47 protein-coding genes and 4 riboswitches (1 of these 51 running past the window's edge) are annotated in these 57325 nt (G+C 72.6%); of the genes, 25 read left to right on the forward strand and 22 right to left on the reverse strand.

Annotated elements, in window-relative coordinates; translation table 11 throughout:
• Positions 1-148 precede the first annotated feature (148 nt).
• The 6 genes from mmsB to ACZ592_RS24625 all read right to left on the reverse strand — a co-directional run bounded on the left by mmsB (position 149) and on the right by ACZ592_RS24625 (position 6684).
• On the reverse strand, positions 149-1138 hold the full coding sequence (gene mmsB / locus ACZ592_RS24600) for a 3-hydroxyisobutyrate dehydrogenase (RefSeq protein WP_471583983.1): 990 nt from the start codon (positions 1136-1138) through the stop codon (positions 149-151).
• A gap of 50 nt (positions 1139-1188) precedes the next feature.
• On the reverse strand, positions 1189-2265 hold the full coding sequence (locus ACZ592_RS24605) for an enoyl-CoA hydratase/isomerase family protein (protein WP_471583771.1): 1077 nt from the start codon (positions 2263-2265) through the stop codon (positions 1189-1191).
• Entirely contained in the window at positions 2262-3407 is a 1146-nt protein-coding gene (locus tag ACZ592_RS24610; protein WP_471583984.1) for an acyl-CoA dehydrogenase family protein, read from the reverse strand. Before ACZ592_RS24610 ends, ACZ592_RS24605 begins: the two co-directional genes overlap by 4 nt.
• A gap of 14 nt (positions 3408-3421) precedes the next feature.
• Positions 3422-4921: a CoA-acylating methylmalonate-semialdehyde dehydrogenase gene (locus tag ACZ592_RS24615; RefSeq protein WP_471583772.1), complete on the reverse strand. Its 1500-nt coding sequence runs from the start codon at positions 4919-4921 to the stop codon at positions 3422-3424.
• 212 nt (positions 4922-5133) lie between these two features.
• Positions 5134-5313, reverse strand: a riboswitch (cobalamin riboswitch).
• A gap of 203 nt (positions 5314-5516) precedes the next feature.
• On the reverse strand, positions 5517-5852 hold the full coding sequence (locus ACZ592_RS24620) for an SCO0607 family lipoprotein (protein ID WP_471583773.1): 336 nt from the start codon (positions 5850-5852) through the stop codon (positions 5517-5519).
• A gap of 160 nt (positions 5853-6012) precedes the next feature.
• Positions 6013-6684 (reverse strand): GntR family transcriptional regulator, encoded by a 672-nt coding sequence (locus ACZ592_RS24625; protein WP_471583774.1) that lies wholly within the window; start codon positions 6682-6684, stop codon positions 6013-6015.
• A 136-nt stretch (positions 6685-6820) separates the two neighbouring features.
• Between ACZ592_RS24625 and ACZ592_RS24630 the strand changes: the two genes are divergently transcribed.
• The gene (locus ACZ592_RS24630) at positions 6821-7252 is read left to right on the forward strand and encodes a VOC family protein (RefSeq protein WP_471583775.1); all 432 of its coding nucleotides are present in this window, start codon (positions 6821-6823) and stop codon (positions 7250-7252) included.
• Between the two features lie 333 nt (positions 7253-7585).
• Here ACZ592_RS24630 and pstS read toward each other — a convergent pair whose 3' ends face one another.
• Positions 7586-8740, reverse strand: coding sequence for a phosphate ABC transporter substrate-binding protein PstS (gene pstS, locus ACZ592_RS24635; RefSeq protein ID WP_471583776.1), 1155 nt, complete (start codon positions 8738-8740; stop codon positions 7586-7588).
• Between the two features lie 210 nt (positions 8741-8950).
• Between pstS and ACZ592_RS24640 the strand changes: the two genes are divergently transcribed.
• Together ACZ592_RS24640 and ACZ592_RS24645 are read left to right on the forward strand one after the other, a co-directional pair.
• Positions 8951-9673 carry a transporter substrate-binding domain-containing protein gene (locus tag ACZ592_RS24640; RefSeq protein ID WP_471583777.1) on the forward strand — a complete coding sequence of 241 codons (723 nt, stop codon included), beginning with the start codon at positions 8951-8953 and terminating at the stop codon, positions 9671-9673.
• 173 nt (positions 9674-9846) lie between these two features.
• Positions 9847-11100, forward strand: coding sequence for an MFS transporter (locus ACZ592_RS24645; protein ID WP_471583778.1), 1254 nt, complete (start codon positions 9847-9849; stop codon positions 11098-11100).
• A gap of 101 nt (positions 11101-11201) precedes the next feature.
• Here ACZ592_RS24645 and ACZ592_RS24650 read toward each other — a convergent pair whose 3' ends face one another.
• From ACZ592_RS24650 to ACZ592_RS24660, 3 genes are all read right to left on the reverse strand, one after another.
• Positions 11202-11954: an SDR family oxidoreductase gene (locus ACZ592_RS24650; RefSeq protein ID WP_471583779.1), complete on the reverse strand. Its 753-nt coding sequence runs from the start codon at positions 11952-11954 to the stop codon at positions 11202-11204.
• Entirely contained in the window at positions 11951-13171 is a 1221-nt protein-coding gene (locus ACZ592_RS24655; protein WP_471583780.1) for an acyl-CoA dehydrogenase family protein, read from the reverse strand. The genes ACZ592_RS24650 and ACZ592_RS24655 overlap by 4 nt, the downstream gene beginning before the upstream one ends.
• A 106-nt stretch (positions 13172-13277) precedes the next feature.
• On the reverse strand, positions 13278-13916 hold the full coding sequence (locus ACZ592_RS24660) for an HAD family hydrolase (protein WP_471583781.1): 639 nt from the start codon (positions 13914-13916) through the stop codon (positions 13278-13280).
• Positions 13917-14213: 297 nt separating this feature from the next.
• Between ACZ592_RS24660 and ACZ592_RS24665 the strand changes: the two genes are divergently transcribed.
• Positions 14214-15164, forward strand: a complete 951-nt coding sequence (locus ACZ592_RS24665; protein ID WP_471583782.1) for an alpha/beta fold hydrolase — start codon at positions 14214-14216, stop codon at positions 15162-15164.
• A 54-nt stretch (positions 15165-15218) separates the two neighbouring features.
• Complete coding sequence (locus ACZ592_RS24670) at positions 15219-15875, forward strand: TetR/AcrR family transcriptional regulator (RefSeq protein WP_471583783.1); 657 nt, start codon at positions 15219-15221, stop codon at positions 15873-15875.
• Positions 15876-15900: 25 nt separating this feature from the next.
• On the opposite strand, the gene ACZ592_RS24675 is transcribed toward ACZ592_RS24670, so the two are convergent.
• Both ACZ592_RS24675 and ACZ592_RS24680 read right to left on the reverse strand, forming a co-directional pair.
• Complete coding sequence (locus ACZ592_RS24675; RefSeq protein ID WP_471583784.1) at positions 15901-16875, reverse strand: LysR family transcriptional regulator; 975 nt, start codon at positions 16873-16875, stop codon at positions 15901-15903.
• Between the two features lie 39 nt (positions 16876-16914).
• On the reverse strand, positions 16915-17784 hold the full coding sequence (locus tag ACZ592_RS24680) for an LLM class flavin-dependent oxidoreductase (RefSeq protein ID WP_471583785.1): 870 nt from the start codon (positions 17782-17784) through the stop codon (positions 16915-16917).
• Between the two features lie 120 nt (positions 17785-17904).
• On the opposite strand from ACZ592_RS24680, the gene ACZ592_RS24685 reads away from it, so the two are divergent.
• From ACZ592_RS24685 to ACZ592_RS24710, 6 genes are all read left to right on the forward strand, one after another.
• Positions 17905-18429 carry a GNAT family N-acetyltransferase gene (locus ACZ592_RS24685; RefSeq protein ID WP_471583786.1) on the forward strand — a complete coding sequence of 175 codons (525 nt, stop codon included), beginning with the start codon at positions 17905-17907 and terminating at the stop codon, positions 18427-18429.
• Between the two features lie 154 nt (positions 18430-18583).
• Complete coding sequence (locus tag ACZ592_RS24690; RefSeq protein WP_471583787.1) at positions 18584-19660, forward strand: hypothetical protein; 1077 nt, start codon at positions 18584-18586, stop codon at positions 19658-19660.
• Positions 19657-20625, forward strand: a complete 969-nt coding sequence (locus ACZ592_RS24695; protein ID WP_471583788.1) for a hypothetical protein — start codon at positions 19657-19659, stop codon at positions 20623-20625. The genes ACZ592_RS24690 and ACZ592_RS24695 overlap by 4 nt, the downstream gene beginning before the upstream one ends.
• Positions 20626-20639: 14 nt before the next feature.
• Positions 20640-22853: a PI-PLC domain-containing protein gene (locus ACZ592_RS24700; protein ID WP_471583789.1), complete on the forward strand. Its 2214-nt coding sequence runs from the start codon at positions 20640-20642 to the stop codon at positions 22851-22853.
• Between the two features lie 283 nt (positions 22854-23136).
• Complete coding sequence (locus ACZ592_RS24705) at positions 23137-24288, forward strand: MFS transporter (RefSeq protein WP_471583985.1); 1152 nt, start codon at positions 23137-23139, stop codon at positions 24286-24288.
• The gene (locus ACZ592_RS24710) at positions 24285-25427 is read left to right on the forward strand and encodes a sugar ABC transporter permease (RefSeq protein ID WP_471583790.1); all 1143 of its coding nucleotides are present in this window, start codon (positions 24285-24287) and stop codon (positions 25425-25427) included. Before ACZ592_RS24705 ends, ACZ592_RS24710 begins: the two co-directional genes overlap by 4 nt.
• Before the next feature lie 109 nt (positions 25428-25536).
• Here the strand turns inward: ACZ592_RS24710 and ACZ592_RS24715 are convergent, their stop codons facing one another.
• Positions 25537-26538 (reverse strand): D-alanyl-D-alanine carboxypeptidase family protein, encoded by a 1002-nt coding sequence (locus ACZ592_RS24715; RefSeq protein WP_471583791.1) that lies wholly within the window; start codon positions 26536-26538, stop codon positions 25537-25539.
• A gap of 249 nt (positions 26539-26787) precedes the next feature.
• A complete protein-coding gene (locus ACZ592_RS24720) occupies positions 26788-27627 on the reverse strand; it encodes an SDR family oxidoreductase (RefSeq protein WP_471583792.1) in 840 nt (279 codons plus the stop codon).
• A gap of 92 nt (positions 27628-27719) precedes the next feature.
• Between ACZ592_RS24720 and ACZ592_RS24725 the strand changes: the two genes are divergently transcribed.
• Entirely contained in the window at positions 27720-28091 is a 372-nt protein-coding gene (locus ACZ592_RS24725) for a winged helix-turn-helix transcriptional regulator (RefSeq protein ID WP_471583793.1), read from the forward strand.
• 47 nt (positions 28092-28138) lie between these two features.
• On the opposite strand, the gene ACZ592_RS24730 is transcribed toward ACZ592_RS24725, so the two are convergent.
• Positions 28139-29317, reverse strand: a complete 1179-nt coding sequence (locus ACZ592_RS24730) for an acyl-CoA dehydrogenase family protein (protein ID WP_471583794.1) — start codon at positions 29315-29317, stop codon at positions 28139-28141.
• A gap of 125 nt (positions 29318-29442) precedes the next feature.
• Here ACZ592_RS24730 and ACZ592_RS24735 point away from each other — a divergent pair, with 125 nt between their 5' ends.
• Complete coding sequence (locus ACZ592_RS24735; RefSeq protein ID WP_471583795.1) at positions 29443-31206, forward strand: CoA transferase; 1764 nt, start codon at positions 29443-29445, stop codon at positions 31204-31206.
• The gene (locus tag ACZ592_RS24740) at positions 31203-32870 is read left to right on the forward strand and encodes a class I adenylate-forming enzyme family protein (RefSeq protein ID WP_471583796.1); all 1668 of its coding nucleotides are present in this window, start codon (positions 31203-31205) and stop codon (positions 32868-32870) included. Before ACZ592_RS24735 ends, ACZ592_RS24740 begins: the two co-directional genes overlap by 4 nt.
• A 76-nt stretch (positions 32871-32946) precedes the next feature.
• Here ACZ592_RS24740 and ACZ592_RS24745 read toward each other — a convergent pair whose 3' ends face one another.
• The 4 genes from ACZ592_RS24745 to ACZ592_RS24760 all read right to left on the reverse strand — a co-directional run bounded on the left by ACZ592_RS24745 (position 32947) and on the right by ACZ592_RS24760 (position 36709).
• Positions 32947-33759: a metal ABC transporter solute-binding protein, Zn/Mn family gene (locus ACZ592_RS24745; protein WP_471583797.1), complete on the reverse strand. Its 813-nt coding sequence runs from the start codon at positions 33757-33759 to the stop codon at positions 32947-32949.
• A complete protein-coding gene (locus ACZ592_RS24750) occupies positions 33717-34586 on the reverse strand; it encodes a metal ABC transporter permease (protein ID WP_471583798.1) in 870 nt (289 codons plus the stop codon). The genes ACZ592_RS24745 and ACZ592_RS24750 overlap by 43 nt, the downstream gene beginning before the upstream one ends.
• Positions 34583-35218, reverse strand: a complete 636-nt coding sequence (locus ACZ592_RS24755) for an ATP-binding cassette domain-containing protein (RefSeq protein ID WP_471583799.1) — start codon at positions 35216-35218, stop codon at positions 34583-34585. The genes ACZ592_RS24750 and ACZ592_RS24755 overlap by 4 nt, the downstream gene beginning before the upstream one ends.
• Before the next feature lie 90 nt (positions 35219-35308).
• Positions 35309-36709 (reverse strand): short-chain fatty acyl-CoA regulator family protein, encoded by a 1401-nt coding sequence (locus tag ACZ592_RS24760; RefSeq protein ID WP_471583800.1) that lies wholly within the window; start codon positions 36707-36709, stop codon positions 35309-35311.
• A 443-nt stretch (positions 36710-37152) separates the two neighbouring features.
• Between ACZ592_RS24760 and aceA the strand changes: the two genes are divergently transcribed.
• The 4 genes from aceA (at position 37153) to ACZ592_RS24780 (ending at position 41611) form a co-directional block, all read left to right on the forward strand.
• The gene (gene aceA, locus ACZ592_RS24765; protein ID WP_471583801.1) at positions 37153-38433 is read left to right on the forward strand and encodes an isocitrate lyase; all 1281 of its coding nucleotides are present in this window, start codon (positions 37153-37155) and stop codon (positions 38431-38433) included.
• Between the two features lie 370 nt (positions 38434-38803).
• Complete coding sequence (aceB, locus tag ACZ592_RS24770) at positions 38804-40396, forward strand: malate synthase A (protein ID WP_471583802.1); 1593 nt, start codon at positions 38804-38806, stop codon at positions 40394-40396.
• On the forward strand, positions 40393-41262 hold the full coding sequence (locus tag ACZ592_RS24775) for a 3-hydroxybutyryl-CoA dehydrogenase (RefSeq protein ID WP_471583803.1): 870 nt from the start codon (positions 40393-40395) through the stop codon (positions 41260-41262). The genes aceB and ACZ592_RS24775 overlap by 4 nt, the downstream gene beginning before the upstream one ends.
• A 148-nt stretch (positions 41263-41410) precedes the next feature.
• The gene (locus tag ACZ592_RS24780; protein ID WP_471583804.1) at positions 41411-41611 is read left to right on the forward strand and encodes a hypothetical protein; all 201 of its coding nucleotides are present in this window, start codon (positions 41411-41413) and stop codon (positions 41609-41611) included.
• Between the two features lie 295 nt (positions 41612-41906).
• Here ACZ592_RS24780 and folP read toward each other — a convergent pair whose 3' ends face one another.
• On the reverse strand, positions 41907-42788 hold the full coding sequence (gene folP / locus ACZ592_RS24785) for a dihydropteroate synthase (RefSeq protein WP_471583805.1): 882 nt from the start codon (positions 42786-42788) through the stop codon (positions 41907-41909).
• Positions 42789-42962: 174 nt separating this feature from the next.
• Between folP and metF the strand changes: the two genes are divergently transcribed.
• Positions 42963-43886 (forward strand): methylenetetrahydrofolate reductase [NAD(P)H], encoded by a 924-nt coding sequence (gene metF, locus ACZ592_RS24790; RefSeq protein ID WP_471583806.1) that lies wholly within the window; start codon positions 42963-42965, stop codon positions 43884-43886.
• 51 nt (positions 43887-43937) lie between these two features.
• On the opposite strand, the gene ACZ592_RS24795 is transcribed toward metF, so the two are convergent.
• Positions 43938-45350, reverse strand: coding sequence for a prenyltransferase/squalene oxidase repeat-containing protein (locus ACZ592_RS24795; protein WP_471583807.1), 1413 nt, complete (start codon positions 45348-45350; stop codon positions 43938-43940).
• Between the two features lie 128 nt (positions 45351-45478).
• Positions 45479-45627, reverse strand: a riboswitch (cobalamin riboswitch).
• 12 nt (positions 45628-45639) lie between these two features.
• Positions 45640-45783, forward strand: a riboswitch (cobalamin riboswitch).
• Between the two features lie 94 nt (positions 45784-45877).
• Here ACZ592_RS24795 and ACZ592_RS24800 point away from each other — a divergent pair.
• The 6 genes from ACZ592_RS24800 to metE all read left to right on the forward strand — a co-directional run bounded on the left by ACZ592_RS24800 (position 45878) and on the right by metE (position 56212).
• Positions 45878-48697 (forward strand): prenyltransferase/squalene oxidase repeat-containing protein, encoded by a 2820-nt coding sequence (locus ACZ592_RS24800; protein WP_471583808.1) that lies wholly within the window; start codon positions 45878-45880, stop codon positions 48695-48697.
• The gene (locus ACZ592_RS24805) at positions 48694-49629 is read left to right on the forward strand and encodes a hypothetical protein (RefSeq protein WP_471583809.1); all 936 of its coding nucleotides are present in this window, start codon (positions 48694-48696) and stop codon (positions 49627-49629) included. Before ACZ592_RS24800 ends, ACZ592_RS24805 begins: the two co-directional genes overlap by 4 nt.
• A gap of 144 nt (positions 49630-49773) precedes the next feature.
• Complete coding sequence (locus tag ACZ592_RS24810; RefSeq protein WP_471583986.1) at positions 49774-50916, forward strand: energy-coupling factor transporter transmembrane component T; 1143 nt, start codon at positions 49774-49776, stop codon at positions 50914-50916.
• A complete protein-coding gene (locus ACZ592_RS24815) occupies positions 50913-52601 on the forward strand; it encodes an ABC transporter ATP-binding protein (protein WP_471583810.1) in 1689 nt (562 codons plus the stop codon). Before ACZ592_RS24810 ends, ACZ592_RS24815 begins: the two co-directional genes overlap by 4 nt.
• Positions 52598-53515: an ECF transporter S component gene (locus ACZ592_RS24820; RefSeq protein WP_471583811.1), complete on the forward strand. Its 918-nt coding sequence runs from the start codon at positions 52598-52600 to the stop codon at positions 53513-53515. The genes ACZ592_RS24815 and ACZ592_RS24820 overlap by 4 nt, the downstream gene beginning before the upstream one ends.
• A riboswitch (cobalamin riboswitch) is annotated at positions 53514-53731 on the forward strand. Its footprint overlaps the gene before it by 2 nt.
• Before the next feature lie 162 nt (positions 53732-53893).
• Positions 53894-56212 carry a 5-methyltetrahydropteroyltriglutamate--homocysteine S-methyltransferase gene (metE, locus tag ACZ592_RS24825; RefSeq protein ID WP_471583812.1) on the forward strand — a complete coding sequence of 773 codons (2319 nt, stop codon included), beginning with the start codon at positions 53894-53896 and terminating at the stop codon, positions 56210-56212.
• Positions 56213-56248: 36 nt separating this feature from the next.
• On the opposite strand, the gene ACZ592_RS24830 is transcribed toward metE, so the two are convergent.
• Positions 56249-57325: the 3' portion of a bifunctional 2-methylcitrate synthase/citrate synthase gene (locus tag ACZ592_RS24830; protein ID WP_471583813.1), read on the reverse strand. It continues 63 nt past the right edge of the window; only the last 1077 of its 1140 coding nucleotides appear in the window; its start codon lies beyond the right edge, outside the window; its stop codon occupies positions 56249-56251.

Below are 57325 nucleotides of genomic sequence, written 5' to 3' on the forward strand. Positions count from 1 at the left end.
TTCCTCGCCTGCTGGGGCGATCGGAGTGCTTATCTCCCCCCCCTCCCCCCCCCCCCCCCCCCCCCCCCCCCCCCCCCCCCCCCCCCCCCCCCCCCCCCCCCCCCCCCCCCCCCCCCCCCCCCCGCGGCCCCGTCGAGTTCCGCTCACCTCATGTGACCTGCGGCACCGCGCTCTGGTCCGACGTGTCGGACCGGTCGGCACCATGCGGGCCGGACCGCTCTCGGATGGTCTGGACGATCGCCGAGAAGTCCCGCGCCGCACCCCCGTCCGCAGCGAACCGCTCGTACAACTCGGCTGCGCGCAGGCCGAGTTCGGCGCGCACCCCGGCAGCCCGGGCCGCGTCGGCGGCCAGGCCGAGGTCCTTGGCCATCAGGGCGGCGGCGAAACCCGGTCGGTAGTCGCGGTTGGCCGGGCTCGCGGGGACGGGTCCTGGCACCGGACAGTTGGAGGTGAGGGCCCAGCACTGCCCGGACGCGGTGGACGCCACGTCGAACAGGGCCTGCGAGGACAGCCCCAGGCTCTCGCCGAGCACGAAGGCCTCGCTGACGGCGACCATCGAGACGCCGAGGATCATGTTGTTGCAGATCTTCGCCGCCTGCCCGGCGCCGGCGCCCCCGCAGTGCACGGCGCGCTTCCCCATCGCGTTCAGCAGGGTCTCGGCCTCGGTGAACTCCGCCGCGCCGCCGCCCGCCATGAAGGTGAGCGTGCCTGCGTCGGCCCCCACGACACCGCCGGACACGGGGGCGTCGAGACCGTGGTGGCCCGCGGCGGTGACGGCCTCGTGGGCGGCGCGGGCGTCGGCGACGTCGATGGTGGAGCAGTCGACGAACAGCGTGCCGGGCGCGGCCGCCGCCAGGAGTCCCTCCTCACGGTAGAGGGCGAGGACGTGACGTCCGGCGGGGAGCATGGTGATCACGACGTCGGCGCCCTGCGCGGCCTCGACGGCCGAGGTGGCGGGGAGCACTCCCCCGGCCGTGGCCGCGGTCATGGCGTCGGCGGACAGGTCGTGGCCGACGACGCGATGTCCCGCCGCGACCAGGTTCGCGGCCATGGGGCCGCCCATGTTGCCGAGTCCGATGAAGGCGATGCTCCTGCCTTGCGCCGCCCCCTTCGCCTCCGCCGGCTCCGTCGGCTCGATCGGCTCGATCGGCTCGATCGGCTCGATCGGCTCCGCGCTTTCGGTGTTGCTCACCACGCCACCTCCTGTGTCACGACGCCGTCGGCCAGGGCGAGTTCCCGGTCGCCGAGGGGCGCGAAGAATCGTCGGACGTCGTCCCCTGTCACCTCGGCGAGCGTGCCGGGGTTCCAGCGGGGCGCGCGGTCCTTGTCGATGACCTGGGCGCGGATGCCCTCGGCCAGGTCGTGCGAGGTCAGCGCGGCACACGAGACCCGGTACTCCTGGTCCAACACCGCCTCCAGCGAACCGAGTTCGCGTGCCCGGAGCAGCGCGTGCAGCGTCACCTTGAGGGCGGTGGGCGACCGGGAGAGCAGCGTCTCGGCCGCTTCCTTCGCCGCGCGCGAGCCGTCCGCGTGGAGGCGGTCGATGACTTCCTCGACGGTGGGGGCCGCGTAGCAGTGGTCGATCCACGCCCTCTCGTCGGCGAGTTGGCCGGGCGGCGCGTCCTCGACGTACCGCGGTAGCACCTCACGTACCGGCGCCTCGGCGAGGTCGGCGACGAAGCCGGGCAGCGCGGACGAGGGTACGAAGTGGTCGGCGAGGCCGCACCTCAGGGCGTCGCCCGCCGTCACGTGTGCTCCGGTGAGGGCGAGATGGGTGCCGAGCCCGCCGGGCGCGAGGCTCAGCAGATAGGTGCCGCCGACGTCGGGCACGAAGCCGATGCCGGTCTCGGGCATGGCGACCCGGGAGCGTTCGGTGACCACGCGCACACTGCCGTGCACCGAGACGCCCACGCCGCCGCCCATCACGAATCCGTCCATGACGGCGACGTAGGGCTTGGGGTAGCGGGCGATGCGGGCGTCGAGACGGTACTCGTCGCGCCAGAAGTGCCGCGTCGCCCCGCCGTCGCCCGTCGTGACGTCCTCGTGAATGGAACGGATGTCGCCGCCCGCGCACAGCCCGCGGTCCCCGGCGCCGGTGAGGACGACGGTCTCGACGGCGGGGTCGTGTTCCCAGGCGGTCAGCGCCCCGTCGATGCGGCGCACCATGGCATGGGTGAGGGCGTTGAGGGCCTTGGGGCGGTTGAGGACCAGATGGGCCGCGCGCCCCTCGACCCGCAGCGTCACGGCGTCGTCGGCCGCCGTCACCGGACGGCCTCGGTCAGCCCGCGGGCCACGATCAGGCGCATGATCTCGTTGGTTCCTTCCAGGATCTGGTGGACCCGCAGGTCACGGACGATCTTCTCGATGCCGTACTCGCTCAAATAGCCGTATCCGCCGTGCAGTTGGAGCGCCCGGTCGGCCACGGAGTAGCCGGTGTCGGTGGCGAACCGCTTGGCCATGGCGCACAGCTCCGGGGCGCGTGGATCGCCCCGGTCCAGGGCGTCGGCGGCCTGGCGCACCAGTGCGCGGGCGGCGGAGAGCTCGGTGGCCATGTCGGCGAGCCGGAACCGCAGTGCCTGCGCGTCCAGGAGGGACGAGCCGAACGCCTCCCGGTCGGCGAGATGGGCCACGCTGCGGTGCAGGGCGCTCTGTGCGCCGCCGAGCGAGCAGGCCGCGATGCCGAGGCGACCGCCGTTGAGGCCGTTCATGGCGATGCGGAAGCCGTCGCCCTCGGCACCGAGCCTGCGGTCGGCGGGGACGCGCACGCCGTCGAGCAGGACCTGGCGGGTGGGCTGGGCGTTCCAGCCCATCTTGCGTTCGTCGGCGCCGAAGGAGAGACCGGGGTCGTCCCGTTCGACGACGAACGCGGAGATACCGCCGGGGCCTTCCTCGCCGGTGCGCGCCATCACGATGTACACGCGTGCGGCCCCAGCCCCCGAGATGAACTGCTTGACGCCGGTCAGGACGTACGCGTCACCGTCCCGTTCGGCGCGCGTCCGCAGGGCTGCGGCGTCCGATCCGGCGCCGGGTTCGGTGAGGCAGTAGCTGCCCAGCGACGCGGCGGTGCACAGGTCCGGCAGCCAGCGGGCGCGCTGCCCCTCGTCGCCGTACCGGTCGATCATCCAGGCGACCATGTTGTGGATGGAGAGGTATCCGGCGATGGAGGGGCAGCCGGTGGCCAGCGCCTCGAAGACGAGTGTGCCGTCGCTCCGGCAGAGCCCCGAACCGCCATGTTCCTCGCGTACGTAGACGCCACCGAGGCCCAGTTCGGCGGCCTTGCGCAGCACGTCCACGGGGAAGTGCTTGTCGCGGTCCCAGGCGACGGCGTGCGGTGCGAGGTGCTCGTCGGCGAAGTCGAGCGTGACCTCTGCCAGGGCGAGCTGGTCCTTGGTGAGGGTGGTGCCCATCGATGTCATCGCCGTCATCCCATCGTCGGGATGGTGAAGCTCGCGCCTTCCCTGATCCCCGAGGGCCAGCGCGAGGTGACGGTCTTGGTGCGGGTGTAGAAGCGGACGGCGTCGGGGCCGTGCTGGTTCAGGTCGCCGAATCCGGAGCGCTTCCAGCCGCCGAACGTGTGGTAGGCGACCGGGACGGGGATCGGCACGTTGACGCCGACCATGCCGGCGCCGACGCGCCGTGTGAAGTCACGTGCGGTGTCGCCGTCCCTGGTGAAGATCGCGACGCCGTTGCCGTAGGGGTGCTCGGTGGGCAGGCGCAGGGCCGCCTCGTAGTCCGCCGCGCGGGCCACGCACAGCACCGGGCCGAAGATCTCCTCGCGGTAGATCCGCATGCGCGGCGAGACGCGGTCGAAGAGGGTGGCTCCGGCGAAGAATCCGTTCTCGTGCCCGGGCAGGGTGAAGTCACGCCCGTCGACGACAAGTTCGGCCCCTTCGTTGACGCCGATGTCCACGTACCGGCGCACCCGGTCGAGCGCATCCCGGGTCACCAGGGGGCCGAAGTCCGCCTCGGGGTCGTCGGAACGGCCGATGCGCAGTCCGGCGACGCGCTTCTTGAGGCGGGCGACGAGCGCGTCCGCGGTCTCCTCGCCCACGGGAACGGCGACGGAGATGGCCATGCAGCGCTCCCCCGCCGAGCCGTACCCGGCGCCGATCAGGGCGTCCACGGCCTGGTCGAGGTCGGCGTCCGGCATGACGATCATGTGGTTCTTGGCGCCGCCGAAGCACTGGGCGCGCTTGCCGTGCGCGGCGGCGGTGGCGTAGATGTGCGCGGCGATCGGTGTGGAGCCGACGAAGCCGAGCGCCTGGACGCGCGAGTCCTCCAGGAGGGTGTCGACGCTCTCCTTGCCGCCGTTGACGACGTTCAGGACGCCGGGCGGCAGGCCCGCCTCCAGGAACAGTTCGGCGAGCCTCAGCGGCACCGAGGGGGCACGTTCGGAGGGCTTGAGGACGAAGGAGTTGCCGCAGGCCAGTGCGGGTGCCGCCTTCCACAGCGGGATCATCGCGGGGAAGTTGAAGGGAGTGATCCCGGCGGTGACGCCGAGCGGTACCCGCAGGGAGTGCACGTCGATGCCGGTGCCGGCGTTGTCGCTGAACTCGCCCTTCAGCAGGTGCGGGATTCCCGCGGCGAACTCCACGACCTCCAGACCTCGTTGCAGATCGCCGTGCGCGTCGGCGACGGTCTTGCCGTGCTCGCTGGACAGCTGCCGCGCCAGCGACTCCCGCTCGCCCTCGACGAGTTGGAGGAAGCGCAGCAGGACGCGGGCGCGCCGCTGCGGGTTCCACTCGCCCCAGGCCCGCTGGGCGGACGCGGCATCGGCGATCGCCACCTCCGTCTCCGCCCGCCCCGCGAGCGGCACATGTGCCTGTACGGAGCCGGAGTTGGGGTCGTACACGTCGGCGAAGAGCCCGGAGGCGCCGCGCACGTGCTTGCCGCCGATGAAATGTGTCAGTTCACGGACCATGAGAGCCTGCTCTCGTCAGGTGCGATCCGGGGATGGCACGGCAGGCCGACGACGCCACCGGGTGAGGGGCGCGGAAGGGTCCGCCGTGGGACGCGAAGGCCTAAGAGCCGCCGTGGAGTCGAGCGCAGGCAGGGGCCGTCGCTCGCTTCGCCGGATCACCTGGGTCGTGGGTACGGACCGGTGCCATGCGTGTCTGCTCCATCCTCGTGGACAACACGGAACACCCCGCGGCCGGTATCCTGACTCCCGGATCAGCGCGCGTTCTCCCGCCTTCCCGACGGGACTTGTCCGTCAGTGGCGTATCGCTCCGCGAGAACGCACTCCCCGGTCACAGTGGCGGGACCGCGCCGGATTCACACCGGCTTCCCTGCACCGCGGGCTCTGGTCACGAACATATAGTTGGACGTCCTAGTAAGTCCACCCCGACTTTCCGGCGCCCCCTCGGCAACGCCGCGGTGACTCGCACCGGCGAGTAGTCGTATCGCACAGGTCACGGGCACAGCGCTGCCGGCAGGCGCTCCTCGCGCACCGGGCACAGGCGTGGCGTCGGCCGATCGCAGGCAACCCGACGGCCGCACGCCTGCCGGTCACGCGGTCACTGGCCGTCCTTCAACTTGATGATCTTGCCGTTCTTGTCGAGCGTGTGGTCGTTCCAGTAGGTGTCCCACTTGTCGCCGACGTGCTCGGGCACCTTGCCCTCGGGGTAGCGGGCGTACCCCTTCGGCGGCTCCTGCCCGTCGGGCTGGCACGCGGACCCGCTGCCGCCGACGCGCAGGACCGGGTACTCACCGCCGCCGCAGGTCGCGTCCTGCACGGAACAGCTCGTCAGCACCGCGGCCGTCACGCCGGCCAGGGCCAGGCCCACGGCGGCCCGCGCCGGGCGGCTGCCGATCGCTCGCGAGGTCGGACGAACTCGGATGGTCCTACGCACAGCTGGCTCCCTCTCATCGACTGGTGAGACCAGCTTGCGCGGGCCGCCAGGATTGATCATGAGTACGGGTACTCAGGCGGCGGAGTCGCCCTACCTGTTTCCGCGGGCAGCCGAAAGGCGCGACCGCTCCGCAGGCGCCGCCCCGCACCCGGGGATCACCTCACTCGTGGCGCGCCCCGCCGTCCAGGACCACGTCGACGGCGTGGCGGCGGTGCGCGGCGAAGCGTTCGAGGGCGGTGCCGGTGTCCCGGGAGCGCAGCGCGTCGACGAGTTCCCGGTGTTCGTGCGGGACGCGGTCGAGGTAGCCCTGGGCGCTGCGGCCGATCCGGGTCAGCAGGAACAGATGGACCTGGCAGCGGATGCCCTCCCACGCCTCGACGAGGCGGCGGTGACCCCCGGCCGCGAAGACGGCGTCGTGGAACTCGATGTCGCGGCGCACCATGTCGTGCGCGTCGACGGCCCGGTCCATCGCCTCCGCCGTCTTGCCCAGGGAGGAGAGCTCCTCCTCCGAAGCGCGCGCGATCACCTCGCGCACGGCGAGGTCCTCCAACACGGCGCGCAGGCTGTCGAGTTCGGCCACGTCCTCGGGGGACAGCGTCGTCACCGTCGTGCCCCGGTGCCACGCACAGTGGACCAACCCCTCGCGTTCCAGCAACCGCAGGGCTTCGCGCACCGGACCGCGGCTCACGTCCATCGCGAAGGACAGCTCCACCTCGCGCAGCTGCGCGCCGGGAGCGTAGGCCCCGTTGAAGATGGCCTCGCGGATCCGGTCCGCGACCTCGTCGGCCAGGCCGCGGCGCCGCGCGGGCGCCACCCGCCCCTGCTCATCCATGTCTTGGCTCACTCGTCTCTTGCTCTCACCAGGGCCACCAATGTTAACGTGCGACCCAACTCCTAATGTCAACATTCAGACACCGGGTCAGGGCGACAGCACCCAGACCGCCCCCGACGGAAGGGCAGCGCCGGACATGAGCGTTCTCGACTCCCCCATCCCGCGGTTCCACCTGGCCGTACCGGTCGACGACCTGGCCGCCGCGCGTCTCTTCTACGGCGAGGTCCTCGGCCTCGAACAGGGCCGCAGCGCGGAGACCTGGGTGGACTGGAACCTGCACGGGCACCAGTTCGTCACCCACCTCGCGCCGGAACGCGGCCGGCAGATCCACAACCCGGTCGACGGGCACGCCGTCCCGGTGCCGCACTTCGGGCTGATCCTGACGGTTCCCGCGTTCCGGGAGCTCGCCGGGCGACTGCGCTCGGCGGGCGTCGAGTTCGTCATCGAGCCCTACACCCGCTTCGAGGGGCAGAAGGGTGAGCAGTGGACGATGTTCCTCCTCGACCCGGCGGGCAACGCCCTGGAGTTCAAGGCCTTCGCCGACGACTCCCAGGTCTTCGCCGCCTGAGGCCGACGGACCGACGTACGGGCGGCAGGACGGGCGGGGTGATGTCGGTGGTCGTGACGCAGCCGTGTCCGGTTCCGGTGACGCAGTCGCCGCCGGAGGTCGTGGTGGTGACCGCGTTGCGCAGCGTCTTGTCGCCGCCCTTCCTGACCGTCACGGAGTCGGTGATCTTCCCGCCGGGTAGAGCCGAGCTGGACCGCGGCGCGGGGCGGGGTCTTGTGCGGGCTCAGGGACTGGGAGGTGGTCGTGGTGGTGCAGCGGGGGCTGCCACTACTGCCACTGGCCGTGGGCGATTCGGTGCGCGATCACCCGCCTGCCGCCACCCCTTCCTGTACGTCAGGAGAGCGTGCGGACCACCTCGCGCACCCGGCCGGCGAGGGACTCCGGCAGCGGTGCGTAGTGCAGCGCGGACAGCTCTTTCTGTCCCGTCCCGCTCGCCGTGTAGGCCAGGAACGACTTGAGCGCGGGCAGGGTCTCGGGGCGGTTGCCCTGGTCGCAGACGATCTCGTAGGTGACCTGGACGATGGGGTACGCGCCCGGGGCCGAGGCACCGTGGCGGAACTTCAGCGTCATGTCGCCGCCCTCGCCCGCGACACGGGCCTGGGCGATGCCGGCCGACGCCGTCGTGGGCGTCGGTTCGACCGGGGCGGGCGCGCCCGTGTCGATGCTCACGGTCTTGACCTCGCGGGCCCGCGCGAACGACAGCTCGAAGTAGCCGATGGCGCCGAAGCCCGACGTCACCTCCGAGGCGACACCGCTCGATCCGCTCGCCGACGCGCCGCCCGTGCCCTGCCAGGCCTTGCTGACCGGGTGGGTCCAGGCCTCGGGAGCGGCACCCGCGAGATAGGACTGGAAGTTGTGCGTGGTGCCGGAGTCGTCCGAGCGGTGCACGGGGCGTATGGGCATCGACGGCAGCTCGGCGCCGGGGTTGAGGCGCCGGATCTCCTCGTCGTCCCAGCTGGTGATCTTCTGGTCGAAGATCCTGGCGAGGGTCGCGGCGTCGAGGACCAGGTCCTCCACGCCGGGCACGTCGTAACCGATCGCGATGGGGCCGCCGACCATCGGCAGGTCGATCGCACGGCCGCCGCGGCAGACGTCCTTGGAGCGCTCGACCTCGTCGGGCTTCAGCGCGCTGTCGGAGCCGCCGAACGCGGTCGCGCCCCGCAGGAACTGCGCGCCGCCCGCCCCCGATCCGATGGGGTTGTAGGCGATCCGCACGCCCGGGCAGGCGCGTTGGTAGTTCTTGATCCAGTACTTCATCGCGTTCTGCTGCGCACTCGATCCGGTCCCCGGGACCTTGCCCGCGGCAGCGCAGTCGATCCCCGAGACGGCGGCGGCATCGGCGGGGCCCCGCCCGGCGCCGGCATCGTCATCGTCGTCGAGGCCCGCGAATCCGCATCCCGCCAGGGACAGTGACAGCAGGGCCGTCAGGGAGACCGCGGCGCACCCTCTTGCGCCTTGGTACGTACGTCCTGGACGTGGGCGTTGCAACGTTGTCCCCTCGGAATACCGCGACATCGGTCTCGGCCGGTACTCCGACTCCCGGCCGACCTCAGATGCTCGCCGATCGAGGGCCGCGGCGGGTGACGGGCAGGCGAACATCGGGCGACGCGCCGCGGTACGGGGGCCGATCGGCAGGCGGGCCCGGACGGGGAGCGAGCGGCGCGAGGGCCGCGAACGGGGTGTCCTACACTCCGCCCCATGAAGATCGCGCCCGCTGCCGTCACCGAGGACCTGGCGCCGACCGGCGTGCTGCGTGCCTCCGTCAACCTGGGCAACCCGGTGCTCGCCCAGGGCACTTCGGCGGCCCCCTCCGGCATCACCGTCGACATCGCGCGTGAGGTCGCCGCGCGGCTCGGCGTCCCCGTGGAGTTCCTGTGCTTCGACGCGGCACGCTCGTCGTACGAGGCGATGGCGGAGGGCCGGGCCGACCTGTGCTTCCTGGCCGTCGAACCGGCCCGCGAGGGCGAGGTCGCCTTCACCGCGCCGTACGTCGTGATCGAGGGCGTGTACGCCGTGCCCCGGGACTCGCCCCTCCGCACGGCCGCCGACGTCGACCGCGCCGGTGTGCGGATCGGCGTGAAGCGCGGCTCCGCCTACGACCTGTTCCTCACCCGCACCCTGCGGCACGCGAGTGTCGTGCGCGGCGACGAGGGAGTCGAGGCCTTTCGCACGGGGGGCCTTGAGGTCGCGGCGGGCATCCGGCAGCCGCTTGCCGCGTACGTGGCCGCCCATCCCGGACTGCGCCTGATCGAGGACCGTTTCATGCAGATCCGGCAGGCCGTGGGCACGACACGGACCCGTACGCCCGAGACCGTCGGTTTCCTCCGTGACCTCGTCGAGGAGCTCAAGGCGACCGGGTTCGTCGCCGCCTCCCTGCGCGGTTCGGGGCAGAGCGACACGCTCGTCGCCCCACCCGGGTAGTCTGCCGACGGTACGCACCCCCACCAGGAGCTGAGATGCCCGGTCACCCGAGCACGCGCTGACGCATCAGGTCGTCCGACCCGTCATCGCGTGCTGCCCGTAGCCGCGGCACAGCGAGCCCTTTTCCGCTCTCTCGGCTCCCGCAGTTCCTGCGGCTCCCTCACGGGGTTGTTGTGCCCTCTCTTGCGCGTGCCTCGGGCACCGTCCTTCGCGATCCCGGCTTCCGTCTGCTCTGGGTGGGCCAGACCGCCTCCCAGTTCGGGGCGCAGGCCGCCCAGATCGTCCTGCCGCTCATCGCCGTCCTCTCCCTCGACGCCTCCACCGGCGGGCTCGGCGCGCTGCGCGCGGTCGAGCAGACCCCGATCCTGCTGTTCTCCCTGTTCGCCGGCGCGTGGGTGGACCGCAGACGCGCCCGTGACGTGATGGTCCAGTCCGATCTGGGCCGCGTGCTGGCCCTGGGGTCCGTCGCCCTCGCGCATCTCCTCGGCGTCCTCGGCCTGCCGGTGCTGTTCGTCGTCGCCTTCGCCGTCGGCGTGCTCGGCGTGTACTTCGACGTGGCCTGTCAGACGTGCCTCGTACGCCTGGTGGCGCGCGAGGAGTTGGCGCGGGGCAACAGCGCGCTGGAGGGCAGCAGGTCCGCCGCGCAGATCGGCGGTCCCGCGCTCGGCGGTGCGCTGGTGTCGGCCCTGTCGGCACCGGTCGCCGCCCTGTCGAGCTCGGCCTTCTTCGCGGTGTCGGCGCTGTCCATCGGCCGCATCCGCCGGGCGGAGCGGCTGCCCGCGACCCCGGCCGGGCCGGTGAGCGTGTGGGGGCGGATACGCGAAGGGCTGTGGCTGGTCGCCGGACATCCCGCGCTGCGGGCCGTGGGGCTCGCCTCGGCCGCGTTCCAGTTCTCCTTCGCGGCCCTGATGACCGTGTACCTGCTCTTCCTGCCCCGCGAGCTGCACCTGTCGGGCGCCGCCATCGGTCTCGCGCTCGCGGCGACCGGGCCGGGGGCGGTCGTGGGGTCGCTGCTGGCCGCCCGGCTCCCGGGGCGGTTCGGGTACGGCCGGGTGCTGGTGGCCGCCGCGGCGCTGGCCGACGCAGTGATGCTCTGCGTGCCCGCGCTGCGCGGCCCCTCCGGCCTGACGGTCGGTCTGCTCATGGGCGTCAACTTCGTCTTCGGTGTCTTCAGCCAGCTGGTCAACGTCACGGTCATGGCCGTGCGTCAGGCCGTCACGCCCGTCGGGGTCCAGGGTCGGGTGGTCGCCACGGTCCACTTCGCCGGCATGGGGATGACCCCGCTCGGCTCATTGCTCGGCGGGTTCCTGGCCGACGCGGCGGGGCTGCGCACCGGGCTCCTGCTGACCGCGGTCGGTCTCGCGCTGTCGCCGTTGTGCATGGCGCTGTCCCCGCTGGCGCGGCTCGGGCGGACCCTGCCGCTCTGACGTGGCTGTTCCTCGCTTGCTGCGGGCCGGCCGCGGCCTCGTGGTCCGGCCGGGCCGGTACGTCCCCCGTCAACGGCGAGGCGTGCCCGGCGGGCCGTCGCTCACAGCGGCCCCGGGCCGAGAAGCTGGCCTCCGTCCACGACGAGCGTCTCGCCGGTGATCCAGCGGGCGCCGTCCCCGGCGAGGAACGCCACGGCCTCCCCCAGGTCCTCGGGTTCCCCGATACGACCGAGGGGGGTGGCCGCGGCGACCCGCGCCTCGTTCTCCTGCCAGAGCGCCTCGGCCAGTTTCGTGCGGACGACACCGGGAGCGATGGCGTTGACCCGGACCTTCGGCGCCAGCTCCAGGGCGAGTTGCTTGGTGAGGTGGATGAGGGCGGCCTTCGAGACGTGGTAGACGCCGACGTCCTGGGCGACCGTGTACCCGCCGATGGAGGCGGTGTTGACGACGGATCCGCCGTGCTCGCCCATCCACGCCTTCACCGCGAGCGACGTCCACAGGATCGGCGCCCAGAGGTTGACGTCCATCGTCTTGGCGAAGCGCCCGTGGTCCTGGTCGATGACGGGGCCGTACGCGGGATTCGTACCGGCGTTGTTGACGAGGATGTCGAGGCTGCCGTACGTGGCGACGGCGTGGTCGACGCAGGCACGGGCGGCGGCCTCGTCGGTGGCGTGGGCGCCGAACCCCTCGACCCCCACGCCCAGTTGGCGGGCCGCCTCCTTGGCACGCTCCTCGCTGCGGGAGGTGACCACGACCTGCGCCCCGCGGTCGCGCAGCGCGGCGGCGGCCGCGAGGCCGATGCCCCGCGACGCGCCCGTGACGACGGCGACCTTGCCCTCCAGCGGGCCGCTCATCGCGCGGTCCGCTCGCTGTCGCGGCGGCGCAGTTCCCGCAGCGCGATGGTGCGCTTGTGCACCTCGTCGGGGCCGTCGGCCAGGCGCAGCGTGCGCAGGTGGGCGTACATGCCGGCGAGCGGGAAGTCGTCGCTGACCCCGGCGCCGCCGTGCACCTGGATCGCCCGGTCCACGACCTTCAGGGCGACCTCGGGCGCGGCGACCTTGATGGCGGCGATCTCCGTGCGGGCCTCCTTGTTGCCGACGGTGTCCATGAGGTGCGCGGCCTTGAGGGTCAGCAGGCGCGCCATGTCGATCTCGATGCGGGACTCGGCGATCCAGTCCTGGATGTTGGCCCGGTCGGCCAGCGGGGCCCCGAACGTCGTGCGCGACCGGGCGCGGTCGATCATCAGGTCCAGGGCGCGTTCCGCCATGCCGACCGCCCGCATGCAGTGGTGGATGCGGCCGGGCCCGAGCCGCGCCTGGCTGATCATGAAGCCGTCGCCCTCGCCCGCGAGCAGGGCGGCGGCGGGAACGCGCACGTCCTCGAAGAGCACCTCGGCGTGGCCCTCGCGGTCCTGGTATCCGAAGACGGGCAGACCGCGCAGGACCGTGACGCCCTGGGTGTCGAGGGGGACCACCATCATGCTCTGCTGGCGGTGACTGGGCCCGTCCGGGTCGGTCTTGCCCATGACGATGAGCACCCGGCAGTTGCGGTGCAGGGCGTTGGAGGTCCACCACTTGCGGCCGTTGAGGACGTAGTCGTCGCCGTCACGGACCATGCGCATCTCGATGTTGCGGGCGTCGGAGCTGGCGACCGCCGGTTCGGTCATGGCGAACGCGGAGGCGATCTCACCGGCGAGCAGCGGCTTCAGCCACTGCTCCTTGTGCTCCTCCGTGCCGAACAGCGTGAGGACCTCCATGTTGCCGGTGTCCGGCGCGTTGCAGTTGGTGGCCTCGGGGGCGAGGTGCGCGCTGCGGCCCATGATCTCGGCCAGCGTCGCGTACTCCAGGTTGGTCAGGCCCGGGCCCCACTCGGGGTGCGGGTGGAAGAGGTTCCACAGCCCCTGCCGCTTCGCCTCGGCCTTCAACTCCTCGATGACCGGCGGGTGGAAGTGCGGGTCGCCCGACTCCGCCATCTGCGTCTCGTACACCGCCTCGGCGGGGTAGATGTGCTCGTCCATGAAGGCGAGCAGCTTCTCCTGGTACGCCTTGGCCCTGTCGGTCACGTCGAACACGGGTCCTCCAACGGTCTGGGTCCGGTCTGATTCTGGCCCCCGGCCCGCCCTGCGCGCGCCGATGACCACAGGTGCGGAACGCGTCTGCGCGTGCGGGCCGCGAAGGTCACTGCTTGGCGGCCGGCGCGAGCAGGCGCGCCAGCTCCGCCGCCGTGGTGGCCGCGTCGCGGTGGACGACCCCGGCGATGCCGAGCCGTTCGGCGGCCGTGATGTTCTGCGGCAGGTCGTCGACCATGACGGTGTCCTCGGGGTGTACGCCGAGACGTTCGCACGCGGTGGCGTAGGCCCGCCGGGACGGCTTGCGCACCCCGATCTCGCGGGACACCGTCACGGCGTCGAACATCGCGGGCAGGTCGAAGCCTGCGTAGCAGTCGTCACCGAGGGAGTTGGAGAGCAGTCCGGCCCGGTGTCCGTCGGCCCGGACCTTCGCCACCAGGGCGATCATCGCGGGGTCGGGGCGCAACCGGGCCTGCATGCGGCGCACGAGGCCCGGCCCTTCGACGCTCGCCCCGTGCGCCCGCAGGCGTACCGCGAAGCCGTTCTCGAACTCCCGCTCCTCGATGCGCCCTTCCTCGTGCGCCACGAGCAGCGCGCTGCTCTCCTCGTCCTTGGCGAGCAGCCGGAGCAACAGCCGGGGGGCGCCGGCCAGTTCCGTGCCCAGTTCCTCGAAGGCGGTGACAACGCTGGTGGTCAGTACCCCGCCGAAGTCGAACAGGACCGCACCGCGTGTCCGTACGTCACTCATCGCACCGCGCCTTCATTCGTCCCGGCTCCCGGTCCATGTCAACGTAATTGAATCCGGGTTCAGGTTCAAGGGAGAGTACCCGGCGGGACCGTGCGCGTCAGTCCATCCGCTGCTTGCGGAGGCCTCAAGGCATCCCTGAACGCCTTTCGCCGGATCCGTCGCGGGAACGGGACCACCCTCCCCGTACGCTCGAACCCCGCGTACACTTGAACCCAACGTCAGGTTCAATACGTCGAACAGAGCCGCCCCCCGCACGAGTTCTCGCACCTCATTCCATGGACACCAGGAGATCCGCGCATGACGGAGCACATCTCGATCGCCGACTGGGAGCGTGTCGCGACGCGCCAGGTCGCCTCGGGCGACATCACGCTGCGGGTCTTCGACCACGGCGAAGGACGGCCCGGCAGGCCCCCCGTGGTGCTCTGCCACGGCTTTCCCGAGCTGGCGTTCTCCTGGCGGCACCAGCTCTTCGCGCTGGCTGATGCGGGGTACCGCGTCCTCGTGCCCGACATGCGGGGCTACGGCGGGAGCTCGCGCCCGGCCGACGTCGACGCGTACGACATCCTGACGCTCTGCGGCGACCTGGCCGCGATCCTCGACGACGTGGGCGCCGACGACGCCGTGTTCGTGGGGCACGACTGGGGTGCCATGGTGGTGTGGCAGATGGCCCTGGCCCATCCGGAGCGGGTGCGCGCGGTGGCCGGGATGAGCGTACCGGTGTCGCCGCGGGCCCCCGCGCCGCCGCTGCCGATCCTGCGCAAGCGGCTCGGCGACGACTTCTACATGGTGTGGTTCCAGGAGCCCGGCGTCGCGGACGCGGCCCTGCACCGGGACGTGCGCAAGACCCTCACCGCCAAGGAGATCTACTCGGCACGCTGGGCCGAGGAGGTCGAGGACGCCGAGGCGCGGCGGTCGTCGCCGCCGTGGCTCGACGAGGAGGAACTCGCCTACTACGTCGACACGTTCGAGCGGACCGGGTTCACGGGCGGCCTCAACTACTACCGCAACCTCGACCGGAACTGGGAGCTCACCGAGCCGCTGGCCGACCGCCGCGTCACGCAGCCCTCGCTGTTCGTCACCGGTTCCAAGGACCCCGTCGCGCAGTTCATGCCCGCGAAGGGCCTGGACGTGATGCTGGGCGACCCGCGCGGCCGCCTCGTCCTCGACGGCGCGGGACACTGGGTCCAGCAGCAGCGGCCCGACGACGTCAACGCCGCTCTCCTCCGGTTCCTCTCGGAGATCGGCTGATAGCATCCGCTGCCTCCGACACGTACAGGTTCGACCGACAGTGAATGGATCGACGTGGCTGCCCAGGCCCCGGCCGCAGACGGCGGCCAGAAGCAACCGATCACGCCCCGCAGCGCCCGTGGTGTCAGGACGCGGAACACCCTGATCGCCGCCGCCCGCGAGGTCTTCGAACGCGACGGCTATCTGGACGCCCGCATCACGGACATCTCCAAGGCGGCACACGTCGCGTCCGGGTCGTTCTACACGTACTTCAACAGCAAGGAAGAGATCTTCCAGGCGCTCGTCGAGCAGGTGCAGGAGGAGATGCTCCACCCGCACCTACGCGAGCGGACCGGCATCACCGATCCCCGCGAGCTCATCGACGCCTCGAACCGCGAGTACCTGCGCGCGTACAAGAAGAACGCCCGCCTCATGGCGCTGTTCGAGCAAGTCGCCCAGGTCGACGAGCAGTTCATGGCGCTGCGCATCGAGCGAGGCAACGCCTTCGCCCGGCGCAACGCCAAGCTGATCCGGACTCTGCAGGAGAACGGCCAGGCCGACACGAGCCTGGACCCGCTGGTGACCGCGCACGCCCTGTCGGTGATGGTGAGCCGCATGGCCTACATGGTCTTCGTCCTCGGGCAGCGCATCCCCTACGAGCGGCTCGTCACGACGCTCAACACCATCTGGGAGAACGGCCTGCAGCTGACGGACCCCTCGGCGCGGGCCTGAGCGCCCCCTGTCGGCGGCCCCCCGGCTACCAGCCGCGCGCGGACTCCAACAGGTGGTCCCTGACCAGGGCTACGTGCGGGTTGTCCGCCGAGCCCGGCCGCTGCACGAGGTAGCCGGTGTTGATGGGCGGGTCGTCCGGGTCGTTCAGGAGCACCAGGGCTCCCGATGCGAGCTCGTCCGCGCACAGGTAACGGGGCAGCACGGTGAAGCCGGCGCCGCCCACCACGGCGGCCCTGACCGCGCGCAGGTCGGGCATGGTGACGGCCGGCGTGCACACCAGGCGCTTGCCGAAGACGTGGCGCCAGTAGCGGCGGACGACGGGCAGGTCCTCGCCGTACGCCACCAGGGGGACGCCGTGCAGAGCGGCGGGCCCGTCGGCGGCGATCCGGGCGGGCCCGCCGATCCGCTCGGCCCAGGCCGCCGTCGTGACCAGGACGAACTCCTCGTCGGCCAGCGGTACGGAGGCCGGTGCGCGGCCGCGCGGCCGGACCGTGGCGATCAGCAGGTCGTGGCGCCCCGCGCGCATCTCCTCCAGGAGCTCCTCCGTCAGGCCGGTCGCGATCCGCAGCACCACGCCCTTCTCCACCAGAGGCGCGAGCCGGGGCAGCACACAGTGGGAGAGGAGTTCGGCCGGGCCCGCCAGGTGAACCGGCTCGGCGGAGCCCGCACCGCCGTGACGCGCGACCTCGGCGAGGGCGTCCAGGGGTTCGACGATGCGGGACGCCAGCTCGTCGGCGAAGGGCGCGGGGGCCGCGCCGCGCGGCAGCCGTTCGAACAGCTCCCGGTCCAGCTGTCGCTCCAGGGAACGGATCTGCGCGGTGACCGTGGGCTGAGACAGGCCGAGGACCCGCGCGGCCGCGGTGAAGGAACCGGAGCGGTACACGGCGAGGAAGGTGCGCAGCTGGTTCAGGTCCAGCGATCCTGCGCCGCCGTGCGCCGGAACGGCGCGATCGTCGGCCGGGGATGCCGCCACCTTCCCATCAGCGTGGTTATCTCCCATGAGCGTGAGCCTAATGGATTCCGATGGGCAGGGCTCCTGTCAGGGCACCAGCGGGCTCACGGCGTCCGCGACGAAGCGGATGAAGCCCTCCGGGTCCGGTTCGTCGGCGGTGGGCTGCAGCACGACCGTGTCGGCGCCCGCCTCGGCGAGTCGGAGGACGCCCTGCGCCACCGCGTCGGCGTCTCCCGCGACCCCGAGGCCGGGATCGTGCAGACCTTCGCTCCCGAGCTCCGCCCGCAGCCGGTCCTCGGCGTCCGGGCCGGTCGCGGCGAGGAGGTAGGCCACCACGGGGTGGCCCCCGCCGCGCCCGGCCGACTTTCGCCCCTCGTCGATGAGCTGGCGGGCCTTGCGTACGCCCTCCGGTGACGTGCTCGCGTCCAGGATCGTGCCGTCCGCGGCCTCTCCGGTGAGCCGCACCGAGCGCGGGCCCCGTGCGCCCGCGTAGACCGCCGGTGCCGACGCGGGCGGCCAGTCGAGCGCGACGCCGTCGAGCCGTACGTACCGGCCTCGGGTCGTGACGCGCTCCCCGGCGAGCAGGGCCCGCATCGCGTCGAGGTGTTCGCGCAACAGGGTGAGCGGCGATTCGACCCGCGCTCCCACCTGCCCCATCCAGTCCTGCACGCCGTGCCCGATGCCGAGCATCGCGCGGTCGGGGAACAGCCGGTGCAGCGTGGCGGCCTCCATCGTGGCGAGGGCGACGTTGCGCAGGGGTACGGGGAGCAGCCCGACCCCGACGCGCAGCCGCTCGGACCACGCGAGGGCGGCGGCCGCGCTCGCGATGCCGCTCTCCAGGAAGCAGTCCTCCCAGAGCCACAGCTCCGCGAGTCCCGCCTCGTCCGCCGTACGCACCACGTCCCGCAGCCGCTCGGGAGGAAGTTGGGGCCGGAACACCACGCCGAGAGTCGTCATCCCGCCTTCCTACCGCCCTCTTCGGCCGCGATCAACGGATATTCCGCGCACCCCTCCAATCGGCGCGCCCGCCCACTCGGCACACTCATCGGTAAGGGTTGTGGTGCACAAGGTCATTACATGACGCTGATCCACATGAACCAGCCCACCGGACAACCCACTCTGAACCGCACCGAAGTGCGCCGGGCCGTCGAGGACGATCTTCCGGAGCTCGTACGCCTGCGGGCGCTGCTCTTCGAGACGCTCGGCGGCGCGTACTTCAACCCCTCACCGGAACCGGAGGACGGCGACTGGCGGCGCGAGCTCGCCGCCGTGCTCAAGGACCGGCTCACGTCGGACACCGCCCGCATCCTCGTCGTGGACGGCGAACAGGGCCTCGCCGCCTGCGGTATCGGCACCGTCGACCAGTGGTTCCCCGGCCCGCACAACCGCAACGGCCGAGTCGGCCACGTGATCGGCGTGGTCACCGACCCCGCGTACCGGCGCCGCGGCATCAGCCGCGCGGTCATGCGGGCGCTGCTCGACTGGTTCGAGGAGCGCGAGGCATCCCGCGTCGACCTGTACGCCTCCCCCGAGGGCGAACCCCTCTACCGGGACCTGGGCTTCGTCGACCACCCGGATCCGGCACTGTACCGGCGCCCCTGAACTCCCTTGAGCCGCCGCACACTTGACAGTCAGCCGTATCAGCTACTCCGGATGGTGAAAGGGATACCGGACCCCGCCGCTCCGCAGGATGATGGGAGTGAGGCGATACGGGGGTGCCGTCATGGCTGTTCGCTCCGGTCCGGGTGTTCTTCGCGTGCCCGTCTGGGCTTTCGCGATAGCCGGCTTCGTGCTGGTGGTGGGGTTGTTCTTCGGGATACGCCAGGTCGCCTCGCCCGGCGGCGGAGACGCCACCGGGGGCACCACGGGTGGGAGCGGCGGCGCGGGCGGGGGCACCACCACGGGAGGGGCGTCGTTCGGAACCTCCGGCGGATCGACGGACGGCGACTGGGAGACCGGCGGCGGCGACGGGGACAAGGACGGGGACCCGGGTGGTGGGGGCGGCGGGAACGGCAAGCCGCCCGGCTGGCTGCCGTGGGGGCCCAAGTCGCCCAACACCGACGAGGCCCTGGAACCGGACAGCGCGTACGACCTGCTCCAGCAGGGCGAGTGCCAACAGGCCTACGCCGCCGCGATCGACCCCCGGCTGCGGTCCGCCAACGCGGCGACTCCCCAGTCCTGGAAGGTCATCGAGGGGCTCGCCGGGGTCTGCAAGGCCGCACACGGCGAGCGCGCGGGTCTCGACATAGCGACAAAGGCCGAGGCGGGGCTGCGCTCGGCCGGCTACCGGCCCGGCGCCACCGACCAGTTGTGCAAGGACGGGGACGCCTACACGGTTCTGCAGGGCTTCGTCGCCTACTACCGCAGCCACCCCGGCGAGACCGTCGTGCTGCGGTCCGCCCCCGCGGGCACGGAGGCCTGCGCCAACTCCATCTCCGCCGACGACAGCAGCGTCGCGCCCGGCGCGGCCCTGTACCTCCACGGCACCTGGCCGGACGCGCCGGACACCGTGGAACTGCGGGCAGCGGAGCTGACGGCCCCGATCGTCCTGAAGCCCTTCGGCGACGCGGACGACAAGAGCAGGTGCTGCAAGGACGGCTCGATCACCGTGGACCTGCCGGGGCCCGACGGCTTCGGCGGCAACCGCCCGACCGCGATCGACGTGACGCTCGTGACGAAGAGCGGCGCGAGGGTCGTCCGGAAGGCGGCGTTCGCCCTCGACTGGAGCGGCATCGAATCACCGCGCTCACCCGCGCCCCCTCTCCCGCCCTCGCCCGTCTCGCCCGGGCCCGGTTCGCCTTCGCCCGTCTCCCCCGGCGCGCTCGCCCGATGAGCGAGCCGCCGCCGGCCCCGGAGCCGCCGCCGTCCGCTGGGCCGGGCGCCGACCCGGAACCAGCCGGTGACCCGGACCCGAACCCTCAGCCGGAGCCGCCCCCGGACCCGGAGCCGCCCCCGGACCCCCGGCCCGCCCCGGCCCCTTCCGAGAGCGGGGTCGGCTGGCTGGAGATCGTCGGGGCCATCGGATCCCTCGCCACCCTTCTGACGGCTGTCCTCTTCTACTTCGGCTGGGCGAGCACCGATGCCGAGACCAAGGCGCTGGGCCTGCGCGACACCGTCTTCCACTTCTCCACCAGCGACTATCTGTTGCGCAGCGTCGGCGCGCTCTACCTGCCCGCATGGCTCGCGGCAGGCGTGGCGCTCGGCACGCTCGGGCTGCTGCGCTGGACGGCCGGTGAACCGGAACGGCTCGCCCGCGCCGTCCGCGTGCTGCGGTACGGCTGGGCGGTCCCCCTCGCCCTCGTCCCCCTCTACCCGCTCAGCCCCTGGCTGTTCGACCTGCTGCTGCCGCTGACCGCGATCGGCGGCCTCGCGCTCAACGCGTACGCCCGTACCCGCGACCGCCGTGACCTGCGACTGTGGGGCCTCACCCTCTTCGTCTGCGTGCTCTCCCTGTTCTGGGCCGTGTCGGCCTACGCGGCGATCGCGGGCCGGGGGCGGGCGGAGCTGACCGAGCGGACGGTGCGCGGCGACTTCCCCGCGGTCGTCGTCTTCAGTGAGAAGGACCTGATGATCCGGGGCGGCGGCAGCTGCTTCCGCCGCGTCACCGACAAGGGGAGCCAGTACGCGTACGAGTACGCGGGGCTGCGCCTGTTCCACGTCTCCGGCGATCGCGTCTTCCTCGTGCCCCGCGACTGGACCCCCGAGGACGGCACCCTCTACGTCCTCACAGAAGGGGCGGGCCAGCGCGTCGACCTGCTCAGCGGGGCCGGCCACCGGGCGCGGGAGTGCCGCGGGTAGCGGATGATCGTTGCGTGAGCGGCAGCGAGGCGAAGGACCCGGATGTTCCGGCGGCGGGACGGCGACGCTCCTGGCTGCGGCCCGTCGCGTGGTGCGTCCTGGCGCTGTCGACCCTCGTGCTGGTCCTGGCCGGCTGCGCCCGCGCGACCGTCGTCAACCGTGTCTTCTACCAGGCCGTCCTGGACGAACAGAACGCGTACGAACGACTGTACGACCAGGTTCTCGTGGATCCCGCGACCGCGCGGGTCACGCGCGATCTCCTCGGACGCCTGCCCGTGCCCCAGGCACAGGTGACGGCCAATCTGAAGAACGTGCTGCCGCCCGCGACCCTGCGCACCCTGGTCGACGAGCAGATCGGGCACGCCGTGGCCTACCTGCGCGGGGAGGAGCCGCGGCTGGCCCTCACCGTCGACCTGCGGCCCGTGCTGACCAACATCGGCAGCTTCGCCGAGATCTACCTCGGGGATCTGGTCGCGTCCGCCCAGGGACGCCGGTCCGCGGACTTCCCCGCCTTCACGCGGGAGCTGACGGCGGCGCTCGACGACATCTCCCGGGGCCGCCGCCCCGAGAACCTGCCCGAGCTGCGCCTGGACCCCGCTGCCGCGCGGCAGGCCACCGAATGGCTGATGGAGCCCGTGCCGAAGGACCGACGGGCCGCCCTGCGCCCGCAGGTGGAGGCGGCCCTCGGCACCGGTGACGCGGCCTCGGCCCTGGCCGCCGTCGGCCCGTACGCGCTCGGCGGCAGAGGCGGCGGGGCCGCCTCCGACCTGACGGCCCTCACGGACGACGGGCACTGGAACGTGGTGCCGGACCTGGAGAAGGCGGGTGTCGACCTGGGCGCGGCCAAGGAGGCCCGCTTCTTCACCCAGCTGACGCTGGGCGCGGTCCAGGGCGTCGCCTGCGCGCTCGCCCTCGGCTCGGCCGCGGTGCTCGCCTTCACGGGGGCCGCTTCCTGGGCGCTCCGGCTGCGCCGGACCGGTACGGCGCTGGCGGTCGGCGGCGCGCTCTCGGCCGTGGTCCTCGCCGTGGCCCGCTGGAAGGCGGGCGACCTGATGGCGCGTCCCCCGTCGAGCTGGCCGCCCTCGGTCGCCCGGCTCCTGGACGACGTCCAGCACGGTGCGGCCGACGCGCTGCTCCAGGTGGGGCTGATCACCTCGGCGCTGCCGCTGCTCGCCGGTCTGGTCCTGGCCGGGGCGTCCTGGGCGTACGAGAAGGCGGCGGCGCGGCGCGCCCCGCGGCTGTCCGCACGGCGGCGGGTCGTGGTCCTCGGCACGGCCGTCGGAGCCCTGGTGGTGCTCGCGACGGCGGGGGCGGTGCTGGCCCCGATGGCGGCGGGCAAGGAGGCCCGCGAGCTGTGCCTCGGATCGGAGTCGCTGTGCGACAAGCGGTACGACCAGGTCGCCTATCTGGCCACGCACAACGCGATGTCGACAACGGCGGACAGGTTCATCGGCCCGCTCCAAGATCCGGACATCGTCGCCCAGCTGGATGCCGGGGCCCGCGGCCTGCTCATCGACAGCCAGACCTGGGAGACCCCCGCCGAGGTCGCCGAGCGGCTCAAGGAGGCGGACTTCCCGCCGGACATGAAGCAGCAGATCACGCGGCTCGTCGAGCGGGCCAACCCGCCGCGCCCCGGCCTGTGGCTGTGCCACGCGGTGTGCAGGGCGGGCGCGATTCCCCTGGTGGAGACGTTGCGCAAGCTCGGCACCTGGCTGGACGAACACCCCGGTGACGTCGTCACGCTGGTCATTCAGGACTCCATCGACGGTGCACAGACCCGGCAGGCGTTCCGGCAGGCGGGCCTGGAGCGGCTGGTGTTCACGCCGCACGCCGACCCCGACCGCCCGTGGCCCACCCTGGGCGACATGGTGGACTCCGGTCGCCGTCTCGTGGTCTTCGCCGAAGAAGCCGACGGGCCCGCTCCCTGGTACCGGAACTTCTACCGGTACGGCATGGAAACCCCGTTCGCGTTCACCTCTCCCGAGGAGATGAGCTGCGTCCCGCACCGCGGCGGCACCGGCAAGCGGCTGTTCCTCCTGAACCACTTCATCACCGACATGGGCGGCAGCAGGCTCGACGCCGCCGTCGTCAACAAGCGCGACTTCATCCTGGAGCGGGCACGGCGCTGCGAGCGGGACCGCGGCCGGCCGGTGAACCTCGTCGCGGTCGACTTCGCCACCATCGGCGATGCGCTGGGGGCGGTCGACGCGCTCAACAAGCGGCGTTGAGCGGTCCCTTCACGGCGGCGGACACGGCGTGTTCGGTGAAGCGGCCGCAGGAGCGGAACCCCAGGCGCCGGTAAACGGCCTCCGGATGCTCGCGGAATCCTGAACGGGCCTGCGGGGCACCGTGCCTCAGGTCACACGAGGGCGCCGGAACTCAGGGCGCGTCCGGGCCGACTTCTGACGAGGACCTGACGAGCCGGGGAGCGAAGGAGTGTCTGTGACGGCCGAGCCGAGGGATGTGCGGGAGACGGCCCCCGTGGGCGGTGGGCGTCGTGCCGAGGGTGCGATGACCGCGCTGCTGACCAGTGCCATGGCCTTCTCGATGATGCAGCTCTTCCTGCTCGGGGCGCTCGGCCCGCGCCTCGTGCGCGACCTGGATGTCTCGCCGGCCCTGCTGGGCCTGACGACCACGGTCGGTTTCGGCGCGGCGGCCGTGCTCTCGCCGCTCGGCGGCCGTGTCGTGGACCGGGTGGGGCCACGCCGCTGCCTGGTGGCTCTGCTCGCGGTGGCGGCCGGGGCCCTCGCGCTGATCGGTTCGGCGCCCGGTGCCGGGTTCCTGCTGGCCGCGGTCGCGCTCGGCGGACTGCCGCAGGCCCTCGCCAACCCGGCCACCAACAAGGCGATCCTGGCGGCCGTTCCCGCGCCGCGGCGGGGCCCAGTCACGGGCATGAAGCAGTCGGGCGTACAGCTCGGCGCGTTCGCGGCCGGCCTGCCGCTCAGCGCGCTCGCCGGGGTCGCTGGCTGGCGCGCCGCCGTGTGGACGGCGGCGCTCGCGGCGGTGGCGGCCGCGGTGTGGGCGGCCCGTTCGCTGCCCGCCGATCCGGCCCCGAAGTCCGCGCCGCCGACCGCCTGGCTGCCGCGGGGCACGATCGCCTGGCTGTCGGTGTTCTCCCTGCTGCTCGGCTGCGGGATCGCGTCCGTGAACACGTACTTGTCGCTGTACGGGGCCGAGCGGCTCGGCTTGGGGCCGACGGCGGCCGGGGCGCTCGTGGCGGTCCTGGGTCTCGCGGGGATCGCGGGCCGGGTGGGCTGGTCGAAGGTCGCGGGCCGGCCCGACCGGGCCCGGTGGCTGCCCGCCGTCCTCGCCGTCGGTGCCGTGGCGGCGGCGCTGCTGCTCGCCGCCTCGGCGTACGCGCATCCGTTGGCGTGGTTCGCGGCGGTCTCCGTCGGTGTCTTCGCGGTGGCCGCCAACGCGGTGTCCATGGTGCTGGTGATGCAGCGGGCCGCGCCCGGCCGGGCCGGCCAGGACTCGGCGCTGGTCGCGGCGGGGTTCTTCGCCGGATTCGCCGTCGGGCCACCGCTGTTCGGGCTGCTGGCCTCGGCCGGGAGGTACGGGACCGGATGGCTGGTGGTGGCGGGCGAGTTCGCGGGGGCGGGTGCCGTGGCACTGCTGTGGGCGGCGCGGGAGCGGCGTGCGGTGGGGACGGCGGCACGATGAGCGAGGGCCGCGACAGGGGGAGGACGTTCCGTGCGGACACGCACACGGCCCCGTACCGCACGACTCACGAGCCCCCGGACACCACTGGGCCGGGGAACCGCCTCTCCCCCGCCGGCACCGAGCTCTCCCCCGCCGGGGCCGAGGCCGCCCTCGCCGCTCTCCTGGACCGGGTCGCCGCCACCCTCGCCCAAGTCGGCGACCGCTTCCCGCTCTTCGCGGACCCGGAGACCGGGTGGTGGACGACATCGCGACGCGGATCGTGGACGGGCGGGTTCTGGGCCGGGGCGCTGTGGCTGCGCGCCCGCGTCTCGGGGGACGCGGCGGACCGGGCCGCCGCGGTCGCCTGCACCGGCCGTCTCGCGCCGATGGCGGACGCGGACACGGCTGCCCGTGGCTTGATCTTCTGGTACGGCACCGTGCTCGCGGACGACCCCGCGTCGACGGCCCTGCGCGAGCGCGCGGCCCGGGCCTGTCTGGACGCGTACGATCCCGGGCTCGGCCTGGTCCCCTGGGGGTCCGCCTTCGGCGGGGAGCGCCTGCTCGCGCGGGTGGACGGCGTGCCGGGCCTGGTGCCGCTGCTCGCGACCGTGGCCCCGCGGGTGGCCTCTGCCCACCTGCGCCGCCATCTCGAACTCTGCCTGGCCGAGCCGCCCTGCGGCTGGTCGTTTCGTCGCGACCCGCGGGCGGGCTGGACCGCTCTCGACGATCCGTCCCCTGGCTGGAGCCGGGGCCGGGCCTGGCTGCTGCTGGCCGTCGCCGACGCCGAACGGCGCCTCACCGTGCGCGACGACGGGAACGGCCGCCCGCCCGGCGCGGGCGACCTCCGCTCCGCGGCAGCCGTGTTGGGAGCACCGACGCACGTACCGGCGGCGGACGAGGCCCACCCGGCCGGTCCCCTGGACACCTCCGCCGCCGCCCTGTCGGCGCTCGCGCTCCTCAAGCTCGGGCGGCGGAACCACGCGGCCACGCTCCTGGCCCGTCTCGTCGGCGACCACCTCACGCGGGACGGACGGCTCCTGGACGGCTGCTACGACCTGGCCTCCGGAACCGCCGTTCGGCACGAGCTGATCTGGGGCGACTTCTTCCTGGCGTGCGCGCTGGCGGTGCTGACGGGCGTGGTCGACGCGGGAGACGTGTAGGGCGGGCGGGGACGCGGAACCCCCGCTCGTCCGCGTCGAGACGCAGGACGAGCGGGGGCCGTGGTGCTGCCGTGCGCGGTACGCGCTCAGCGGAGGCAACGCTGCCCGATCAGTGCGCGAAGCCCCAGTCGAGGATCTTGGCGGCGTCGTCGAAGCGGGTCTTGTCGGTCGCGAGGACGGCGCCGACCAGCGTGCGGTTGTCCCGCTCGGCGGCGAACACGAGGGCGTACCCGGCCTCGGGACCGCTGCCGGTCTTGATACCCAGGGCGCCGTCGTACGTGCCCAGCAGCTGGTTGGTGTTCTCCCAGCTGTAGTACCGGGTGCGACCGTTGGCAGCGGGGGCCTCGGTCTTGTACTGCCGCTGCTTCACGACGTCCGCGAACACCGGCTGCAGCATCGCGCGCTGGCCGAGCTTGGCCATGTCGCGGGCGCTGCTGCGGTTGTCGCCGTTGGCGATGCCGTCCACGGAGTCGAAGTGGGTCTTGGTCAGGCCCAGTTGCTGCGCCTCGGCGTTCATCTGCCGTACGAAGTCGGCGACCCGCGCCTCCTCGGTGTCCCCGACGCCGAAGGTGTCGGCGAGGGCGCGCGCGGCGTCCGCCCCGGACGGGATCAGCGCGGCGTGCAGCAGTTGCCTGACGGTCAGCTTGTCGCCGGTCTGGAGGTCGGCCGTGCTGGCACCGACCTTCGCGACGTAGTCCCGGTACTCCTGCTTCACCGTGATCTGCCGGTCGAGGGACTCCGGGTGCCTCAGCACCACCAAGGCGGTCATGATCTTGGTGGTGCTGGCCATCGACACACTCTCGTCCGCCTTGGCCCCGGCCCACATCTCCCGCTCCTGACTGCCGTCGCGGGTGTCGAGCAGGAAGGCGTGGTCGGCCTTGACGACGGGGGCGGCCTGGTCCTTCGCGTCCGGCGTGCCCTGGTCGGGTCTGACGGGAGTGGTGGCCTCGCCGTGCTGCGGGCCGTTCTCCTCGGCGGAGTGGGGGGCTTGAGTGGTGGCCGCCTGGGCGATGCCGCCTGCGGTGATCGGCAGGACGGCGCCGACCAGTGCGACCGTCGCGAGCCTGGCCCCGGTGCGGTGTATCCGGTTGGGGCGGGCGTGGGAACCCATAGGCATCCCTTCTCTCCGGCGCAGGGGAACGCCGGACGTGCGGTGTGAAATCGTTGCACCTTGAACCTACTTGCGCACTGACGACCGCTTCAAGATCGCTTTGTCATAGCTGGGTAACAGGGTTGACTTCAGTGCGGTCGAGAACCGTACATACCGGACCATCGGCCCACGGTGGCGACTCCTCGGAGAGGGGCGTCTCTTGCGACCGCGGCCGCAAGAGACGCCCAGGCGCTCCAGCTCAGTTGCTCCTCAGCGGAATGCGGCGAGGTTCCGGGCGACCCAGTCGCCGAAGGGGCGCGGGGTCCGGCCGAGGACTCGTTCCACGTCCGGGCTGATCCTCAATTCGGCCTCGTTCGGGGCGGCGATGATGTCCAGGGTGTCTTCGGCGAGCTCCGACGGCACGAAGGGGGTCATGCCGGCCTTGGCCTCGTCGCGGGTGAGTTCGTGGAACCGCACGGGCGAGCCGAGGGCCGCCGCGATCGTCTCCGCCTGTTGACGCGGCGTGATCACCTCCGGCCCGGTCAGCTCGTACACCCCGCCGGTGTGCCGGTCGCCCAGCAGGCAGGCCGCCGCGACCTCGGCGATGTCGGCCGGGTCGACGACCGGCACTCCCACGTCGCCGAAGGGTGCGGCGACCACCCCTTGCGTGCGGACCGACCCGGCCCAGGCCAAGGCGTTGGAGGCGAAGCCGCCCGGCCGCAGGACGGCCCAGTCCAGGCCGGACTCACGCAACGCGTCCTCCAGCGCGCGCATCGCGACCCGCGTCGGCCCGAGAGGCCTGGTGGACACGCCCTGCGAGGACAGCAGGACGACCCGGCGCACGCCGCAGGCCGCGGCCCGCGCGACGATGTCGGCCGGCCCGGCGTCAGGGGCGTGCAGGTCGCCGGAGAGCAGCAGGAACAGCGCCTTCGCCCCGTCCAACACGGGTGCGAGGCCCGCCGGTTCCGCCAAGTCGGCCGCCACGTGCCGGACGCCGTCGGGCATCGCCGCCGCGCGCCGGGACACCGCCGTCACCTGCTCGCCCGCCTCCGCCAGGGCCCGCGTCAGAGGCCGCCCCACGTTTCCGGTAGCCCCGGTCACCACGATCATGTTCAGCTCCTAGTCCGTTGTGCGCTGCGGAAACTGACGTTAGGAGCCGGACTTACTCACCGTAAGGACATACCCAAAGGTAAGCTCCGGACATGGATGAAGGCACGCAGCTGACGAAGGCCGGGGCAGGCAGCCGCTATGACGTGTTTCACACCGACTGTCCCGCGCGCGACGTCGTCGACCACGTGACCAGCAGGTGGGGCATCTGGGTGCTGATCTCCTTGCGGAGCAACGACCTTCGGTTCTACGAGCTGCGCGACAGCATCCGGGGCATCAGCGAGAAGATGCTCGCCCAGACCCTGCGCGCGCTCGTCCAGGACGGCCTGATCTGGCGGAACGTCGAACCGACGACACCACCCCAGGTCACCTACGGTCTGACCGAGTTCGGCCAGGACATCGGCGAGCCCCTGACGGCCCTGTTCGACCGGATCACCCAGCGGCTGCCGCAGCGCGGCGAGGCATAGCACGGAGCCGCTCCGCCGCGCAGGCACCTCCCGCCCGACCTGGCGGCCTACGCCGGCCCGGCGCGCAGCACCCGGCGGGCGACCGACGTGATGTGCAGTTCGTCCGGGCCGTCGAGGATGCGGGCCGCGCGGCCGGTGCGGTAGAGCGCGGGCAGCGCGGTGTCCGGGCCGAGCCCCGCCGCGCCGTACACCTGGATCGCCGCGTCGGCGACCTGCTGGAGCGTCCGTGCGGCGGCGACCTTCGCGAGGCCCACCTCCACGTGTGCGTCGGTCCCCGCGGCGACCTTCGCCACGGCCTCGTACACGAGCGGTCGGGTGGTGCGCAGGGACAGCAGGGACTCGAAGACGTGGCGCTGGACGAGCTGGAGGTCGCCCAGCGGGCCGCGCGAGCGGGTACGGGTGACGGCCCGCTCCCGCATCAGCTCGAAGGCCCTGCCCGCCTGTCCGAGCCAGCGCAGGCAGCGCAGGGTGCGGCCGAGCAGGAGGCGTTCGCCCGCGACCGCGAGGGCTTCGCCGGGCGCGCCGATCACGTGGTCGGCGCCGACCGTCACGCCGTCGAGTTCGATCTCCCACTGCCCTGCCGCGCCGAGTACGGGCAGGGGGCGCACCACGCGGAATCCGGGAGCCTCGGTGGGGACGAGCAGCAAGGACAGGCCCGTGCGGTCCGGGGCCCTGCCGTGGGTGCGGGCGAGGACCGTGACCAGGTCGGCGCCGGCCGCCCCGCTGATGAACCACTTGCGGCCGCTCAGGCGCCAACCGCCGTCCTCCAGCGGCTCGGCGCGGGTGGCGGTGAGGAAGGGGTCCGTGCCGGGGGTGTCGGGTTCGGTCATCGCGTAACAGGCACGCAGATCACCGGCGGCGAGGCGGTGCACGTACCGCTCGCGGACGTGCGGGCTGCCCCTCCCGGCCAGCATCAGGACGTCGAGGAGCGGCGCCGAGCCGAGGGCCGCCGGGCCGTGGTCGCTGGCGCCCTCCGCCTCGGCGACATGCGCGTACGAGGTCAGGTCCAGGCCCTGGCCGCCCGACTCGACGGGGAGCGGCAGTGCCCACAGCCCGGCGGCCTTCGCCTCCTTCCGCAGCCGGCCCAGGGTCTCTGCCGCGTCCGGTCCCCCGGCGTCCAGGACCGGTTCGCAGGGCATCACGCGCTCTCGTACGAAGGCGGCGACCCGGTCCCGTACCTCGACGGCGTCCACCGGGCAGGAAGGCCCTCCGCACACGTCCCACATCTGCCGCTCCCTCACATTTCTCCCGTCGCGCGGGAACTCCCGCGAACGGCCGTCCGACTGACTCTTCTGTGGAACAGGTCGGGGGCGCGGGCCCCCGAGTTCCCGCGCGCAAGGAATGGAGAGGCATGGCGACACCGATCACGCAGGTCATACCGGCGCTCGCGCGGACCGCCGCACCGCTGGAGGGGCTGCACACGGAGAACTCGGGGCCGCCGGGTCCCGCCGACGAACTGGTCTCGGAGCACCTACGGCTGCTCGGCGCCCGGGTCGCCGGCCGCCCGGGCGGCCTGGTCACTCTCGACGGCGGTGAACTGGGAACGGTCGGCGCACGTGCGACGTGGAGTGCGCGGGAGGACGTCGTCGACGAGGCCACCGTCCAGGCGGCCACCGGCATCATGGCGGTGCACGGGCGCCGTGACGGCGGGCCGCGCGGTCTGGCCGTCGACTACGCCGCCACCGCCACCGGGATCCTGACCGTGCAAGGGCTGCTCGCGGCGCTCCTCGCGGGGGCGCGCGGCGGGCGCGCAGCTCACGTGGAGGTCAGCGCGGAGCGGGCCGGGCTGCTCGCCGTCTCCCAGTATCTGGCCGCGGCGGGGGCCGAGGAGGGCGAGGCCGCCGAACTCGCCGCAGGCGGGCCGCCGTTCACCTCCGCCGACGGGGTCGTCTTCGAGCTGGAGACGCTCGATCCGGGGGTGTGGGCGGCGTTCTGGCGCACGCTGGGCGCTCCCGAGGAGGCGGTCCGCCGCGGCTGGCGGCCCTTCCAGTTCCGGTACGCCACCGCCTGCGCGCCCTTCCCCGAGGTTCTGCACGGGGTGGTGCGGGGCCATGCGTGGCAGCGGGTGCGGGAGGCCGCCGATGCGGCGGGCGCCGATGTGTGCCGGCTGCGGTCGCTCCAGGAGCGGGCGGCCGAGTTCGACGGACGGCCGCCGTGGGAACTCACCGCCCACGAAGGGGCGTACACCAGCGCTCCCACGGCCGCGGCCGCCCCCGGCGGCGGACCCCTCGCCGGGATCACGGTCCTCGAGGCCGGCCGCCGCATCCAGGCGCCGCTCGCCGCACACCTGTTGGGCCTGCTCGGCGCGGAGGTCATCCGTGTCGAGCCGCCGGGCGGCGACCCACTGCGCGGCATGCCGCCCGCCTGCTCCGGCGTCTCGGCGCGCTGGCTCGCCCTGAACCGGGGCAAGCGGGCCGTCGAGGTGGACATCAAGTCGGCGACCGACCGTGCCCGGCTGCGCGACCTGGTGGCGGACGCGGACGTGTTCCTGCACAACTGGGCGCCCGGCAAGGCCGCCCAACTGGGCCTCGACGACCGCGAGCTGGCCGCCGTGAACCCCTCACTCGTCTACGCGTACACGAGCGGGTGGGCCGGCCGGCTGGCCGACGCCCCCTTGGGCACCGACTTCATGGTGCAGGCCCGCACCGGCGTCGGGGCCGCCGCACGCCCCGCCGACGAACCGCCCGCGCCGTCCCTGATGACCCTGCTCGACGTGCTCGGCGGACTGCTCGGCACCGAGGCGGTCCTCGCCGGCCTGCTGCTGCGCGAACGCACCGGCGCCGGTGTCCGCGTGGACTCGTCCCTGCTCGGCGCCGCCGACGTGCTCACCGCGCCCGCCCTGGCCCGGGCCACGCAAGGGCTCGAGCCACGGCGGCCGGCCGGTTTCCGCCGTCCCCTGCGCACCGCCGACGGGTGGATCGCCCTGCCGGACCACGGCGCGCTCCCGTACGACGTGCGTGAACTGCCCACCGGGCAGGCCCTGGAGCGGCTGCGGAGCCTCGGCCCCGCCGCCGTGCCGGTCGTCACGGACATCGCCGATCTCCTCTCCAGCGACGCCGTCGGCCGCGATGTCCACGGCGCCCCCGCCGTGCCCGACCCCTGGAGCTTCCTGTGACCGTGGACCTGCACGACCTGCTGCCCGGCGAGCTGCGCCGCTCGTGGGCGGTGGACGGCACCTGCCCCGACCTCGACCTCTACAGCCTCTACCGGGCACGCCGGATCGCCGATCCGCACCGCACCGCGGTGATCGACGCCAAGGGCAAGCTCTGTTACACCGCCCTGGACCGCAAGGTCCGATGTCTGGCCGCCGGGCTCGCGGAGCTCGGCATACGCGCCGGTGACGTGGTCGGCGTCCAGCTCCCCAACGGGCGTCACGCGGTCATCGCGGACCTGGCGATCGCCGCGCTCGGCGCCGTCGCGCTACCCTTCCCCGTCGGCCGGGGCGGCCTGGAGGCCGCCTCGCTGCTGCGCAGGTCCGAGGCGGTCGCGGTGATCGCCGCGAGCGAGCACCGAGGCAGCCGGCACGCGGCCGACCTGGCGGCGTCGGTCGGAGTCCTGCCCGCGCTGCGTACGGTCGTCGCGGCCGGTGACGCGCCCGAAGGGACCGTTCCGCTCGCCCGGTTGCTGCGCACCGACCCGAAGGCGTTCGTCCCGGCCCGGCCCGACCCCGACTCCGCCGCGCGCATCCTCGTCTCCTCGGGCTCCGAGTCCGAGCCGAAGATGGTCGCGTACTCGCACAACGCGCTCGCCGGGGGCCGCGGCAACTTCTTCGCCTCCCTGATGCCGGACGGGCAGCCGCCGCGCTGTCTGTTCCTGGTGCCGCTGGCCTCGGCGTTCGGCAGCAACGGCACCGCCGTCACGCTCGCCCGGCACGGCGGCACGCTGGTCCTGCTCGACCACTTCACTCCCGAGGCCGCCCTGGAGGCACTCGCCGCACACGAGCCGACCCACCTCCTGGGCGTCCCCACGATGATCCGGATGCTGCTCGACCGGATCGCGCAGAGCGGCCGGAGGGACCTCGTCCCGCCCACGGCCCTGGTCGTCGGCGGCTCGCCGCTGGACGGGTCGACGGCCGCGGAGGCACGCCAGGCCTTCGGCTGTCCTGTCGTGAACCTCTACGGGTCCGCGGACGGCGTCAACTGCCACACGGGACTGGCCGACAGCGGCGCGGGCGGTGAAGGGCCCGGCATCCTCGCGGGCCATCCCGACCGGCGGGTGGCCGACATACGGATAGCCGTGCCCGGCACTCCCCACCTCGTGGAGGCCGCGCGGGGGACGGTCGGTGAGATCGTCGCCCGCGGCCCCATGACGCCGCTGTGCTACGTCGCCGCCCCCGACCTCGACGCCCGCTACCGCACGTCGGACGGGTGGGTGCGCACCGGTGACCTCGGGGTCCTCTCGCAGGACGGGGCGCTGCGGATCGTCGGGCGGCTGAAGGACGTGGTGATCCGGGGCGGCGCCAACATCAGCCCGGCGGAGGTGGAGGTGGAGCTCGCCGGGCATCCGCTGGTGCGGGACGTGGTGTGCGTGGGCGTGCCCGACCCCCTCATGGGCGAGCGGCTCGCGGCCTGCGTGGTCGCCCGGGACGGCGGAGCCCTCACGCTTCAGGAGTTGTGCGCGCACCTCGACGCGCGGGGCCTGGAGCGGCGCAAGCACCCCGAACGACTGCTGGTGCTGGCCGAGTTGCCGCTGACCCCGGCGGGCAAGCCCGACCGCGCCGCGCTGCGGAAACGGTTCGTGCCGAAGGAGGAACCGCGGCCCGTGGCGTCGGTGGGCTGATACGGCCGTCAGGCTGCCGTGGTACGAGGGAGGGGCCGCCCGTGCGGGCGGCCTCTCCCACGGCCGTACGTGACGTCTACAGCGCCTTCAGTGCCTTCTCCACTGTCGTCGCCGCCTTGCGGTACACGGCCAGCAGGTCCAGGTCCTCGCCCGGGTAGTTCACGATCCCCACCTGGCGCGCGCCGGAGTCGGGCAGTACCGTGCCGGTCGACATGTGCACGTTGTCCAGGACGAGCGCGGGCTTCTTCTGCGACAGGCCGGACAGCTGACGCGCGGTCACCGCCTCGGGCCCGTACGTGCCGACGACGTCCGCCCCGGCCAGCTTCGCCGACCAGGCCGAGAAGACCTGGGCGACGGCGGTCGGCGCCTTGCCGTCCGGCCAGGCCTTCTCCAGATCCTTCCGCAGCCCCGCGTACGCCGTGTCGAAGGACTTGTTCCACTTCGCCGCGGCCGCTTCGGTGCCGAACAGCTTGCCGAGCCGGGTCACTTCGGCCTTCGCCCTCGCCGGATCGTTGTCGAGCTTCTCCTCGACCAGTTCCGCCTTCGACCCCGCCGCCTCCTTGATCTTCTCCGCGTACGGTTCGAAGGGCGCGTACAGCACGAAGTCGGCCTCGGCCACCGCTGCCAGGTCGGAGGGCTTGGGGTCGTAGTCGGGGGCGTGCTGCGCGGAGGAGGGGACGATGACCTTGACGTCCTTCGCCCCCGCGGCCTTGGCGAAGGCGCCCTCCCACGTGGTGGTGGCGACGACGACCGGCGCGCCGTCGTTGCCCCCGGACGCCTTCGCCCCGTCCGAGGAGTCGCCGCCACCACAGCCGGTGGCCGTCAGGGTGAGCCCCGCGCCGAGGGTCAGTGCGAGGAGGGAAGTGATGCGGTCGCGGGAGCGCGCCATGAGGTGATTCTCCGTTCGGGGACGAGATGGACGGCGAGGACGACCACGCCGGCGGTGAGGACGAGGACGGGCCCGGGCGGCCAGTCGAAGCGGAGCGCGACGAGGAAGCCGGTGAGGTTCACGGCGACGCCGATGCCCACCGCCCAGGCGGTGATGGAGGTCAGGGAGGCGCCGAGGCGCCGGGCCGCGAGGGCGGGCAGCAGCGTCAGGGCGTCCACGAGCAGGGCGCCCGTGAGCTTGATCGCCCCCGCTACGGCGACCGCGACCAGGACGAGGAGGACGAAGGTGAGGCCGTCGACCCGTACGCCGGAGGAGACGGCGAGTTCGCGGTCGTGGAGCAGGAGCGCGATGTCGCGTCGCCGCCACCAGAACAGGGCGGGTACGGCCACGGCCAGCGCGGCGAGCACCCACAGGTCGGCGGCGCCCACCGAGAGGATGGATCCCCACAGCAGCGCGAAGGCGCCGGAGGCGTTCACCCCGGAGACCGAGAGGACGAGCAGCGCGGCCGCGATGGCCAGGCTCATCACCAGGCCCATGGCGCCCGACAGGCCGTCCGGTGTTCGGGCGAGCGGCGCGACGCCCGCTCCGGCGAGCGCGCAGGCCACGAGCGCGCACAGCATCGGGTCGAGCCCGGTCAGCAGTCCGATCGCGATGCCGAGGAGCGCGACGTGCATCATCGCGAAGCGGACCGGCATGATGTCGAGCCCGACGATGACGACACCGACCACGGGCAGGCCGACGGCGGCCAACAGCAGCCCGAATCCTGCCCGTTGGACGGGGACGAGCTGCAGGAGCTCGCCGACGTCGGCCGCGGCCAGGGCATTCACCGGACCTCCCGCAGCCGGCCCGCGGCCATTTCCAGGACGCGGTCGCAGCGGTCGGCCAGGGCCCTGTCGTGCGTGACGACGACGACCGTCACCGGGAGGGCGAGCAGCACGTCGGCGGCCTCCTCCTGCCCGTCGAAGTCCAGCGCGGCGGTGGGCTCGTCGGCCAGCAGCACCCCGGCGCCCGCCGCCACGGATCCGACCGCACGCGCCAGGTACATGCGCTGGAGCTGGCCCCCGGAGAGCGTGTGCAGGGGCCGCCCGGCGAGGGGGCCCACACCGAGCTTGCGTGCCGCCTCCCCCGCCTCGGCGGGCGCGCCGCTGCTGTGCAGCAACTCGTGCGCCAGCAGGGGGAACCGTCCCGACGCGGGCTTCTGCGGGATCCAGGCGCAGGCCCGGCGCCGCCACGCCCACTCGGCCGCGTTCCCCGCCTCGCGTCCGCCGACCTCGATCCGGCCGGCGAACTGCCGGTGCAGGCCGACGACCGCCCGCAGCAGTGTGGTCTTGCCCGAGCCGTTCGTCCCGGTCATCGCCACCCGCTGGCCGGCCGCGACGTCGAGGTCGACGTCGTGCACCGCCTCGACCCGGCCGTGCCGGCAGACGACGTCACGCATCCGGACGTCCAGTCCCTCCATGCCACCTCCCTGTTCCCCTCAGCAGTCGGAGCGGAGGGGCGGTTGGTTCCCGGCGATCTCAGATCGCCGGAGGTGGCACCCGGGCCGACGTCAGTCGGCCACCGGGTAGGGCACGAACGTGCTGCTGTTCTGGTCGATCCGCAGAGCCCTGCCGAGCGGCGGTGCGGCGCGCTGCGGGCAGTCGAGGCGTTCGCAGACGCGGCAGCCCATGCCGATGGGTGTGGCGGCGGAGCCGCTGGTCAGGTCCAGGCCGTCGGAGTAGACGAGCCGGTGGGCGTGGCGGATCTCGCAGCCGAGGCCGATCGCGAAGGTCTTGCCGGGCTCGCCCCAGCCGCCGCGGTGCCGGGTGAGGGCTCGCGCGGTCCACAAGTAGCGCTGGCCGTCGGGCATTTCGGCGATCTGCACGTGGATGCGGCCCGGTGCGGCGAACGCCTCGTACACGTTCCAGAGCGGGCAGGTGCCGCCGGTGCGGGAGAAGTGGAAGCCGGTGGCCGACTGCCGCTTGGACAGGTTCCCTGCCCGGTCGACGCGGACGAAGGAGAAGGGCACCCCGCGCAGGCGGGGGCGCTGCAGGGTGCTGAGCCGGTGGCAGACGGTCTCGTAGCCGAGGCCGTGGCGGTCGGTGAGGCGCTCGATGTCGTAGCGGACCTCCTCGGCCGCCGCGTGGAAGGCGCGGTACGGCAGGACGAGGGCGGCCGCGAAGTAGTGGGCGATGCCGATGCGCGCCAGGGCGTGGGTGGGGGTGCCGGACGGGAAGTCCTCGGCGGCCTGGCGGTCGAGGGTGTCACCGTGTTCGAGCAGCGCGAGCTGGGTGGCCATGCGGAAGGCGCGCTGGCCGGGCCGCAGCCGGTTGGAGAGGTGCAGGGTGCGGGTGGCCGCGTCGAAGTGGTGCAGGCGGTCACCGGTCTCGGCGGTCATGCGGACGCCGTGGGCGTCGGTGAGCCGGGCCGTCAGGGCACGGGTGACCTCGCCGGGCCTGATGCCCAGCTCGTCGGCCAGGTGTTCGGCCGCCAGGTCGGTGTCGTGCAGGTAGTTGCGGCGGCGGTAGAAGAAGTCGCGGATCTCCTCGTGGGGCGAGCGGGGCACGTCCGGGGCCGCGCCGTCCCGGCCGTCGGCGGCCTCGGCGAGGCGCTCGGACAGGAGCTGGCTGCGGCGGCCGAGGTCCAGCAGCACCTGCGCCACGCCGGGCATCCGTGCAGCGAGCTCGGCGAGGTCGGAGGGGGAGACGCGGGACTCGGAGAGCTCCCCGACGAGTGCCTCCCTCAGGTCCGCCACGAGGCGGGTCGCGTCGCGTTCCGAGAAGAAGCCCGGGTCGACGCCGAAGGTCTCCGTGAGGCGGAGCAGCACGGGCACGGTGAGGGGCCGGGAATCGTGCTCCATCTGGTTGAGGTAGCTCGGGGAGATGGCCAGGGCGCGGGCCAGCTCGGCCTGGCTCATCCGGCGTTCCTCGCGCAGGCGCCGCAGGCGCGCGCCCGCGTAGGTCTTGCTCACCTCGTGGTCCTCCGTGGTGGGGGGGTGGAGTGGTCGGGGATGGTCGCGCGCCTGGGACGGCCGGGTCCGGCGTGGGTTCAAGTGACGGTCAGCGTACGGGATCCGGTGCGCGTCGCGACCTTCGCAACCTTGGCAATCCGGCCCTGGAAGATTCGCAGAAATTGGCAGACGTCCACGATTGATGGCACTCAGTGCCAGTGCCAGAGTCTGAGTGCGGCCCACCGGATCCCGGCGGTCGGCACCCGGTCCGGGGCGCGATTTACGCCCTGACGTCGGCGATCCCGGCACGGGCGACGATCCGCTCCCGGCTGCATTGCTCACCTTCGCCGCTCGACGGAACGGTGGGCCGCATCCCCAGAGAGCAGCGAGACACACAGTGCCACTCCAGCCCGCGAGGGCCCGGGGCATTGGCAGACGACACAGTCGAGGAGACGGTGACAGTGATGGCAGAGGCGAGGACGCAGGCGGCCGAGGAACTCGCACGGCGCTGGGCCACCGACCCCCGGTGGCAGGGCATCGAGCGCACCTTCGGCGCCGACGAGGTCGTCCGGCTCTCCGGCAGCGTCCGCGAGGAGCACACCCTGGCACGGCGAGGCGCCGAGCGGCTGTGGCGGCAGCTGCACGACCTGGACTACGTGCACGCGCTCGGTGCACTGACCGGCGGGCAGGCCGTCCAGCAGGTCAAGGCCGGGCTCCAGGCCATCTACCTGTCCGGCTGGCAGGTCGCGGCCGACGCCAACCAGGCCGGTCACACCTACCCGGACCAGAGCCTGTACCCGGCCAACTCGGTGCCCCAGGTGGTGCGTCGGATCAACAACGCGCTGCTGCGTGCCGACCAGATCGCCACGAGCGAGGGCGACGCGTCGGTGGACTGGCTCGCGCCGGTCGTCGCCGACGCGGAGGCCGGCTTCGGCGGTCCTCTGAACGCCTTCGAGCTGACCAAGGCGATGATCGCGGCGGGCGCGGCGGGCATCCACTACGAGGACCAGCTCGCGTCGGAGAAGAAGTGCGGCCACCTCGGCGGCAAGGTGCTCGTGCCGACCGCCCAGCACATCCGTACCCTCAACGCGGCCCGGCTCGCCGCGGACATCGCCGACGTACCCACGCTGATCGTGGCCCGCACCGACGCGCTCGCCGCCAACCTGCTCACCAGTGACGTCGACGAGCGCGACGCGCGGTTCGTCACCGGCGAGCGCACGGCCGAGGGGTTCTACCGCGTACAGAACGGCATGGACCCCGTCATCGCGCGCGGTCTCGCCTACGCGCCGTACGCCGACCTCATCTGGGTCGAGACCGGCACGCCCGACCTCGCCCAGGCCCGCGAGTTCGCCGAGGCGATCCACGCGGAGCACCCGGACCAGATGCTGGCGTACAACTGCTCGCCGTCCTTCAACTGGAAGGCCGCGCTCGACGACGACCAGATCGCCAAGTTCCAGCGGGAGCTCGCGGCGATGGGCTACAAGTTCCAGTTCATCACCCTCGCGGGGTTCCACTCCCTCAACCACGGCATGTTCGACCTGGCCCGCGGTTACGCCGAGCACGGGATGACCGCGTACGTCGATCTGCAGGAGCGGGAGTTCGCCGCGCAGGAGCACGGGTTCACTGCCGTGAGGCATCAGCGGGAGGTCGGCACGGGGTACTTCGATCTCGTGTCCACGGCGGTCAATCCTGCTTCTTCGACCACCGCGTTGGCGGGGTCTACGGAGGCTTCGCAGTTCCACTAGGCGCGGCGCTGGGCTTGGGCGGGGGTCTGCGGGCGGAGTCCCCCACTCCCCCAGGGGCCGTCCGGACCTCCGCCCACCGGATCTTCCGGTCACCGGGCGTTCGCGCGGGGCCTGCCCGTCCGGCGGGTGCGGGGGCGTGGGGGCTTGGCGCGCAGTTCCTCGCGCCCCTCAGGCAGTCCGGTCCTCCGCCCACTGGATCTTCCGGTCACCGGGCGTTCGCGCGGGGCCTGCCCGTCCGGCGGGTGCGGGGGCCTGGGGGCTTGGCGCGCAGTTCCTCGCGCCCCTGCGGTAGTCCGGGGCTGCCCCCCCCCATTTCCCCAGTCGTCTCTCCCACCGTCCTCTCCCCTCTCGTCCCCCGTCAGGAGATCCGATGTCCACCAGTGCTCTGACTCGTCGCCTCGACGTCCTCGCCCCGCCCGGGGAGCGTCACGATGAGATCCTCACGTCCGATGCCCTCGACTTCGTCGGGCGGCTTGTCGGGGCTTTTGCCGGGCGGCGGGTGGGGGTTCTCAAGGAACGGCGGCGGGTGCGGGACCGGCTGGCCGCCGGCACGCCGCTCGACTTCTCCCTCACCACCGCGCGGATCCGCGCGGACGACACCTGGCGGGTGGCACCCCCCGCGCCCGGGCTGACCGACCGCCGCGTGGAGATCACCGGGCCCCCTGACCGCCGTATGACGGTCAACGCCCTGAACTCCGGGGCGCGCGTGTGGATGGCGGACTTCGAGGACGCCACCTCCCCGACCTGGGACAACATCGTCGGCGGACAGCTGAACCTGCTCGACGCCGTCGAACGCCGCATCGACTTCACCACACCGGAGGGCAAGGAGTACCGGCTCGGCGAGCGGCTCGCGACCGTCATGGTCCGCCCGCGCGGCTGGCACCTGACCGAGGACCACCTGGAGTTCGACGGCGAGCCCGTGCCCGCCTCCCTCGTCGACTTCGGCCTGTACTTCTTCCACTGCGCGCGGCGCCAGATCGACGCCGGGCACGGCCCCTACTTCTACCTGCCCAAGCTGGAGAGCCGCGACGAGGCACGGCTGTGGAACGACGTGTTCGTCCTCGCCCAGGAGCTGCTCGGCATCCCCCGCGGCACGATCAGGGCAACCGTCCTCATCGAGACCGTCACGGCCGCCGTACAGATGGAGGAGATCCTCTACGAACTGCGCGAGCACAGCGCCGGGTTGAACGCGGGACGCTGGGACTACCTGTTCAGCCTGATCAAGACCTTCGGGCACCGCACGGACTTCCTCCTGCCCGACCGCGCCAAGGTCACCATGACCGCCCCCTTCATGCGGGCCTACTCCGAACTCCTCGTGCGCACCTGCCACCGGCGCGGCGCCCACGCCATCGGCGGCATGGCCGCCCACGTGCCCGGCAGGGACGAGCAGGCCGACGAGGCGGCCCTCGCCAAAGTGCGGCTCGACAAGGAGCGGGAGGCGGAGGACGGGTTCGACGGCTCGTGGGTCGCCCATCCCGCGCTCGTCCCCGTCTGCGCCGAGATCTTCGACACCGTCCTCGGCGACCGCCCGCACCAGATCGACCGCACCCGCGACGACGTGGAGGTGACGGCGGCACAACTCCTGTCGGTGCGCCGCGTCAGCGGCCCCCCTACGCCGGAAGGCGTCCGCACCAACGTCTCGGTGGCCGTGCGGTACTTCGCGGCCTGGCTGCGCGGGCAGGGCGCCGTGGCTCTCGACGGTCTGATGGAGGACGCCGCGACCGCCGAGATCGCCCGCGTGCAGCTCTGGCAGTGGCTCCGGCACCGGGTCGTCGAACGGGCCGCGGTTCGCGCGCTCTTGGCGGACGAGCTCGCCTCCCTCGGCGCGGAGTACCCCTGGGCCGACCTCGACGAGGTCCGCGCGCTCTTCGAACGCACCGCGCTGGCCAGGGACCTGCCCGCCTTCTTCACGACCGACGCCTATGCCCGCCACCTCGCGCCGCGCCCGGAGGGTCAGTCATGAGCAGAAGCATCCAGCGGGTCGGTGTGGTGGGCGGCGGCCAGATGGGCGCCGGCATCGCCGAGGTGTGCGCCCGCGCCGGACTGGACACCGTCATCTGCGAGGCGGACGGCGTCGCCGCCCGCGCCGCGCGGGAACGGGTTGCCGTATCTCTCGAACGCGCCGTTCAACGCGGCAAGTTGGACCGGATCTCCGCCGAGGACGCGCTGACCCGGATGGTCTTCACCAGCAGCCTCGACGACCTGGCCGACCGTCAGCTCGTCGTCGAGGCCGTCGTCGAGAACGCCGCGGCGAAGAGTGAGGTCTTCGGCGCCCTCGACAAGATCGTCGAGGACCCCGGGGCGATCCTCGCCACCAACACCTCCGCCATTCCCGTGATGCGTCTGGGCATGGCCACCGAGCGGGCGGACCGCGTCCTCGGACTGCACTTCTTCAACCCCGTGCCCGTCCTGCCCCTGGTCGAGATCGTCTCCTCGCTGCACACGGCCGCCGAGACGGTCTCCGTCGTGCGGGACTTCGCCGAGCACACACTGGGCAAGACGGTCGTACGTTCCCAGGACCGCGCCGGTTTCGTCGTCAACGCGCTCCTGATCCCCTACCTCCTCTCGGCGGTCCGCCTGGCCGAGTCCGGCTTCGCGACCGCGGCCGACGTGGACGCGGGCATGGAGCTGGGGTGCGCCCACCCGATGGGACCCCTGAAGCTCGCCGACCTCATCGGTCTGGACACCGTCGCCGCCATCGCCGAATCCCTCTACGAAGAGTTCAAGGAACCCCTCTACGCCCCGCCGCCGCTGCTCCGGCGCATGGTCGAGGCGGGGCTGCTGGGCCGCAAGAACGGTCGCGGGTTCCACACGTACGACCGGGGCTGAGGGGCCCGGGTCCGCCGCCGGGGGCTGAGGGGCCCGCGGCTGCCGTGAAGCGGGGCGTGGAACAGATGGGTGGTCTGTTCCACGCCCCGTCACGCGTTCGTGCGAACACGGCGAGCAGTGCACGAGCGCCGGGGAACGCGCCCTCACCATGCGGGTGTTCACGGGCCTGACCATGCTGGACACCGTCCAGGCCACCGTCGGCGAGAGCGTCCAGACCCCGGACGCCCGCACCGGGCACGAGGAGGCCGTGTACAGCAACATCGCCTTCATGCAGGCTGGTGCGCGCCCGCAGCTACTCCTCGGCGTTCTCGACCCTCGCCACCACTTCGGAGATCGACGACGCCGGTGAATGGGGCGTGGGCAACGACATCCTGCAGCAGCGCTGCAAGGCGGTCCTTCGGCACTACTACGGCGACGACCCGCTCGGTGCAGGGCTACTGCTCCGGCCGCAAGGACCAGCGCGGACTGGAGCAGCGCACGCCGGCCGAACAGCGGGCGATGCGCGACTTCACCCACGAACTCCGTCACGAGCTCGAAGCGTTGGAGCTGCGCCGCTCGGGGGAGCTGTACGAGCCGCTCGGCCTGATGGACGATGTGGCGGTCTTCGTCCGCCGCAACGCGAACAAGGCGTTGGTGAACCTCCGCTACCCGGCCCGCTTCGGCGCGGACGAGACGGAGGTCAACCCGGAGATCATCACCGCCGACGGGCGCGGCAGCCGGCCGCGCTCGTCGGCGTCCCGCAGCGCCGAGCCGACGCGCACGGCGTCGGCCGAAGCGGGCACTTCGTGGACGCGGACGGCCCAGGCCCCACGGGCGGCGGCCAAGGCGGAGACGGCGGCGGTTCCGGCGTCACGGGCACGCGCGGGTCGAGGAGTTCCCGTCACTGGATCCGCGAGCAGTGCCCCCAGGAAACGCTTGCGGGACGCGCCCACGAGCACCGGACAGCCCAACTGCGCCAGGGCGTCGATCCCCGCGATCAACTCCCAGTCGTCGTCACGGGACTTGGCGAAACCGAGCCCCGGATCGACGATCACTCGGCCCGGGTCGACACCGGCACGGACCACCCGGTCTATCTGCCGCTCGATCTCCCTCAGTACGTCGGCGTGCACGTTCTCGTAACCGGCCAGGTCGTCCATGGCGTCGGAGTGGCCTCGCCAGTGCATCACCACGTACGGGACGCCGGTCCTTGCGGCGACCCCGACCATCCCGGCATCGGCCTGCCCGCCGCTGACGTCGTTGATGAGGCAGGCGCCCTCGTCGACCGCCGCCTGTGCCACCCGCCCGCGCATCGTGTCGATACTGACGAGCGCACCGCCGGCGACCAGCCCCCGCACGACGGGGAGCACGCGCCGCAGTTCCTCCTCGCAGGTGATCCGCGTGGCGCCGGGACGCGTCGACTCACCCCCGACATCGACCAGGTCCGCGCCCTGGGTGATCAGTTCGAGGCCGTGCGACACGGCGCGGCCCGGATCCAGCCAGAGACCACCGTCGGAAAAGGAGTCCGGCGTCACATTGACGATACCCATGACGCCGCATCGCCCCCACGAAGGAAGAATGGGCTGCGGAGTCTTGTACACGCTCATACGGAGATGATGACGGATCCTGATTACCGCTGTACAGCCGGATGCTCTGTTTGTGAGCTGCGTATCAGCAAGTGGACTTCCCTCGTGCAGAGTTCATTGCGCCGATACGATGCGCATATGGCTCTCGGTACCCCAAGCACTCGGTCGGACGGCCCGGACTCGATTCGCGATCTCCTCGCCGGAGGGGACCGCTCGTACTCGTTCGAATTCATGCCACCACGCACTCCGGCGGCAGAGTCCGGACTGTGGAAGGCCATCCGGAGATTGGAGTCCCTGGCACCGACCTTCGTCTCCGTGACGTACGGCGCAGGCGGGTCGACGCGCGGACGGACGATCAACGTCACGGGTCGGATCGCGCAGGAGACCACGCTCACGCCCGTCGCCCATCTGACAGCGGTGGACCACAGCGTCGCGGAGTTGCGGAACATCCTCGGACACTACGCCGACCAGGGTGTACGTAACATTCTTGCCCTTCGCGGCGACCCACCGGGCGACCCTCTCGGCACCTGGACGCGGCATCCGCGAGGCGTGCACTACGCCGCCGAGTTGGTCAGCCTCATCAAGGAGTCCGGGAACTTCTGCGTCGGGGTGGCGGCCTTCCCCGAGATGCATCCTCGTTCCGGTGATCGTGACAGCGATGTCCGGCATTTCGTCGAGAAGTGTCGCGCCGGAGCCGATTACGCCATCACGCAGATGTTTTTCGACGTGGACGACTATCTGCGTTTCCGTGATCTCGTCGTCGCCGCGGGATGCGACACGCCCATCATTCCGGAAATCATGCCGGTGACGACCATCCGTTCTCTCCGGCGCATTCCTACGCTCTCGACCGCAGCTATTCCCGAGCACCTTGCCGACCGTATGCTCGACGCGGAAGAGGACCCCGCCGCGGTCAGAGCACTGGGAATTGAACACGCCACAGAAATGTGTCGCCGACTGATCGAGGCGGAGGCACCGGGCCTGCATTTCATGACGATGAACTTCTCCACCGTGACCATGGAGATCTATCAGAACCTGGGGCTCGGTCCCGGACTTCGGGCCTGAGCCGGGGGTACCGGCCACCGCTGCGGCGGCCGGCCCCGGACAGCGGTGGCATCAACCGCCGTAGCGCAGCGCGATCGTGTCGCCCGCCTTGATCACCGTGCCCCGGCTCGCCGCCGCGGCCGCGCCGCCGTCGATGCTCGACTTCCAGGTCGCACCACCGCTGTTCGGCTTGCTGTTCACCGAGGTGATGGCGCCGCCGCCACTGCCGGGCGCCACCTCGGTGACGCAGCCCGCGGGTGCGGCGGAGGTCTTCGCCGCGTCCAGCACCGCCCCGAGCGTGGCGGTGGCGGCGGTCGGCGTGAAGGTGACGGAGCAGACCTTGAGCGCGGTGCCGTCGTCGACGCTCAGGGCGAGGCTGGTCCGGGTGCCGGGGGTGAAGGCGGTGGTCGCCGTCCAGCGCGGAGCGCCTGCGGTGACGGGGGTCGGGGGCGCGGGCGCGAAGCCGCCTCCCGCGACGGCGCGCAGGCCGTCGATGGAGGCGTAGGCGGACGGAGTGGTGTCGGTGGGCAGGTACTTGAAGCCGCCGCCGGGCTTGAACTGCTGGGCGATCAGGAAGTCGACGGGGGTCTTGCCCGCCCGGGTGAGGAAGTCACCGGTCTGCGGGTTGATGCCGCAGGCGTTCAGCCCGGCGACGGCCCAGCCGTTGGAGTCGGTGTTGGCGCCGAACATCGCGTCGAAGGCCCCGGAGTTGTTGATCAGCTTCGACTTGAGGAAGCTCTTCGCCTTGGTGACGGCAGGGTCGGTGGCCGGTACCCCGGAGACGCACAGGGAGGCCATGGCGGCGCCGGTCATGTCGATGTCGCCGGGTGCCGCGAGCGCGTCGGGGTCGCCCTCGGCCTTGCTGAAGTTCCAGCCCCCGTCGTCGTGCTGGTTCGCGCGGACGGTGCTGACGGACCGGTCGAGCAGAGCCTGGGGCACGCGCTGGGCGCCGGACGGCGTCTTGGCACCCGCGAGCGAGAGGAGCGCGAACACCGTTCCGTTGAAGTTGCTGGGCGAACCCCAGTAGCCGGGCGCGGAGTTCTGCCAGTACGCGTAGGTGTCGGCGATCAGGTTGCGGCTCGCGGAGACCCGGGCCGGGTCGATGCCCGCCGCGTAGGCGTTGATGATGCCGCGCTCGTAGTCGGTGACCACCGGCGACGTGCCGGGCCAGCCATCGGCGGCCAGGTGGGCGCGGTACACGGTGCGGGCGTTCTTCGTGGTGTCGCCGCCCGGTGCGACGTCGACGGCCGCCGTGCCCGCCGCGGCGAGGGCTGAGAACGCCCACTCGTTGGACAGACCCGTGCCCGCGTAGGAGCCGTCGGCGCCCTGGAGGGATCTGAGGTACGTCACGCCATTCGTCTTGGACGTGGCTGTCTGGCCGGGCGTGGTGGTCGCCGCGGCGGGCGACGCGGCCAGGACGAGCACGGTGAGGGCCACGGGGACGGCCGGCAGCATACGGCGGGCAACGACGTGGGCGGAGGTCATGGCGGGGTTACTCCCGGGGGAAGGGGGCGCCGGCCGCACGTCTCCCTCCCGCCGGACGCACGTACGAGAACGCACGCGGACCTGGCCGGACGACACGTGGCCGTCGCCCGAGCGCGAGGTGCGACGTCCTTGGATTGCAGGGCCGGTCGGGCATTCGGGCTCGTCCCGGCCCTCCGGCCGGTCCACACCGCTGCGCGTCAGCTCTGGATTCGCACCAGATTCCCCCGCTCGGCAGCACGGGACGTTACTCGAACCTCACAGGTCCCGCACACCCTTGTCACCTCATTCGTAACTGTGCTCTAATTCGCCCGAATCTGAACTCAGTTAACAGGGGAAGCCGGTCGAAGTCCGGCGCTGACCCGCAACCGTAGGTTCGCCGAGCACCTCAAGTGCGCGGCGGGCGAGCCGGATTACCTGGACTGAGGGACAAGTGACTGACGCCGTCGCGGACTACGGCGTGGTACGGACGGTTCCTCCACGAGGAACCTCGGCCCCCGGGCCGCCTATCACGTGCGGGACCGCCACGGATGAAGCCCAGGGGGGCAGTGGTGGGGCACAGAGGCGGGAGACGGGGCCGGGGCGTGCGCGCGAGATACGTCTCATTGCTGTGTACGGCCACCCTGGCAGTGGGCGGCGGCGCGCTCCTGCTCAACGGCGCCACCCCCGCGGCCGCCGACCCGATCGAGAGCTGCACCGCCACCAAGGGCGCGGTCGTCGCGGTGGACTTCGGCGACTGGGGAGGAGGCGTCGTCCGAGGCTGCGACGCCACCCCCACCACCGGCTACGACCTGCTGCACGAGGCCGGATTCAGCACTGCGGGGACCCGGCACGACGGCCCCGCCTTCATCTGCCGCCTGGGACACCAGGAGTTCGACTCCGGTAGGCAGTACCCGACGCGGGACGAGGAGGAGTGCAAGCTCACCCCGCCCGCGTCCGCCTACTGGTCGTACTGGATCGCGCCGCGCGGCCAGGACTACTGGACGTACAGCCCGCTCGGCGCCATGAGCCGGCAGCCGAAGAACGGCTCAGTGGAGGCGTGGGTGTTCGGCGCGACCGACCCGGACGGCACGAGCGGCGGTCCGTCGTTCACGCCCGCCCAGGTCAGGGCGGGCGGCCAGAGCGACCCCGGCGACAACCCGCCCGACGTCGAGCGCGCCGAGGTGGACCTCGACGCGGCGGACGCCTGGCTCAGGAGCAGACTCACCGAGGGCGACCACATCCGCGACGAGGGGACAGCGGGCGCCGACCTCTACCAGACGGCGCACACCGCCCTCGCGCTCGCCGCCTCCGGTGGCCGCGGTACCGCGCTCACCCGGACGACGTCCTATCTCGCGGCGCGCACCGAGGAGTTCGCCTACCCGCAGGGCCCCGGCAAGGACCCGAACCCGGCGGGCGCGGCCCTGCTCGCGCTCCTCGCCGAGAGCAACGGGGGCGACCCGCACTCCTTTGGCGGCCACGACCTCGTCGGCGACCTGGGAAGGAGCGTGTGCGCCGGCGGCGGCACGGACGCCTGCGTCGCCAAGGGGGATTTTCCCGCCGTGGGTGACGTGGAGACCCAGGCCCTCGCCGTGCTCGCGCTGCACCGCGCGGGCCGGAAGATCCCCGCCGACGCGGTCGCCCGCGTGGCCGCCCACCAGTGCAAGGACGGCGGCTTCAGCCCCACACTGCTGCGCGACGGTCAGACCTGCACCTACAGCGACCCCGCCACCACCCCGTACGCGGTCATCGCCCTCCAGCAGGCGGGCGGGTACTCCGATGTCGTGGCGAAGGCGCGCAAGAACCTGCGGGACGCCCAACTGCCCACCGGCGCGTACGGCGCCTACCCGGGCGTGACCACGGGTGACATCAGCGCCACCGGCAGATCGGCCCAGGCCCTGCGTCTGCTCGGCGACACGGTCCGCGCGGACGCCGCGGTCTCCTGGCTGTCGCGACAGCAGACGAAGGGCGGCGGCTTCGGCTTCGACGAGGGCGCGCAGGATCCGGAGCTCTATCCGACCTGGGGCGCCGTCCTCGCCGGGGCGCGCACCAGCCTGGCCTCCCTCACCGCGCGACCGCCGGAGCCGCCCCGGCCGCCGACCACCGACCCCACGGACCCGACCGGTCCCACCGACCCGGGTGACCCCACGGGACCGAACCCGCCCTGGTCCCCCGGTGAGGGCCCCGACCTGAAGAAGGGCACCGCCTACCTCACCGCGGGCTCCCGCCTCAAACAGGGCCACTACTACGAGAACATCGCCGGTACCGGCTTCGCCGACTACGGCCTGACCATCGACGGCGCCTACGCGCTCGCGGCCACCGGCCGTGACAACGACGCGCTGCGCGGTGTCGTCGACTTCCTCGACGGCAAGGGCAAGGACGGCGCGACGCCGGGCCGGACCGTCAACGACTGGACGGGCGTGGGCACTTCGCATGCCGCAGGTGGCTCACTGGGCAAGGTGGCGGTGCTCGCCCAGGCCGTCGGCCGGGACGCGCGCGACTTCGCGGGCCAGGACCTGATCAAGGCACTCGACACGTCCGTGTGCGAGAGACCGAGCCCGGCGCCGGACCGCAGCTGTCCGGCCAAGGGCGCCTACACGTACGCCCCTTCGGTGTTCTCGCAGTCCCTCGGCGTCATCGCCCAGCTCCGCGCCGGGGAGAAGACGTCGGCCGCCGCCCCCGTCGCGTACCTGCGGAGCCTGCAGCACTCCTCCGGGGCCTGGCCCAGCCTGATCCCCTCGACCGGCGACTCCGAGGTGGACTCCACGGCGATGGCCGCCATGGCCCTCGACCTGGTGAAGGACGCCGCGTCGGAGAAAGCCGTCGACAAGGCGCTCGCCTGGATCGCCACCAAGCAGCTCCGGGGCGGCGGGTTCCCCGGCGCCTCGGGCAACTCGGTCAACTCGGCGGCCCTCGCCGTGCAGGGGCTCTCCCTGGACGCGGCGAAGTACGGTGCCGAGATCAAGAAGGCCCGCAGGTTCCTCGCCGGGCAACAGAACACGGACGGCGGGTTCAACGTCGCGGCGGGCGGTCAGCGCGGTTCCGACGTGCGCGCCTCCACGCAGGGCCTCGGCGGGGCGGTCGGCACCTCCTTCGGCACGCTCGTCAGGGACCTGGACGGGACGACTCCGCAGCCGCCGCCCCCTGCGTCCACCGACGGCCCCTCGGGGAACGCCACTCCGGACATCGTGACCCCCGGCGCGGACGGCGGCGCGGGCCCCTCGGCCGCGGGGCCCTCGCCCGACGGCGCCCTCGCCTCGACCGGTGCGCACGTGGCGGCACTCGCCCTGGCAGCCCTCGCCCTGTGCCTCGCCGGGTGGCGCACGGTCGTCGTCGCCCGCCGCCGCACTGCCACAGGAGGCCACCAGTGATCATCCGTTTCCTGCGTACGTTCGCGGGTGCGACCGGCGCCCTGACGCTGGCCGTCGCGGCCCTGAACGCCACAGCCGGTCCTGCCACCGCCGCGCCCCGGCCCATGGGCCAGTGCACCACCCGCGCGGGAGCCGTGCTCGCCGTCGACTTCAGCGACTGGGGCGGACCCGTCTTCCGCTCCTGCGGCACCACGCCGACCACGGGCTACGAGCTGCTCAACCAGGGCGGCTGGCGGACCACCGGCACCGGCCACGACGGCCCGGCCTTCATCTGCCGGATCGGCTACAGCGGCTACAAGGGCGGCAAGCAGTTCCCGACGGCGGCACAGGACGACTGCGTCCTCACCCCGCCCGCCTCCGCCTACTGGTCGTACTGGCACGCCGACCCGGGCGAGAACACCTGGGAGTACAGCCAGCTCGGCGCCATGCTCTACAAGCCCAAGCCGGGCAGCGTCGACCTGTGGATCTTCGGCGGCACCAACATCGAGGGCACCAAGGGCCGCCCGACGCTCGCCCCCGACCAGCTGCGCGCCCACAACGCCCGCCCCACCGGCGGCGGCAAGCCCCGCTCGGCATACGAGAGGCGGACCTCCAAGCCGCTGCCGCCGAACGTCGACACCGGACCCGCTCCGGAACGGCCCGCCAAGAAGAAGAGCGCCGCGCCGCCCCCGGAGCCCGGCAAGTCCGCGAAGAAGCCACCCCCCTCGCCCTCGCCGTCCGATTCACCCTCCGCGACCCCTTCGGCGAGCGGCGCGGCGGGCGGGGCGAAGGCCGGGCCGAAGCCGTCCTCCAAGGTCATCGACGCGGCCCCGGCGGCCGACGCCGCGCACGACGCGGGCTCCTACGCACCGGCCGCCACCACCGGCGCGCTGGTCCTGCTCATCGGGGGCGCAGCCGTGTACGCGGCCCGGCGCCGCCGCCGTACGGAGTAGTCCGTGCCGGACAGCACTCCGACAGGGCGCACAGGCACCTCCGGTGTACGCGCAGGTGCCGCTGACGCGCTCCGGGGCGCGCCGGGAACGCCGGCAGCCGCGCCCGCCGTCGCCCCCGCGCGCCCACACGCGGCCGAGCGGCGGCTGCCCCGCACCCTGCACCCGATGGCCTGGTGGGTGTGGGCCCTGGCCCTGGCCACCGCGGTCAGCAGGACCAACAACCCGCTGCTGCTCTTCCTCGTGCTCGCCGTCCTCGGCCACGTCATCAGTGTGCGCCGCACCGAGGCGCCCTGGGCCCGCGGCTTCAAGTACTACCTGTACCTGGCGCTCACCGTCATCGCGATCCGCGTGCTCTTCCGCGCCCTCTTCGCCACCGGCATCACGCCGCACGACCACTTCCTCTTCTCGCTGCCGCACATCCCCACCCCCGACTGGTACGCGGGCATCCAGCTGGGCGGCCCGGTGTCACTGGAAGCGCTCCTCTCCGCCGCCGTGGACGGCCTGCGCCTTGCCTGCATGCTCTGCTGCGTCGGCGCGGCCAACACCCTGGCCAACCCCAAGCGGGCCCTGCGCGTCCTGCCCGGCGCGCTCCACGAACTGGGCGTCGCCGTCACCGTCTCCATCAGCGTCGCCCCGCAACTGGTCCAGAGCGTGCAGCGGGTGCGCCGCGCCCGGCGACTGCGCGCGGGGCGGACCAGGGGCCTGCGGGCACTGCGCGGCATCGTCGTGCCGGTGCTCGAGGACGCGCTGGAGCGTTCGTTGCGCCTGGCGGCCGCCATGGATTCGCGCGGCTACGGCCGCGCGGGCACGGCGACGCGCCGCTCGCGCCGCCTCACCGGCGCGCTGATGCTCCTTGGCATGTGCGGGTTGTGCGCAGGCGCGTACGGACTCCTCGACGCCACCGCTCCGCGCCTCCTCGGCTTCCCCGCCATGGGGGCCGGCGCGGTGCTGTGCGTGGCCGGACTTCGGCTCGGCGGGCGCCGGGTCACCCGGACCACCTACCGGCCCGACCCCTGGCGATTCGAGGAGTGGGCGGTGGCGGGCTGCGGCGTCCTGTCGGCCGTCCTGCTCTTCACCAACGTCGGATTCAACGCGGCGGAGCTCAACCCGTCCATCTACCCGCTGAGCTGGCCGACGCTCCCGATGGTTCCCGCGGCGGCCGTCCTGCTCGCGGGCGCCGCCGGATTCCTGGCACCGCCGCCGCTTCCCGTGTCGCTCCCGTCTCCGGGCACCACGCGGCGCCCCGCGCCCCGCGCCCGGCACCCCCAGAAAGCCGCCGCCAAGTGATCACCTTCGACCACGTCTCCGTCGCGTACGACGACACGGCCGAGCCCGTCCTGCACGACGTCGACCTCACCGTCGAGGAGGGCGAGCTCTGCCTCGTCGTCGGCGCTACCGGCGTCGGCAAGTCCACCCTGCTCGGCACCGTCAACGGCCTGGTCCCGCACTTCACCGGCGGCACCCTGTACGGCACCGTCACCGTCGACGGCCGCGACACCGCGGGCCACCCGCCCAGGGAACTCGCCGACGTGGTCGGCATGGTGGGCCAAGACCCCTTGGACGGCTTCGTCACCGACACCGTCGAGGAGGAACTCGCGTACGCCATGGAGCAGTTGGCCGTCCCTGCCGACACCATGCGCAAACGCGTCGAAGAGACCCTCGACCTGCTCGGCCTGGCCGACCTGCGCCACCGCGCCCTGCACGAACTCTCCGGCGGCCAGCAGCAGCGCGTCGCGATCGGGTCGGTCCTGACCGCCCACCCGCGCGTGCTGGTCCTGGACGAACCGACCTCCGCGCTCGACCCGACCGCCGCCGAGGAAGTACTCTCCGCGATCACCCGCCTCGTCCACGACCTCGGCGTCACCGTGCTGCTGGCCGAGCACCGCCTGGAGCGCGTCGTGCAGTACGCCGACCGGGTCCTGCACCTGGCGGGCGACGGACGGGTCGAGTCGGGCCCACCCGCCCGGATGTTCCGCACCGCCCGTGTCGCTCCCCCGGTCGTCGAACTCGGCCGCACGGCCGGCTGGGACCCCCTGCCGCTCTCGGTCCGTGACGCCCGCCGCGCCGCGGCCCCGCTGCGCGCCAGGCTGGCCGGCGCACCCGTGCCGCCCGCCCGGCCACCGGCCCCCGCGGCGCGGGAATCGCGGCCGAGACTCCTCGACGCGCGCGGAATCAGCGTCCTCTACCGGGGCCAGGTCCTGCCCGCCGTGCGCGAGGTCGACCTGGAGCTGCGCGGCGGCGAGACCGTCGCCCTGATGGGCCGCAACGGATCCGGCAAGTCCTCGCTCCTGTGGGCGCTGCAGGGCTCCGGACACCGCACGGACGGCACCGTGCGCGTCACCCCGTGGGGCGCACCCGCGGTCGAACGCCCGGCCCGCGCCCAGGACCCCGGCTCGGTCTCCCCCACCCAGGCCCGTCGCCTGGTCGGCCTGGTCCCCCAGACCCCGACCGACCTCCTGTATCTGGAGAGCGTCAAGCAGGAACTCGACCGGGCCGACGCCGAGTCCGCCGCCGACGGCACCGGATCGCTCGCCCGCGACATCCTGGACCGGCTGGCCCCGGGCATCGACGGCGCCGCGCATCCACGGGACCTTTCCGAGGGGCAGAAGCTGGCCCTGGTACTGGCGATCCAGCTGTCCGCGGCGCCCGGCGTCGTCCTCCTGGACGAACCGACCCGGGGCCTGGACTACCGCGCCAAGGCACAGCTCACCGGCATTCTCGACGCGCTCGCGGCCGAGGGCCGCGCGGTCGTGGTCTCCACGCACGACGTCGAGTTCGTGGCCAGGACCGCCGACCGGGTGGTGGTGATGGCCGAGGGTGAGACCGTCGCGGACGGAGCCGCGGCCGACGTGGTCATGTCCTCACCGGTGTTCGCCCCTCAGGTGGCCAAAGTCCTGTCGCCCCTGCCCTATCTGACGGTGCGCCAGGCAACTGCCGCGCTCTGCGACGCCGAGGAGGGCGACGACAGGTGAGTACCGCTCCGGGACGGCTCCGCACCACGGCGATCCGCATCACGCCCCGGGCCGGATTCGTCATCGCCCTGGCCGCGTTCGTCGGTCTGGTCGCCTTCTTCTGGCCGTTCGTGGTCGCCCCCGGCAAGTTCGGCTCCTCGTACGCCCCGCCGCTCATCTTCGGCGCCCTGCTCGTCCTGGTGCTCTGCGTGGTCATCTCCGAGATCGCCGAGGGCGGGATCAACTCCAAGGCACTGGCGATGCTCGGCGTGCTCTCCGCCGTCAACGCGGCCGTCCGGCCGCTGGGCGCGGGCACGGCGGGCATCGAGACCGTCTTCTTCATCCTGGTCCTGGCGGGCCGGGTCTACGGTCCCGGCTTCGGCTTCACGCTGGGCTGTACGTCCCTGTTCGCCTCCGCCCTCATCACGGGCGGCGTGGGGCCGTGGATGCCGTACCAGATGTTCGGCTGCGCCTTCGTCGGCATGCTGGCCGGCCTGCTCCCCCGTGCCACGGGCCGCCGCGAGGTACTGCTGCTCGCGGTGTACGGCTCCCTGTCGGGCTACCTCTTCGGCTTCCTGCTCAACCTCTCCTTCTGGCCCTTCTCCCTCGACCCGAACAGCTCCATCGCCTACCTGCCGGGCCTGCCCTTCACCGAGCAGTGGCAGCGCTACCTCGCCTTCGACCTGGCGACCTCGCTGGGCTGGGACACCGGCCGCGCGGTCACCAACTTCGGCTGCGTGCTGCTCGCGGGCCCCGCGGTCCTCACCGTCTTCCGCCGGGCCGCGCGCAAGGCCCGCTTCCAGGCGCCCATCAGGTTCGTGCCGCGCCGCACCCGGCCTTCCCACCCTGCCGACCGGTCAAGCACGTCAACCACGTGTTCCAGCTCACCTCTCGAATGTCGGTCGGACTCGATCCATCGGCGGACGGGCCCGTAAGGTGATCGGTGCAGCTGGTTCGCCCTGTCCGCCAGACAGGCGCGTCGCAAGAGGGAACCCGGTGGGAATCCGGGACTGCCCCGCAGCGGTGAGCGGGAACGACCGCCGTCACACGCACTGGGACCGGAGACCGGTCCTGGGAAGCGACGGCTATTAGGTGTCCTCTTCGAGGGCGTGCCCGCGAGTCCGAAGACCTGCCCGCTGTCCGCACACGAACCCTTCGTGCGCGGATATCTCGGTGACCTCGAGGGCGGGTCGGCGTACACACCAGACGGGCGACGCGCCGACCGCGCGAGCACACACCGTCCGGTTCGTCGCCCTTCGCGCTCTCGTCCCGTCCCCGGGATCTCAGGGATTCATCTCGCGAAGGAGATCTCCGTGACCGACAAGTCCGCAGCCGCGGCAGCACGGGCCACCGTGTACGGCTACCCCCGCCAGGGCCGCAACCGTGAACTGAAGAAGGCCGTCGAGGGGTACTGGAAGGGCCGCGTCACCGCCGACGCCCTCCGGGCCGCCTCCGCCGAGCTTCGCCGCACGAACTGGCGGGAACTCGCCGACGCCGGCATCGGCGAAGTCCCCACCGGCGACTTCTCGCACTACGACCATGTCCTGGACACCACGGTCATGGTCGGCGCCATTCCCGCCCGCCACCGTGCCGCCGTCGACGCCGACGCGCTCGACGGGTACTTCGCGATGGCGCGCGGCACCCAGGACGTGGCGCCGCTGGAGATGACGAAGTGGTTCGACACCAACTATCACTACCTGGTGCCCGAGTTGGGACCCGACACCGTCTTCCGCGCCGACTCCACCAAGCAGGTCACCGAGCTCAAGGAAGCCCTCGCCCTGGGGCTCACGGCCCGCCCGGTCCTCGTGGGACCCCTCACCTACCTCCTGCTGGCCAAGCCCGCCCCCGGAGTGGCCGACGACTTCAACCCCCTCACCCTCCTGGACCGGCTGCTTCCCGTGTACGCCGAGGTCCTCGCCGACCTGCGCGCGGCGGGCGCCGAGTGGGTGCAGCTCGACGAGCCCGCCCTCGTCCAGGATCGCACCCCGGCCGAGCTGAACGCCGCCGAACGTGCCTACCGCGACCTCGGCGGCCTCCCCGACCGCCCCAAGCTCCTGGTCGCCTCCTACTTCGACCGCCTCGGCGACGCGCTCCCCGTACTCGCGAAGGCCCCCGTCGACGGCCTCGCCCTCGACTTCACCGAGGCCGCGGCCGCCAACCTCGAGGCGCTCGCCTCCGTCGGCGGACTTCCCGGCAAGCGGCTCATCGCCGGTGTCGTCAACGGCCGCAACATCTGGGTCAACGACCTGGAGAAGTCCCTCACCACGCTCGGCACCCTCCTGGGGCTCGCCGACCGCGTCGACGTGGCGGCCTCCTGCTCCCTCCTCCATGTCCCCATCGACGCCACCCTCGAACGGGACATCGAGCCGCAGATCCTGCGCTGGCTGGCCTTCGCCCGCCAGAAGACAGCCGAGATCGTGACGCTCGCCCGAGGCCTGGCCCAGGGCACCGACACGATCTCCACCCAGCTCGCCGCCAACCGCGCCGACCTGGCATCGCGGGCCGGCTCCCCCATCACCCGCGTCCCCGCCGTCCGCGCCCGCGCCGAGGCCATCACCGACGCCGACGCGCGCCGCTCCCAGCCGTACACGGAGCGGGCCGCGGCCCAGCGCGGCAGCCTCGGCCTGCCGTTGCTGCCGACGACGACCATCGGGTCGTTCCCGCAGACCGGTGAACTGCGCGCCGCCCGCGCCGACCTGCGGGCCGGACGGATCGACGGCGCCGGGTACGAGGAGCGCATCAGGACCGAGATCCAGGAGGTGATCTCGTTCCAGGAGAAGGCCGGCATCGATGTCCTGGTGCACGGCGAGCCCGAGCGCAACGACATGGTGCAGTACTTCGCCGAACAGCTCACCGGCTACCTCGCCACCCAGCACGGCTGGGTCCAGTCCTACGGCACCCGCTACGTCCGCCCGCCGATCCTCGCGGGCGACATCTCGCGGCCCGAGCCGATGACGGTGCGTTGGACGACCTACGCCCAGTCCCTGACCGGCCGCCCCGTCAAGGGCATGCTCACCGGCCCCGTCACCATGCTCGCCTGGTCGTTCGTCCGCGACGACCAGCCTCTCGGCGACACCGCACGCCAGGTGGCCCTCGCCCTGCGCGACGAGGTCGACGACCTGGAGGCGGCCGGGACTTCCGTCATCCAGGTCGACGAGCCCGCCCTGCGCGAGACGCTGCCGCTGCGCGCCGCCGACCATCCCGCCTACCTGACGTGGGCCACGGAGTCGTTCCGCCTCAGCACGAGCGGAGTGCGTCCGGAAACCCAGATCCACACCCACATGTGCTACGCCGAGTTCGGGGACATCGTCCAGGCCATCGACGACCTCGACGCCGACGTCATCAGCCTCGAAGCCGCCCGCTCCCACATGCAGGTCGCCCGCGAGCTCGCCGCACACGGCTATCCGCGCGAGGCCGGACCGGGCGTGTACGACATCCACTCCCCGCGCGTGCCCAGCGCCGAGGAGGCGGCGAGCCTCCTGCGTACGGGACTTGAGGCCATCCCGGCCGAACGGCTCTGGGTCAACCCCGACTGCGGCCTGAAGACCCGCGGCTGGCCCGAGACCCGCACTTCACTGGAGAACCTCGTCACCGCGGCCCGGACGGTCCGCGAGGAGCTGTCCGCGTCTTGACGTCCTGACGTCCTGACGTCCTGACGCGCGGAACCGCTAGCCCGCCGCCGCGGGCACGACCCGCTGTTCCGGCCCCGCGTACGAGGCGAGGGGCCGGATCAGCGCGTTGTGGGCGAGCTGTTCGGTGATGTGGGCGGTCCAGCCGGTGATGCGGCTCATCACGAAGATCGGTGTGAAGACCGGGATGTCGAAACCCATCAGGTGGTAGGCGAGGCCCGCCGGGTAGTCCAGGTTGGGGTGGAGGCCCTTGCGGCCCGCCATGGCGTGCCGCAGGGCTGCGTGCAGGGTGGCCAGCCGGGTCACCTCGGGGTCGGCGGCCCGGGCGACCAGCCGGTCCAGGGCTTCCTGCATGACCGGGACGCGCGAGTCGCCGTCCTTGTAGACGCGGTGGCCGAAGCCCATGATCCTGCGCCGGTCCGCCAACGCCTCGTCCAGCCACTGCCCGGCCCGGCCGGGGTCGCCGATCTCGTTCAGCATGTGCATCACTGCCTCGTTGGCGCCGCCGTGCAGGGGTCCCTTCAGAGCGCCGATCGCCGCGGTGACCGCGCTGTAGAGGTCGGAGAGCGTGGAGGTGACGACGCGGGCGGTGAACGTCGAGGCGTTGAAGCTGTGTTCGGCGTACAGCACGAGCGAGGTCTCGAAGCAGCGGACGATCTCCGGAGCGGGCACCTCGCCGAAGCACATGGCGAAGAAGTTCTCCGCGTACCCCAGTCCGGGGTCGGGCCGCACGGCGGCGAGTCCCCGGCGGCGGCGCTGGTCCGCGGCGACGACGGTGGGCAGCCTGGCCAGCAGGGTGAGGGACTTGGCGCGGTTGGCGGCGGGGCTGCCGTCGTCCTCGATGGGGTCCTCGGCGCCGAAGAGGCTGACGGCGGTGCGCAGGACGTCCATGGGGTGGCAGGTTTCGGGGAGCCGCGCAAGGAGTTCGGACGTGGTGCGGTCCAGGGGGCGCAGCGCGCGTTCGCGGGCCCGGAACTCCGCCAGCTGGGCCGGGTCGGGGAGTTCGCCGTACCAGAGCAGGTACGCGACTTCTTCGAAGGAGCGGCGGGCGGCCAGGTCCTGCACCGGGTAGCCGCGATAGGTGAGGGAGTTGGACTCCTGGATGACGGTGGAGAT

The organism is Streptomyces sp. NPDC040622, assembly GCF_055593965.1.

Coding starts and splice junctions, on each gene's coding strand:
- ACZ592_RS24610 (WP_471583984.1), bottom strand. CDS start 3,407: ATGGGCACCACCCTCACCAAGGACCAGCTCGCCCTGGCAGAGGTCACG.
- ACZ592_RS24615 (WP_471583772.1), bottom strand. CDS start 4,921: ATGGTCCGTGAACTGACACATTTCATCGGCGGCAAGCACGTGCGCGGC.
- ACZ592_RS24625 (WP_471583774.1), bottom strand. CDS start 6,684: ATGGATGAGCAGGGGCGGGTGGCGCCCGCGCGGCGCCGCGGCCTGGCC.
- ACZ592_RS24630 (WP_471583775.1), top strand. CDS start 6,821: ATGAGCGTTCTCGACTCCCCCATCCCGCGGTTCCACCTGGCCGTACCG.
- ACZ592_RS24640 (WP_471583777.1), top strand. CDS start 8,951: ATGAAGATCGCGCCCGCTGCCGTCACCGAGGACCTGGCGCCGACCGGC.
- ACZ592_RS24650 (WP_471583779.1), bottom strand. CDS start 11,954: ATGAGCGGCCCGCTGGAGGGCAAGGTCGCCGTCGTCACGGGCGCGTCG.
- ACZ592_RS24660 (WP_471583781.1), bottom strand. CDS start 13,916: ATGAGTGACGTACGGACACGCGGTGCGGTCCTGTTCGACTTCGGCGGG.
- ACZ592_RS24665 (WP_471583782.1), top strand. CDS start 14,214: ATGACGGAGCACATCTCGATCGCCGACTGGGAGCGTGTCGCGACGCGC.
- ACZ592_RS24675 (WP_471583784.1), bottom strand. CDS start 16,875: ATGGGAGATAACCACGCTGATGGGAAGGTGGCGGCATCCCCGGCCGAC.
- ACZ592_RS24680 (WP_471583785.1), bottom strand. CDS start 17,784: ATGACGACTCTCGGCGTGGTGTTCCGGCCCCAACTTCCTCCCGAGCGG.
- ACZ592_RS24685 (WP_471583786.1), top strand. CDS start 17,905: ATGACGCTGATCCACATGAACCAGCCCACCGGACAACCCACTCTGAAC.
- ACZ592_RS24695 (WP_471583788.1), top strand. CDS start 19,657: ATGAGCGAGCCGCCGCCGGCCCCGGAGCCGCCGCCGTCCGCTGGGCCG.
- ACZ592_RS24705 (WP_471583985.1), top strand. CDS start 23,137: ATGACCGCGCTGCTGACCAGTGCCATGGCCTTCTCGATGATGCAGCTC.
- ACZ592_RS24710 (WP_471583790.1), top strand. CDS start 24,285: ATGAGCGAGGGCCGCGACAGGGGGAGGACGTTCCGTGCGGACACGCAC.
- ACZ592_RS24715 (WP_471583791.1), bottom strand. CDS start 26,538: ATGGGTTCCCACGCCCGCCCCAACCGGATACACCGCACCGGGGCCAGG.
- ACZ592_RS24720 (WP_471583792.1), bottom strand. CDS start 27,627: ATGATCGTGGTGACCGGGGCTACCGGAAACGTGGGGCGGCCTCTGACG.
- ACZ592_RS24725 (WP_471583793.1), top strand. CDS start 27,720: ATGGATGAAGGCACGCAGCTGACGAAGGCCGGGGCAGGCAGCCGCTAT.
- ACZ592_RS24730 (WP_471583794.1), bottom strand. CDS start 29,317: ATGTGGGACGTGTGCGGAGGGCCTTCCTGCCCGGTGGACGCCGTCGAG.
- ACZ592_RS24735 (WP_471583795.1), top strand. CDS start 29,443: ATGGCGACACCGATCACGCAGGTCATACCGGCGCTCGCGCGGACCGCC.
- ACZ592_RS24745 (WP_471583797.1), bottom strand. CDS start 33,759: ATGGCGCGCTCCCGCGACCGCATCACTTCCCTCCTCGCACTGACCCTC.
- ACZ592_RS24755 (WP_471583799.1), bottom strand. CDS start 35,218: ATGGAGGGACTGGACGTCCGGATGCGTGACGTCGTCTGCCGGCACGGC.
- aceA (WP_471583801.1), top strand. CDS start 37,153: ATGGCAGAGGCGAGGACGCAGGCGGCCGAGGAACTCGCACGGCGCTGG.
- aceB (WP_471583802.1), top strand. CDS start 38,804: ATGTCCACCAGTGCTCTGACTCGTCGCCTCGACGTCCTCGCCCCGCCC.
- ACZ592_RS24775 (WP_471583803.1), top strand. CDS start 40,393: ATGAGCAGAAGCATCCAGCGGGTCGGTGTGGTGGGCGGCGGCCAGATG.
- ACZ592_RS24780 (WP_471583804.1), top strand. CDS start 41,411: ATGCGGGTGTTCACGGGCCTGACCATGCTGGACACCGTCCAGGCCACC.
- folP (WP_471583805.1), bottom strand. CDS start 42,788: ATGGGTATCGTCAATGTGACGCCGGACTCCTTTTCCGACGGTGGTCTC.
- metF (WP_471583806.1), top strand. CDS start 42,963: ATGGCTCTCGGTACCCCAAGCACTCGGTCGGACGGCCCGGACTCGATT.
- ACZ592_RS24795 (WP_471583807.1), bottom strand. CDS start 45,350: ATGACCTCCGCCCACGTCGTTGCCCGCCGTATGCTGCCGGCCGTCCCC.
- ACZ592_RS24800 (WP_471583808.1), top strand. CDS start 45,878: ATGAAGCCCAGGGGGGCAGTGGTGGGGCACAGAGGCGGGAGACGGGGC.